Below are 57,671 nucleotides of genomic sequence, written 5' to 3'. Positions count from 1 at the left end.
AGCTTGCTGTAATTCGCCGTTTTGTTTTTTTATTTCAGCCGTTTGTAATGTCCTTCTTGGGTAATCTAATTCGACAAGGATAACATTTTCAGTGGCCCATTTTGCAAATTCTGGTGTCAATAACACTTCTTTTTGCAGACGAATACACCATCCACACCAATCACTTCCGGTGAAGAACAATAATAACGGTTTATGCTCTTTACTTCCCAAAGAAATTGCCTCTTTAACATCAGTATGCCATTTGAGTTCTTGTGACTGGGCCGTAGCCAAACCAAAAAACAAAATGAATAATAAAAGTGTCTTTTTCATAAATCCTTATTTTTTATGCAATAACAAATATAATGCTAATTTTTTATTTTACACCGTGCATTAACTTTTTCATTACTGGACTCATTATAATTGAAAATAATCCAACAACAATTGAAATTGCAGTTAACATCCAAAAGAAATAACTCAATCCGTGTTCATTAGCTATTGTATCAATATTTTCTCCAAACTTACCAGCACCTTTCATACCAATTGCAACTGCTAGATACCACACTCCAAACATAAATGCAATCATCCTAGCGGGAACTAACTTACTCACATACGAAAGTCCTACCGGTGATATGCATAATTCACCCATGGTGTGGAAAAGATACACTAATATCAGCCAAATCATACTTACAGAAGCTGTCTTTGCTCCAGGCTCGATACCCATAGATCCGAAAGCTACACAGGCCATTCCAATAGCCAACAAAAACATCCCTATACCGTATTTCATATTTGCAGAAGGGTTGTATTTACTTTCCCACCACTTTGAAAACAAAGGAGCTAATGAAATTATAAATAAAGAGTTTAAGGTTGAGAACCAAGTTGCAGGGACTTCAGTAATTGCAACAGTCACTTTATCAATTTTCAATGCCTGAAGTGTACCGTCTGACAACGATAAATAACCCGCAGTATAAAAATCCTTGGTAATCATCCACAATGCGATGATCCAGATAATAAGAAAACTACAACCTAGAATGATATTTGCAATCCCATACTTTTTGAAAGTCTGCTTAAACAATAAAGATAAGACCCAAGTAATAATTGCCAAAGGAACAATAGTAATAAGTGTATTAATGATTAAGAAAAAAGTACTCCAATTTCCTTCCAAAACTCGATTGGTATAATCACTTGCAAAGATTGTCAAACTATTTGGTGATTGTTCAAAAATAGCCCAAAAGAAAATCGTCAAAAACGCAAAAAACGTAACCGCAATTAATTTATCTCTAGTAATTTTTGAATATTTAACCAAGCGAGTGACCAATAAAACTATAAACAAAAGTAAAGCCGAAACAATTGCAATGTTATTGCCATTTTCTCCCAGAAACCCGAAGATATTTACTTGACCATCCGAAATTTTAGAAGCAGGATCATTAATAATCCATAGTAATCCAAGAGTGCTGCATATCGCTATAATCCCTAACTCTAAGGAGGTAAAAGGGTTCCTTTTATCAGTATCTTCAGCATCAGCCTTGGCTTTACTCTCGGGTGTGGGTTTTAATCCAATATCACCAAAAATATTTTGCGACAGCCAAAATTGTAATGTGCCAAAAAACATAAAGATTCCCGCTAATCCAAAGCCATAACTCCACCCCACTTTTTCACCTAAATATCCACAAAGTAAAATACCGAAGAAAGCACCCGCATTTACACCCATGTAAAACAAAGTATATGCCCCGTCCTTTTTCTCAGGTCGATCTTTGTACATCTCAGAAACAATAGACGTCATATTCGGTTTAAAAAAACCATTCCCGAACACTAATAAAACTAAACCCAGATAGATTGAAAACTCTGTTTCCAATGCCATCGAAGCATGCCCAAGTGTCATTAAACCTGCCCCTACAACCACCGCCCATCTAAAACCGATGACTTTATCAGCAAAATAGCCTCCTAACATGGTTGATAAATATACCAATCCTACATACGATCCAAATAATGCAGAAGCATTTTCTCTTGTCCATTCCCATCCACCATCAATAGTTGAGGCAGTCAGAAACAAAATTAATAATGAACGCATTCCGTAGAATGAAAATCGTTCCCACATTTCTGTGAAGAATAAAACGAACAATCCTGCAGGATGCCCTAGCACCGTGCTTTTAAAAAACTGGTCTGTATTATTTTGACTCATTTACTTAGAATATTTATTTACACCTGTTACTTTTCGTTATCCTCCGCACCGTGAGTTAGACGTTGCAACGGCTTTAACAACATGACAAATATAGACCCAATAACAAGTGTAAATACTAGTATTCCTAAAAAGACAGAATACTCGCCCAAATCACTGGCAGACTCACCTATTATACCTGCTACTTTGTTTCCTAATCCGGTTGCCGCGAAATAAACTCCCATCATTAAAGACGCATATTTTACTGGAGATAATTTTGTAATGAAGGACAAAGCAACAGGAGAGATACACAGTTCCCCAATAGTATGAAACAAATAAGCCATAACTAACCAAATCATACTTGAAGATCCTGATCTTTCAAACTGCATAGCTGCAAAAACCATAAATAAAAATCCAAAACCCATTATGATGATACCCATAGCCATCTTAAAAATAGAAGAAGCTTCTTTATTTTTAAGTTTACGTTTTGCCCAAAACCCTGCTACTCCAGTTGCAAAAAGAATAATAAAACCGGCATTCAGACTTTGAAACATGACTGTCGGAATTTGCCAACCGAAAAGCATTCTATCTGTTTTAGTATCTGTATAAAGATTCATTAAACCTCCAGCTTGCTCGAATGCTCCCCAAAATATAATTACCATGATAAAAGAAAGCAGTAAAACTACAAAACGATCCTTATCTACTTGTGACGTCAACTCTTTGTAAATCATCATCATTAAAGCGGCGATTATTGTTAAGAAGAAAAACAACAATCCAAAGGCCCAACCTAAATTATACCACCCAACAATCGATAGTACTAAAAGAATTCCTGTAAACAATAGTTGCTTTTGCGATTTCAGAAGATTCTGAAAAAGAAGACCATATGAGCTTTCATCCACAGTATTGGCTTCTTGAACTTCTAAATTACCAACATGACCTAAGAATTTTTGTCCCCAAACATATACAATAAGTCCCAAAAGCATTGCAATTCCAGCTAAACCAAAACCAGCATGCCATCCCCATTTCATAACAACAAAACCAATAACCATAGTAGCCAATAATGAACCCGTATTTATTCCAATATAGAAAACGCTGAATCCTTTGTCTCTTCGAATATCCCCTTGTGGATACAATCCACCAACCATTGTAGAAATGTTAGGCTTCAATAAGCCTACACCAAGTATTACCAAACCCAACCCAGCATAAAACGCCCAAGTTTGTGTAAACACTAAAACCCCATGTCCCAGACAAAGAATGATTGCTCCAATCAGAACGGCCTTTTTTTGTCCCAGTACCTTATCGGCTAACATACCTCCGGGAATTGACATTACATAAACTAACATGGTGTACCATCCATACAAGGCCAATGCTTCTTGACTTGACCATCCAAGCCCTGCACCTCTTGAGTCTCCCATCGTCTCTGTTGTCATATATAAAACCAATAAGGCTCGCATTCCATAATAAGAAAAACGCTCCCACATTTCTGTGAAAAACAATATAAATAATCCAGTAGGATGACCGAATAAGGTTGATTCTAAATGAGCTTCTGAAGTCGTGTTTGACATATGTTAAAATTTGATTAGTATTGTTATTTAGTATTCTTCTTATATTATACCTTTAATTATAGGCGAAATCAATATCAGCTGCTAACCCAGGATTAAGACATCTGTTGCCAATATAAAAAAAAACTTCTATTGTTCACTTACGCTCTATAGGTTTTCGTTGATAAAATTAGTCATTTTGTTGTACAACTGAATTCTAGTCATTCCACCGTAAATTCCGTGATTTTTATCCGGGTATATCTGTGAGTCAAATTGCTTATTGGCTTGAATTAGCGCCTCCATCATTTGCATCGAATTTTGAACATGTACATTATCATCTCCGCTTCCGTGAATTAAAAGAAACTTTCCTTTTAGCCCGTCTACATAATTGATAGGAGAGTTATCGTCATAGCCACTTGCGTTTTCTTGTGGTGTCTGCAAGTATCTTTCTGTATATATGCTGTCATAAAATCTCCAATTCGTAACAGGAGCTACAGCAATCGCCATTTTAAAAGTATCGTTTCCTTTGAAAAGACAGTTCGAAGACATAAATCCACCATATGACCAGCCAAATATACCAATTCTTGATTTATCCACAAACGAATAATTCCCGATTAGCTTTGCAGCATCAATTTGGTCCTCTACTTCATATTTCCCTAATTGTAACTGAGTCACTTTTTTAAAGTCAGCACCTTTAAAACCAGTTCCTCTACCGTCAACACAAGCAACAATATACCCTTGTTGAGAAAGCATCATAAACCAATAATCATTAGTAGAATTCCATTGATTAGCAACCTGCTGCGATCCGGGTCCCGAATACTGGTACATAAAAACTGGATATTTCTTTGAAGCGTCAAAATCTTTCGGTTTAATAATCCACGCATTCAACTCGTTCCCTTTTTCTGTTTTTAAAACAAAAAACTCCTTAACTGGCAAATCATAATCTTTCAATTTTGTAGCCAAGGCTTCGTTGTTTTCAATAACCTGTAATTGTTTTCCTGTTTTTGCTTCGTTTAAGGTGTAAGTTGTCGGCTGCGTCGCACTGGAAAAAGTGTTAATGTAATACTGAAAGTTTGGGCTGAAAGTGGCATTATTAGTTCCCTTTTCTGTAGATAACGCCTTTTTGTTTTTACCGTTTAATCCAATACTATAAACAGCTCTGTTAATAGAACCATTCTCGGTAGACTGATAAAAAAACGTACTTGCTTTTTCATTAAAACCATAATAAGAAGTCACTTCCCAGTTCCCTTTAGTCACTTGGTTTACCAACTTCCCTTTTTTATCGTAAACATAAATGTGATTAAAACCGTCTTTCTCACTGGTCCAGATAAAACTATTGTCTTTCAAAAATGTGAGGTTATCTGTAACATCAATATATGCATTGTCTTTTTCATTCAATACTACTTTTGATGTTGCCGTAGTTCCATCAATAAACAATAAGTATAAATTATCTTGGTGGCGATTCAAAACTTGGGCTGTCAAAACATTGGCGTCATTAGTCCATTGCATACGCGCAATATAAAAATCATTGTAATTCCCTAAGTTAACTTCTTTAGTAGTTGCTGCTGCAACATCATAAATATGCAATGAAACAAGAGAGTTTTTCTCTCCTGCTTTTGGATACTTAAATGTCTCGATTGTAGGATACAAAGACGTACCAAATTTCGACATCGAGAATTCAGGTACTTGACTTTCGTCAAAACGAATGTAAGCCAGTTTTTTACTGTCGGCACTCCAATCAAAAGCTCTTACAAAAGCAAACTCTTCTTCGTAAACCCAGTCAGTAATACCGTTTATGATTGCGTTTTTCTTACCGTCAGTGGTGATTTGAGTTGATTTCTTTGTCTGCAAATCGTATACAAAAAGATTATTCTCTTTAGCATAGGCAATTTTTTTACCATCCGCTGAAAATGTAGGTTCTTGTACTTGAAAGTCAAATAACTTAGTTAATTCGTTATTACTAATATTGTATAAGTAATAATCTGCCGTGAAAGAATGTCTAAAGATCTGCTTTGAATTAAAAGCTAGTAAAATTAATTTTTCAGTAGCATCAAACGTATAGCTGGAAATATTAGGCAAGTCCTTAGAGTAGTTATTTGTATCGAATAAAGTACTTGTTTTTTTTAGCGTTGCAAAATCAAACAAATCAATTTGCTGCTCTCCATTCATGTCTTCGTTCAATACCGTATATTGATTGGTGTTTTTTAAAGAATGTAATTCATCCATTCCTTGAGCACGAAAAGCACCCGTGTAAATTTTTTCAACAGAGATTTTTTGTTGTCCAAAAACACTGAAACACAAAAATAAAAATAGGACCGAAAAATGTTTAGAATTCATAGTAATGATTTATAGGTACAAAAGACGCCAATTTTAGTGAAAATTTTACAATTATATCACATTTCGTGTGTTAAATGTTGCATCCAACATTCTAAAAATCCATTTAATCGTGATAATTTAAGCATTATAAAACCTCTAAAAATGTATCTTTGCGCTAAATTATACTATAATCTATTGAAAATGAATAACCCTGTCACTGGCTTTTCAAAACTATCCAAAGAGGAAAAAATAAACTGGATTGCTAAAGAATACTTCTCAACTCCTTCGGAAGCAATACTTTTACTAAAAAACTATTGGAATTCAGATGAAAAAATACAAAAGCTACACGATGAATTCATCGAAAACACCATAACTAATTTCTACATACCTCTTGGAGTTGCCCCTAATTTCCTCATTAATGGGAAATATTGCACGATTCCGATGGCAATTGAGGAGAGTTCTGTTGTTGCTGCGGCATCTAACTCATCAAAATTTTGGTCAACACGAGGAGGGTTTAAAGCAACCGTAGTGAATACCGAAAAAATAGGGCAAGTACACTTTATATTCAAAGGAGATGTTTCGAAACTTCAATTATTCTTTGCCCAAACTAAGGCCAAGTTCTATGAACAGACAGAGAGTATCACTAAAAAAATGCAAAAACGCGGCGGCGGGATTCTTGATATCGTGCTGCAGGATAAAACAAACCTACTTCCCGATTATTTTCAACTTCATGCCACTTTTGAAACAAAAGACAGCATGGGAGCAAATTTTATCAACTCTTGTTTAGAACAATTTGCCCGAATATTAAAAGAAGAATCATTAGCTTACAATCTCTTTACCGAAACCGAAAAGAACCTTCAAGTAATTATGAGTATTCTTTCTAATTACGTTCCCAACTGTATAGTAAGAGCCGAAGTTTCCTGCCCCATAGAAGCATTAGCTGAAAAACATATTACAAACCCGCAAGAATTTGCGGAGCGATTTGTTCAAGCCGTTCAAATTGCAGAAGTGGAGCCCTTCAGAGCGGTGACACACAACAAAGGAATCATGAACGGAGTCGACGCTGTCGTATTGGCGACGGGAAATGATTTTCGTGCCGTCGAAGCGGGAATACACGCTTATGCAGCTAAATCGGGGCAATATTCCAGCTTGTCCCATGCAAAAATAGAAAATGGCATCTTTACATTTTGGCTAGAAATTCCTTTGGCACTAGGAACCGTGGGCGGACTCACCTCTTTGCATCCTTTAGTGAAACTATCATTAGAAATGCTAGAAAACCCTTCCGCCAAAGAATTAATGCAAGTTGTTGCCGTAGCGGGCTTGGCACAGAATTTTGCTGCCTTGCGCTCCCTGACTACAACAGGCATACAGGATGGCCACATGAAAATGCATTTGAATAATATCCTGAATCAATTTGACGCAAATGACAACGAACGGATTTTAATCAGAAAGCATTTTAAACACCATGCCGTTTCACACAGCGGAGTGGTCGAATTGATTGAAAATCTACGAAAATAGTATCAGGAACTATTCCCGCTATTTACTGAAGCTTTATTTGATTAAATAAATCAAATAAAGGGATGATAGAGACTAAAAACCACACTGAATAAATTCAGGATAAATGAAAAAAACATTCTACAGCAACGGAAAACTTTTAATTACAGGGGAATATTTGGTTCTGGACGGCGCAAAAGCACTGGCCTTACCCACAAAATTTGGACAAACTCTGAATGTTGAAGAAGGCGTGAATGGAGAAATATATTGGATAAGTTATGACGCAGACGGTAGTATATGGTTCGAAGACAGCATTTCCTTTTCGGAAATTACGAATCCAATAAACACAAAAGCAGAAACCGTAAAGAACACTTTAGTCACTATTTTACATGAGGCCTATCTCCTAAATCCTGATCTTGTAAACAACTCTTCGGGTTATCAAATAAAAACCCAACTCGCGTTCCCTAAAAAGTGGGGATTGGGTACTTCGTCTACCTTGATAAACAATATAGCGCAGTGGCAGCAAATCGACGCCTTCACCCTGCTTAATAACAGTTTCGGTGGTAGTGGCTACGACATTGCCTGCGCACAAAATGACAGCCCCATCCTTTACCATCTTGAGAAAGGGAAACCTATCGTTGACAGAGTTTCTTTCAATCCAGAATTCAAAGAAAACATTTATTTTGTTTATCTTAATAAAAAACAAAGCAGCAAATCATCCATAGCTCAGTACCAAAACGAAAAAGCCCACAGCTTAGACAAAAGGATTCGAACAATTGATACCATAACGCAGCAAGTTTTAAATGCCGAGACCATCACGTCATTTGCGCAAGCACTTGCATCACATGAAGCGGAAATGAGTCAAGTACTAGCAATAAAAACGGTTAAAGAAGCCTTGTTTAGTGATTTTGACGGGGAAATAAAAAGCTTAGGCGCTTGGGGTGGAGATTTTGTAATGGTGATTTGGGATGAAAATCCTACTACTTATTTTGCTGCCAAAGGATATAATACTATTTTAACCTACGAAGAAATGATATTGAGTCAGTAGAGGCCTTCAAAAATAGTCATAAAAAAACTCGATACTAAATATCGAGTTTTTTTATGAACTATTATTACCTAAGCATTATATTTTAGTAATTGAACTGCTTTCTGTTATCTTCAATTTTAGCATTGTCTTTCAGGGCGGGTAAAACTCTGTTTACGTCTCCGGCAGATTGTGCTTTCAATTGCGCAACATATGCAGCATGATCTTTCAGATCTGGTGCTTTTACGGTACTAATGTTTTTCACAACATATACCCCTGTGTTTCCTTCGATTGGAGCAGACAATTTGTTTGCAGCCAAAGCGAATGCATTACCTACAACTTTTGGCTCTAGCCCAACACCTGTCAACATTGGATTGGACATAGTGACATCAGTTGCTTGCAAAACAGTTGAACCTGCTGCTTTAGCAATTGTTTCCATAGAACTTCCTGACATTTTAGCTTTAATCAATTCCGCTTTTTTCTTGTTTTTAAGAATCGGCTCGACATAAGCTCTAGCTTGAGAAATTGGAGCTAATCCTGAATCATCTATATTTTTAACAGTTGCGATAACGTGCCCTACATTGGCCACTTCAAATCGCTTAACCGTACCTACCTTAGTAGCATCCTCAAAAGCCCATCTCACAATAGATCTTTGATTCCCTAAAGGGCCAAAGTTCTCATCCATTGCTTTAACAGTTGCAGGAGATTCGACCTTAAGTCCCATTTCCTTCGCTACCTTGTCAAAACCTTTATCAGCAGATTCCATTTCAAATTTAGTAGCCTGTGTAAACATTTTATCTGAAGTAGCTTCAGAAGCTTCAATCTTTAGACCAATAGTCGCTAGACGAATTCCGTCTTGTTTGTCAGTTATCTTGATAATATGAAAACCAAAAGGCGTTTCTACTAAACCTACTTTACCAATACTGTTGTTAAAAACAAAATCATTAAATGGTTTCACCATTTGGTTTGGTCCAAAATACCCTAAATCCCCTCCTTGTTGTGCTGATGAATCGTCAGAATTTGAAAAAGCTGACATCATGAAGCTATCTGGATTTGCTTGAACTTGAGCTAATATAGCTTCCGCTTTAGCTTTTGCCTCTTCCTTAGTTCTTATTTCTTTTTTATTAGGCACTTGAGTCCCTTCATAACTGATTAAGATATGGCTTGCCTTTGCATTCACTCCTAATCTTTTACCCAAAGATTTTGAAACAGCATAATAGTTTCCAAATACGTAAGGCCCATAAACTTCGCCTGCCGCAAGATTAAACAATAAGTCTGCATCAATAGCCGGTAAATCTTTTTTAGCAATATAAGTAGAATCGTAAGGAACATCTGAATTTGAATTCACAAACTCAATTGTATTTTTAGCCGATTTAAACCCTGATAAAGTATCGTTTTTAGCTGTTGCTTGATTATAAACGACGCTTCCAGATAGCAATCCGTTTATTCTTGATTTAACTTCCGCCTCATCTTCTGTTGAAGCCTTATCCTCAATCAAAACATATTCCACTTCACGAGTTTCATCTGCTTTGAATTTCTTTTGGTTTTTAATCATGTAATCCTTAATCTCAGCGTCAGTAACTTTTACTTCACTGTCTTTAATTGTAGAATACAATCCAGCAACATAAGCGAAACTCACTTTACTGGCTTCCATTTCGTATTTCAACTTCCCTTCGCTCTCTGTCGCGAAAAGGCTTGACTTAATTAGGGTGTTATATATTTGAAATTTTGCATTTAACTCAGCATCTTTCTCTCTATCTACCAAATACTGTGCTTGCGCTGGATTTGCTTTGAAATATTGCTTAAACTTTGCAATATCAAAAACTCCTACCGCATTTAGGAACAATGGATTTTTACCAATATTTTGATCTGCTTTCAAAACTTCTAGTATGTGCTTCTCGCCAACTCTTAAGCCCAACTTATCAAATTCGCCAGTTAACAAAGCAACCGATACTTCCTGATCCCAAACTCTGTTTGCTGCCGCTGTAGAAGTGATCCCTTGACCGCTTTTCTCAACATTCCCGACTTTAATTCTAAAATCCTCAAACGAAATATCCTTCCCGTTGATGCTACCTACGTCTTTTGACGTACTATTAAAACCACCACTGCTAAATAGATCACCAATGATAAAAGCAAATAAAGCGAATGCAATAACTGCAATCATTAATGCGGAACGTTGTCTAATATTTGATAAAACTGCCATTTTTACTGTTGTTAATTTTATATTCAGTTTGCGAAAATACAATTATATGATTAATAATTATACTACTAGGGTTTTATTTTACAAAAAAAAAGTTTTTATAAAATAAATCACTCTTTTATGGTCAATTTAACCAATTCTATTTTCTTATTCGTAGCTTCTTCAATTATAAAGTGATAATTCCCTATTGTAATGGCCTCTCCTTTTAACGGTATGTCATTTGTGAAATCAACAATAAAACCGCCCAAGGTTCCATAAGAGTCGCTTTCAGGAATACTAAGTTTATAGGTTTGATTCAAATACTCGACATCAAAGCGAGCTGAAAAAAGGTAGGTGTCATCACCTAACTCCTTTTCTATAAGTTCCTCATCAGAATCGTGTTCATCTTCTATTTCACCAAAAAGCTCTTCAACTATGTCTTCTATCGTAACGATACCAGAAGTCCCTCCATATTCATCCAGAACTACCGCTACGCTTTTGCGCTTTTTAGTAAGTAGATTCATGACGTCTTTAACGTAAATTGTTTCAGGAACAAATTCAACAGAAATCACAATAGCTTTGATGCTTGCGGGTTTTTTAAATAAGTCATAAGAGTGCACATAACCGACAATCTCGTCGAGCGAGTTTTCGTAGACCACAATCTTCGAGTAGCCTGTTGCAATAAAGAGTTCTTTAAGCTCGGCTATCGTATCAAACAAGTCAATAGCTACGATTTCAGTTCTCGGACTCATTACATCCCTAGCTTTCACGCCAGAAAACTCCAAGGCGTTCTGAAACATTTGAATTTCCGAATCGACATCGTCGTCGTCATCAACGGTACTCATTTGCTCTACGATATAATTCCCTAATTCTATCTTACTAAAATAAAGTTGCACCTGATCTCCATCTGATCCAAAAAATTTTTTCAGAATAAAATCTGAAACCCAGATAAAAAAAGAGGAAATGAAATAAAACAAAATGTAAAACCCGTACGCAGGTATCGCGAAAAACTTTATTAAGGTGTTGGCATATATTTGAAAAAAAACCTTTGGCAAAAACTCCGCAGTTATCAAAACGACCAATGTAGAAAGGAGTGTCTGTATAAAAAGGTTCAGCAAGTCGGAAAAATGATACTGAAACGAATCAATCCAATTCATCAGTAGATCACCCATTAAAAATCCATAAACAACTAAGGCAATATTGTTCCCAATAAGCATAGCTGCAATAAATTTAGATGGTTTTTCGGTAAGTCTGGTAAGAATTTTAGATAGAAAGTTATCTTGTTTTTTTTCAATTTCAAGATAAATTTTATTAGAAGAAATAAATGCGATTTCCATTCCTGAAAAAAAAGCACTTAATATTAGACATAGTATTATAATACTAATTCCCATATATTAAGATTTACTTTTTCGATCTTCCATTTTTTTCGCGAATTTTCGTCTAAAGAAAAACATGAAAATTGCCAAGCCACCAATCATGAAGCTCAACCATGGCGTTGCATCAGGGTCATTCCACTTTGCCATTCCCTCGTAAATAAAGTATAAGGCAAAAATCAGGTAAATGTAAGGTGTGAATTTTAAGTAGCCCATATTCGTATTTTTTTATATTTATTCAGCGGAATCGAATTCGCCTATTATTTTTTGTGAATTGATAATTTTAAAATCTTTACTAAAATCAATTCCCTGTCCATTTGAAGATCCCTTAAGGTCTGTAAATTTAAACTTTTTTTCAGTAAAAAACCATTCATTCTTCTGATCGTAATACAATTGTTCCGTTTCTAGTGTCTGTCCATTTTGCGAGACAATCTTCACCTTGCCCTGCAGGTCAATGATATTAGTAAGTTTATAAGATACTGCATAATTTGACGTTACGCGAGTAGTTTTCCCCTTGTTATCGTATAAGGTAACATCTATACCTTTAGGAAATTCCTGAAAAGGAAAACTAACACTGGAGTAATCTAACATTTTAGGACTAATCAAAATTACTTTTATGAGACCCGAATCCGTATACTTTAGATTCACATCGTCTGCATCCCCACTAGGCACAAACTCAGTGAAATTTATCTTTTGCACCTCTTTGAACTTACTTTCGCAACCAAAAAACAGAGTCACAGCGAAAACTGTGACTATCGAAAGTACTTTATGTTTTTTAATTAAGATCATACGTCAAAAATGACAAAGTGATGAGTTATTATGTTAACCTTAGTCAAACTTTCTTTGTTGAAACCACTTATCATTAAACGAAAACCCTACACTAATTTTAGCGTAATTTTCCTCAACTAAACTTGAGTTTGTTGTGCCTCTTTTACCTAGTTCAAACCCTATATTGACATTAGAATAAGATCCCGTAATTGGCAACCCTAAACCTATGGTCAACCCGATATCATTTATGGACTCAGAATTAACAACCAGGCCTGTTTTTTCATATCTCAAACCTCCTCGATAGACGATCCTGTTAATATAACTAGAGAAAGAATTGTAATTAGGAATATAATACCCCCCTAGACTTACGCTCCCATATTTACCATACCCTACATTGCTTGACTCATTATAACTATTTGCCTGAGCAGCTGTTTTTTGATAATCGATTCTACCTCCCAAAAGCCATTTTTTAGACTCGCCAATACCTGCACTTAAAGATATTTTCCCTGGAAAAAGTAGATCAACATTGTTTTTTTGTTCCGCTACAATATCCGACACTGCCAAGTCGAACACTGAATTGTATGTCACCGTAGATATGTTTCTGGTGTTCTGCGATTTCAAGGTGTTTTCTATAGTATAATTCAAACCACTGTATAGCGTCAGTTTTTTGTTAATGTTGGTTTGGTACATTGCTCCAACATTAAAATTAACACCCGACAGAAGAGAGGTGTTGGTTTCACGAGTACCCACTGGAATACCAGTGATAAACTCTAAACTACTTGTTTCTACACTTCCGAAATTATATTGCAAATCAGCACCTACGCTGAATTTTGGAGTAACTTTATATCCAACTCCTAAAAAAGCCTTATTCAAACCACCTGCCCCAGCATAGCGGCTATTACTTGCATCAAGGTTTCCAGAAATGGATTCGATTTTATACCCCACAGAAGAGTAAGGAATTAATCCAAAACCGACACCCCATTTCCCAAGAGGCAAACCTACCGCAAGATAATCTAAGGTTGTTCTTTTGGCACTTTCAGTCTTATTGTCTGATTTTAAATTTACATTATTTAAAGTACCTCCAATCGTAAAAGTAGTAAGTTTTAAATTTGCAAAACTTGCCGGGTTTTCCAGATTAATATGAATACTGTCTTTCTCTACCGCTATTCCGGCCATGGAACGACTTTCAACCGTTCCCCTAAATCTTACATCACCAATTCCATAATACGAATAAGGTGATGCCGTTCCGTCTTGGGCAAATGAAACTAACGACAAGAGCAAACAGGCGCTTACTATAATTTTTTTAATCATTGTTGATTTTATATTGAAATGTTTGATTTAAACTTTCTATTAGAAAATTTGAATTGGCAAATATGGTATTTTTTAATCGTTTAGCCAAAAATTCTGTGTCTCCACCCGTTAAAATTATTATAAAATTTGAAGAAAGTCGTTTATATTCATCGATAAAACCATCCATCTCATATACCAATGCATTAACTACACCTGAATGAATTGATTGCGAGGTTGATGTCCCTATAAAATGCTTCGGGCTTTCTAATTCTAGCAAAGGTAACTTTGAAGTATACTTATGCAATGATTCATACCGCAATCGCAAACCAGGTGATATTGCCCCGCCCAGATAGTTGTTGTTTTGATCAATGAAATCGTAGGTTATACATGTACCTGCGTCAATAACCAATCGGTTTTGCCTAGGAAACCTTAAGGCCGCGCCAGAAGCAAGGACCATACGATCAATTCCTAAGGTTTCTGGCGTCTCATATTTATTATTAAAAGGAAAAGGATCATGATGACTTACAAAATGTACGATTAGCTCGTTATTAAAACCTAAAAACACTTCTTTTTCTACATTTCCGACTGAAGCTACCACCAAATGAGTCGTATTTTTAAATTTTTTTAAAATATTTTCAATGTTCTTTTGAAGCTCATTTTTAAAAAAGACAAGCTGCTCCAAAAGGATATCCCCCTCAAAAACAGCGGCTTTAATTCTAGTATTTCCTACATCAATAGTTAATATCATAATTTTGATTTTGATTGTGCGAAGGTACGAATTGATTTTTTTAAAAAAATGTTTTGGATATACTAAAAAACATCCTATCTTTGCACCCGCAATAAGCGCGGTACCTTAGCTCAGATGGTAGAGCAATGGACTGAAAATCCATGTGTCCCTGGTTCGATCCCTGGAGGTACCACAAAACCCAAACAGAAATGTTTGGGTTTTTTGTTTTTATTATAACTGACCATAAATAATTCACCACCATTTAAAGGCAGCCCTTAAGAAAACCATAAACCGCAAACTGTCTTTATAAACAGCACTACTTCCTCCACTTATTTTTAAGTCGCAAAAAAATCAAAGCCGTAATAAATGCATCACCCGCAGCAGTATGCCGATCACTTTTTTGGATTTTAAAAACCTGACATAATTCATCTAAACTGGCGTGCTGGTCTTCTTGCAAGCCTTTAAATTTTCGATACATCAAATTAGTATCCATGCTACGATTTTTTAGTTTCCCCAAGCCCATTCGCTTCAAAGATGCATTGACCATCTTTACATCAAAATGCAGGTGGTGTCCAACTAAAGTCGAGTCTTTGACATACTCAAGAAACTTAATTAAAGCTTCAGTCTCCCCTTGTTTTTCCTCTTTACCTTCTTTCAAAATGCCGTGAATGGGCACTGATTCTGTTTTGAATACATTTTGCTCTACAAAAATCTCCAACGAATCATTCACAACTATCGAGTTGTCATAAATCGCAATGGCACCAATCGATAAGATAACATCGCGTCGAACATCCAAACCAGTTGTTTCAGTATCAAAAACCACAAATCTTTTCACTAACTTCTTATCTGCTTTCGCATCAAAACAAGCCAAATAGTTTTGCCAAAATTCGGGGTAGCTCTTTTTGTCTTTTTTAAACCAATTAAATAACCTCATCTAAGTAAAATAAGTAAGTTGAAATCGTGTTTTAAGAATCTCTTGAACATCACTTATCGGATGGAATGCATTTTTAAGCTTTACTTTATCTAATTTTGTCAATTTATTTAAGTCTAAATACCTTCCCCCCGAATTACTTGCAAAACCTTCTTGCGTTCTAAATTTCAGTAAAATAGAAAATGCTTCAGAACAAGCTTCATAGGTTGCCGCATTTTGCGATTCTAAAGCTGCCAATTCCTTAAACCTTGCAAGCGTATTGTTCACCCCTGTAATTTTTTGATTTAAAGACAATAATCTAGCCGCATCAATCAAAGGCATCAACCCCCTACTTTTAACATCGAAAGTGTCTTTATGCTCACCGTCTTTTTCTACCAAAAACTGCCTAAAGAAACCTAGTGGAGCAGGGTTTTTTAAGGCATCTCTACCTAAATAAGCAAAGAAAATTTGGTTTTTATCTACGTTTTTTAAAATATTAGCTGTGATTGAATCAACCAACTCTTTATCGCCATAAACAAAGTCATAATCAAAAAAAATAGAACACATAAGAATTCCTTTCTCGGCAGGACTATGAATCCAAGTGTTATATTGTGCGTTCCACTCCTTTAAGGATTGACACCATAATGGATTACTGGCCATCATATCTGCCGGGCAAAATTCATATCCAACCACATTTAATATACTAGTAACATTATCCGCCAATTCTATAAAATACTCTTTAACGTCACTGTACCTTTCTTCAGATACATCTTCAAAAACCAAAGCATTATCTTGGTCCGTAAGCAATAACTGTTCTTTTCGACCCTGACTACCTATGTTCAACCATGCAAAAGCAACAGCAGGCTCTTCCCCGATTTTATTTATGGACAATTCAATGGCCCGACTTGTTATAGCTCTATTAATTTCCCCAACAATCTGGCAGAGATGTGCTATTGGAATATCTTCACTTAATGAATTCTGAATTAACTTATTCAGGTTTAGCCTGACCGCTTTAAGCTCTTCCGCACTTTCGGCACGTTTGATCTGTTTTACTAATACTCCTGGATTATTTGCCTGAGCGACAACCACATCGTGCTCAGAGATGATTCCTATAATTTCTGATTCCCTAGTGCCGTCAAGAGTTACACATAAATGAGCTACATCGTACTGAAGCATCGTCAACTGGGTTTCAGCAACTGATCCGTTTGATGAGACAGTAACGACAGGTACCGACATAATCTCTTCTGCTGTTGCTTGTATACTAAACAAACCAGTGGCTATTTTGGAACGTAAATCTTTATCGGTGATAATACCAATGGGAAGACGGTTTTCCTGAATAATGACACTCCCTATTTTATGTTGCGTCATTGTTTCCGCTATTGCCTTGACAGAATCAGATCTATTGGCTGTGATAGGTTTTGCAGTATAAGAAATGGGCTTAAAGTATTGAATCGCGTCTTCCCGCTCATTGTAGATTACACTTTCAGAAATCAGCTTCCCCTTATTTTCCTTATCATGCGGGTTGCGGGTATTAGAAGCGAAACTTTCTAACAAAAAACTAGAAACCTCAACATTTTCAAAAATATACGGCTTAAAAATGGCTATTGGAATAGCATAGAGCAGGCTTTCTTCGCTTGCCTCTGCAGTCATCAAGTAGGCATCCTTGGCAAAAAAAGGACGCAAACCTAAGATGTCGCCCTCATCACATTCATCAATAAGAAGCTGTTCCCCATCATAAACAACCGATAGCGCTACCGCTCCTTCCTTGACAACATAAAAAAAAGGATGAGGCTCATCTTTAACACTAAAAAGAACTTCTTTTTTTTCCAAATGAAGCACCCGAGATTCTTTGGAAATAGCCACTAAATCAAACAAGCTAAGGTGGCAAAACGGAGGATGCTTTTGAAGAAAGTCTGCAATTCGTTCCGCTATCGAATTTTTCATAATTAATTTATTAGTATCTAAAAATACAAAAAAAATATTCGCTACTCAATTAAGGTCATTTATAGCTAAATAAGAGTCCATAAAAAAAAAGACTGTTTTTTTATCATATTTACATAAAAAAACTAATATAAATGGGGCCTGCGCAAATATTTGTGTTTTTATTTACAATATCAGCTTAAATATAATTGCTAATTTACTATATTTATGCAAAATTTATATACATGGAGATTTTAGCCTGTCCGAAATGCCAAGGAAGTCAAATCATAAAAAGCGGCGTAATCAACAGTAAACAGCGGTACTTGTGCAAAAAATGCAACTACTTTTTTACTGTTAATAAAATAGGGAAAAAAATCGACGAATACTATGTTACGAAAGCACTTCAATTGTACCTTGAAGGACTAAGTTACCGAGAAATCGAACGCATAATCGGAGTTTCTCATGTCACCATTAGTAATTGGGTAAAATCGTTCAATATCAAAAAACCGTCCCATGCCAACTACCACCCCACCTATAAGATATTTAATCATTTAGAGTTGATTGAATACATAAAAAACAAGGATTTACTATCTGGCGCAGGTATGATAATAACGGAACTCGGCGACAAGTTTATGCTTATAAAGTGGGAACGATTCAAGGACTAACTATACTAATTTACATTTATATATATCATAATTTTTTTTCTTAACAAAAAATTAGACTTTGGCTGCTTTAAAACCAAGCGTTTTACTAACCAAAAATTTAATTTATTATGAAAAAAATTTCTTTGATCGCAGCCTTACTGCTTTTGTCTTTAAAAGGATTTTCTCAAGGTTCTCCCGATTACGGTGCCGGAATGAAATTCAATTTAAATGAGGATGGCTCAAAATACCTTAGAGTACTATCCTGGGCACAAATATGGGGGCAATACAATTCTGACCGTCCTTTAGACGCGAAAGGTAACGAACAAGCTGATTTAGACTTCAGTGTCCGAAGAGCTCGTATACTAATGTATGCACAAATCAATAAAGATTTTTTAATCTTAACACACATAGGACTTAACAGCTTAAATTCTAACACAATGAGCCCTACCGGAACAGGAGAGGGATCTCAAGTGTTTTTGCATGATGCATGGGCACAATACAGTTTAGGGAAAAATAATGCTGTCGGCGGTGGATTGCATTATTGGAATGGAATATCCCGTTTAAACAACCAAAGTACCTTAAACTTAATGACCTTAGACAACCAAAGACAAGCTTGGGCTACGCTTGGACTATCTGACCAATTTGCTAGGCACATAGGAGTTTATGCAAAAGGATCTGTTGGAAAATTCCAATATCGAGTGTCCGTGAATAATGCCTTAGTTAATAACTTACAAGCAGCTGCAGTGCCAACAAATGGTGGAGCCGCAACCTATACTGGGCAAAGACTATTGGGCTCAAAAGAAGCAGGAAGAACGTATGCTGGCTATTTTGAATATGCTATACTAGAGTCTGAAAGCAACTTTCTTCCTTACAAAGTAGGTTCTTATTTAGGTTCAAAAAAAGTATTCAATATTGGAGCAGGATTCTTTTCACATCCTAATGGAGCCGTGATTGCCGATGCAGCAGGAAATTTAAGCGGAGAAAACGTTTCAGTTTTTGGACTTGATGCTTTTTATGACGTGCCAGTAGGAAGCCAAGGTGCCGCATTTACCGCTTACGCTTTATATCAAAATACGGATTACGGAAAAGATTATAGACTAGGAACAACCTACGAAACAGGCTCAATGGTTCATTTACACGCCGGTTATGTACTTCCTGGAAAATCAAAAACACGTTTCCAACCTTATGTATCTTTTGACGAAAGACAAATCGATGTATTAAATGATAATGCTTCTCAATTAGGATTAGGTATTAATGCGTTTTTTAGCGGACATAATTCTAAACTAACTCTCGAGTACCAAACTTTGAAATATGCTACAAACAAATCGGTCAACACGGTTACTTTGCAAGCAATGATTTATCTATAGTCTACTAACCCTTTATTAATAATTTATTATGAGCGATCAACAAGAAAAAGCGTCAGCGTATTGGAAGGAAAACCTGAGATACCTTTTGATTTTATTAAGTATTTGGTTCGCGGTTTCCTATGGAGCTGGAATCCTTTTCAAAACCGCATTAGATTCGATTAAATTAGGTGGTTTTCCACTTGGTTTCTGGTTTGCACAACAAGGTTCAATTTATGTATTTGTCATATTGATATTTGTTTATGTTCGATTAATGAACAAATTAGATAAAAAATACGGCTACGACGAAGAATAAAAAACTAAAAAAACTAAAATATCATGGATTTACAAACTTGGACCTACTTAATTGTTGGGGTAACATTTGCTCTCTACATTGGAATTGCAATCTGGTCTCGCGCTGGATCAACTAAAGAATTTTATGTTGCGGGAGGAGAAATTTCTCCATTGGCAAATGGAATGGCTACAGCGGCTGACTGGATGAGTGCAGCATCTTTCATATCAATGGCGGGTATCATTTCCTTTGATGGTTATGATGGTGCCGTTTATTTAATGGGTTGGACCGGAGGATATGTTCTGCTTGCACTCTTATTAGCTCCTTATCTCCGAAAATTCGGGAAATTTACCGTGCCTGATTTCATCGGAGAAAGATACTACTCTAACACTGCTAGGACCGTTGCAGTTATCTGTGCTTTAGTTGTTTCGTTTACATACGTAGCAGGACAAATGCGCGGAGTAGGATTAGTGTTTTCAAAGTTTTTAGAAGTGGACATCAATACAGGCGTAATTATAGGTATGGTAATCGTTTTATTCTATGCCACTTTAGGTGGAATGAAAGGGATTACATATACCCAAGTAGCACAATATTGTGTTTTAATATTTGCTTTCATGGTTCCTGCTATCTTTATTTCTATCCAAATGACAGGAAACCCAGTTCCGCAATTAGGAATGGGTGGAACTGTTTTAGGAACCGACACTTATTTGATAGATAAACTAAACGGACTTTCTACAGATCTTGGGTTTTCTGTTTATACAGACGGCACAAAATCAATGGTTGATGTATTCGCAATTACACTTGCTTTAATGGTTGGTACTGCGGGATTACCGCACGTAATTGTTCGTTTCTTTACAGTTAAAAGAGTAAAAGACGCAAGAAAATCAGCTGGATATGCTTTAGTTTTGATCGCAATTTTATACACTACTGCTCCAGCTATTGCTGTTTTTGCAAAAACTAATTTGATTGAAACAGTAAATGGAAAAGACTATTCTTCTATGCCAGCTTGGTTTACAAAATGGGAAACTACGGGTTTATTGAAATTTGAAGATAAAAACGGAGACGGAAAAATTCAGTATTACAATGACAACTCTAAAGACGCTGCATTTTTGGCCGCACAAGAAGCAAAAGGAAATAAAGGAAGTGAATTGACTATTGATAAAGACATCATGGTACTTGCAAATCCTGAAATTGCAAACTTACCTAATTGGGTTATTGCTTTAGTTGCTGCAGGAGCTCTAGCGGCTGCTTTATCTACTGCTGCAGGTTTGTTATTAGTGATTTCAGCTTCTGTATCTCATGATATCATCAAGAAAATGATCAACCCAAACATCTCTGAGAAAAACGAACTTTGGGCTGCTCGTGGAGCTGCTGCAGTAGCTGTCGCTATCGCTGGATGGTTTGGAATAAATCCTCCTGGCTTTGTCGCCGCAGTTGTTGCCTTAGCTTTTGGTTTAGCAGCTGCCTCACTCTTTCCAGCTATTATTCTTGGAATTTTTGATAAGAAAATGAACAAAGAAGGTGCTATTGCTGGTATGATAACAGGATTGGTATTGATGCTTTTCTACATGTTGAAGTTCAAATTCGGCCTTTTTGATGGTGGAAAAGATGCTGTTGCAGGCTTGAAAGAAAGCTGGTGGTTCGGAATTTCTCCTGAAGGTTTTGGAACGATTGCTATGATTGTAAACTTCGTTGTTGCTTTTACAGTGAAAAGTTTTACAGCAGCACCACCCCAAGATGTTCAAGATATTGTGGAACACATTAGAATTCCATCTGGTGCAGGTGAAGCTACACATTAAAAAGTAATCAATTTCAAATAAAGAAATTTGCTTTTTTTAATATACAATCTCTACAATTATTTGTAGAGATTGTTTATTTTCATACCATGAAAAAGAGACACGAACAAAAACTGGTTATACTTTCACTACTAATGTTATTGGGATTAAACGTTCCGCTTCTGCTATTGTTTGATAGCTCAAGACCTCTTTTTGGGTTTCCAATTGTGTATATTTATATTTTCTCTGGATGGTTGTTTTCAATTGCCATTACGTACCTAATCATAACAAAATATTATGAGTAGCGCAGGCCTTTTACTGATTTTGGCAATCTATGTATCTATTCTTTTTTATATAGCACATTGGGCTGAGAAAAAGCGCCATTCTAAATGGACAAACAATCCTTACATATACTCCTTGTCCTTAGCCGTTTATTGCACTGCATGGACCTACTATGGCAGCATCGGTGTTGCTGCGGATTCAGGTTTGAGCTATTTACCTATCTATTTAGGTCCAATCATAATTATCCCAACGTGGATGATTATCCTCAAAAAAATTATCCGAATTTCGCGAGTAAATAAAATCTCAAGTATTGCAGATTTTATTTCTTTACGATACGGAAACAGTCGTTTTTTGGGAGCTTTGGTTACCCTGATTTGTGTTTTTGGAATTTTACCTTACATATCCCTACAACTGAAGTCGATCTCAGACACCTTCTATATTGTTACCAAAACTCAATATAGCTCCAATATATTTTCTGACACCACTACTTATGTTTGCCTTGCGCTCGCATTATTTGCTTCCTACTACGGGACAAAATATGTAGATGCTTCGGAAAAAAGACGCGGAATTGTTACGGCCGTTGCAATGGAGTCTATTTTAAAATTAGTTTTCTTTTTAACAATAGGTATTTATGTCACCTATTTTGTTTTTGATGGCTTTGATGATATTTATACTAAAGCCGCAGTGCTTCAAGATTTTGATAAAAAAAACTCAATTGGTGACTTAACAAATGGAATCAATTGGTTCTTTCTTTGTGTTTTATCCACATTTGCGATTTTTCTTTTACCTAGACAATTTCACACTGCCATTGTCGAAAATAATAAAGAAACCCATATCCGAACAGCTATTTGGCTTTTCCCTTTGTATTTGTTGCTGTTCAATCTTTTTGTTTTCCCAATTGCTTGGGGAGGAAATATCATGTTTCAAGGACAAGGCTTAAATTCGGACACCTATTCCTTATTGATTCCGCAACACTTCAATAATAATATCCTTACGGTTATCGTATTTCTTGGAGGTTTTTCGGCCGCTATATCTATGATTATAGTTTCTTCCATCGCTTTGGCTACTATGCTAAGTAACAATTTTTTAATCCCATATGGTTTTATTGGCGCTCTTGAAGATAAATCTCCAGATAAAAATCGTAAACGAATCGTAAACAGTAGAAAAATTGGTATTTTTTTACTTATTATTTTGGCTTACGCAATATACCGTGTTTTTGTTTTAGATTATTCTTTAGTTTCGATTGGCTTAGTTTCTTTTGTGTTAATCGCTCAATTAGCTCCTGCCTTTTTCGGTGCTTTATTCTGGAAAAGAGGATCTAAAAATGGAGCCGTGGTAGGTATTGTTCTAGGGTTTTTAATAAGTCTCTACACATTATTAGTCCCTTACGCGATCGGGGTGACAAAATCTACGAGTACCTTTATACAAAATGGACCATGGGGAATTGAACTACTGAAACCATTTCAGCTTTTTGGCTTAGACTATTTAGAACCCATACCTCATGCTTTCTTCTGGAGTTTACTCATCAATACAATCTTCTTTCTAGCTATTTCAGTGAGTTTTAGCGGAAATTACAGAGAGCGCAATTATGCAGAAATGTTTGTAGGTATAGACAAATACATAACCAATCATGAAAATGCATTCGTATGGAAAGGAACCGCATATATATCTGATATTAAAAAAGTATTACAACGATTTCTTGGCGAAGAAAGAACCAAGAGAGCATTAGGAATATTCAATTTAAAATACAACATCGACAAAAACATTACCACAGCTGATGCCCGATTTATAAAATTTGCGGAAAATTTATTGACAGGCCATATTGGTACAGCTTCCGCCAAAATATTAATATCAAGCGTAGCAAAGGAAGATAAAATTAGTCTACCTGAAGTACTTCGAATTCTAGAAGAGTCGAAAGAAAATATAATTATCAACAAAAAACTGACAGATACTTCGAATGAATTAAAAAAAATATCAGAACAGTTAAAACATGCGAATCAAGCATTAATAAATAAAGACATTCAAAAAGATGAATTTCTCGATACGGTTACTCATGAATTAAGAACACCAATTACGGCAATCCGTGCAGCTACCGAAATCTTACATGACGACGACGACGACATTCCAAAAGAAGTAAGAAAACAGTTTCTAAAAAGCATCATTTCCGAATCGGACCGTTTAAATCGTTTGATTGACAAAATTCTGGATTTAGAAAAATACGAAACTGGAAAGCAAAAACTTTATCTTTCAAAAAACAATATTTCTAAAACTATCGCTAACACGCTCGATTCTGTAAGACAGTTAATCAACAACAAAAACATTAATGTCGAGTTTAATGGGACAGAAATAAAGGCTTTTTATGACGAGGAAAGGATCATTCAGGTAATCCATAATTTATTGTCAAATGCCATTAAATTCTGTGCAAAAACGGATGGGAAAATAAGTATTTCGGTAACTGAAAAAAAAGAAGTAATAGAAGTAAGCATTCTAAATAATGGGCCGGGAATTAAACCCGAAGATTTAGAACCCATTTTTGATAAATTTTATCAATCGCGTGACCAGAATGTAAAAAAACCTATTGGCAGCGGACTAGGACTTGCCATTTGTAAACAAATAATAGAACACCATAAAGGCGAAATTTGGGTAGAAAGCACACTACAAAAGGGGGTAACGTTCAGTTTTACTTTACCCAATTACAATACAACTGAAAATCATTAAAGATGAAAAAAATTTTAATTGTAGATGATGAACCCAATATTGTTATGTCGCTTGAATATACATTCAAAAAAAATAATTTTGAAGTTTTCATTGCTCGTGACGGACAAGAGGCATTGGACATTCTGAATAACCAACTTCCGGATGTAATTATCTTAGATGTTATGATGCCAACAGTTGATGGTTTTGCCACATTGCAACAAATAAAAAAAGACGAACGGTTGCAACAGTGTAAAGTAATCTTCCTATCGGCAAAGAATAAAGAAAAAGACATTGAAAAGGGACTTTCATTAGGTGCTAATTTATACGTAGTCAAACCCTTCTCTTTAAAAAAATTAGTAGAACAAGTACAAAATTTAATTCAATAATTTAGAAGATTGCAAATCATGAATTATAAAGATTTTTACGCTAAAAGTATTCAGCAACCAGAAGAATTTTGGACTGAACAAGCAGAAGCTATAGACTGGTATCGCAAGCCCGAAACAATTTTATCGAAAGATGAAAATGGCTACCCTCTTTGGTATAAAGACGGGGAATTGAATATTTGCTATTTAGCACTCGACAAACACATAGAGGATGGCTATGGTGATCAAACTGCCTTAATCTACGATTCTCCTGTAACGCAAACCGTAAAAAAATACACTTTTTTAGAAGTTAAAACTGAAGTAGCCAAACTTGCTGGAGGGATGCAGTCCTTGGGACTAAAAAAAGGAGATACAGCTGTAATCTATATGCCTATGATTCCCCAAGCTGCCTTTGCTATGCTGGCTTGTGCAAGAATTGGAGCGACACATTCGGTTGTTTTCGGAGGGTTTGCCCCGCATGAATTGGCAATTAGGATTGACGACTGCAAACCCCGATTAATTATAACCGCCTCTTCCGGAATTGAAATTGACCGTTTAATAACTTACAAGCCTCTAGTAGATGAAGCTATCGAACTGGCATCACACAGACCTAAAAAAGTGATTATTTTGAATAGGAAACTAGGTGCACGAGTTCCGTTTAAAAAATATGATGTCGATTACGATGCTTTGGTCTATGGTTCTGAAGAAGCCGCATGTGTCCCCGTGAATGCGACACATCCTTTATATATTCTCTACACCTCAGGAACAACCGGAAAACCAAAAGGAGTAGTTAGGGATACTGGTGGTTACGCTGTTGCCTTAAAGTTTTCGATGCAACATATTTATAATGTAAAAGAAGATGATGTTTTTTGGGCAGCATCAGATGTGGGTTGGGTAGTTGGACATAGTTTTATTGTCTATGGTCCTTTAATCAACCGAAATGCTACTATTGTTTTTGAAGGCAAACCTATAAAAACACCTGATGCGAGTACGTTCTGGAGAGTTATTGCCGAGCACAAAGTAAATGCGATGTTCACTGCTCCTACTGCAATCCGTGCCATAAAAAAAGAAGATCCTAATGGTGATTTCATAAAAAAATACGACTTGACTTCTTTAAAAACGCAGTTTTTGGCTGGAGAACGATGCGATATTGCCACATTGGAATGGTATACAGAACATATACCTGTTCCAGCGGTAGACCATTGGTGGCAAACAGAATCTGGCTGGCCTATGATTGCAAATATGATTGGGATTGAAAAGTTACCTATAAAACCAGGATCTGTAGGTAAAGCAGTTTGTGGCTATGACATTAAAATTTTTAATGAGGAAGGAACTGAAGTTGGCTCCGGTCAACAAGGGTATGTGGTTATCAAATTACCACTGCCTCCTGGAACTTTACTTGATTTATGGCATGACAACGCTAGATTTAAATCTGGATATCTGGAGCAGTTCCCCGGGTATTACTTCTCTGGTGACGGTGGCTATAAAGATGACGAAGACGACATCTTCATTACCGGCCGCGTAGATGACGTGATCAATGTAGCGGGACATCGCCTTTCAACTTCAGAGATGGAAGAAATTGTATCTTCACATCAATCGGTTGCTGAGTGCGCCGTAATTGGGATCAATGATGCGTTGAAAGGACAAACTCCATTGGCTTTAGTCGTAACCAAATTAAATGATTCAATTGAACATTTTCAATTGGAACAGGAAATTATAAAATTAGTACGGCAACAAATTGGCGCTGTTGCTTCTTTAAGAAATGTAGTCATCGTAGAACGACTGCCCAAAACACGCTCGGGAAAAACCCTCCGAAAATTAATGCGTAGTATCGCTGATGGTGATGACTACCAAATTCCATCAACCATTGATGATGAAGCCATTGTCGAAGAAATCGCTTTCGTTTTGGATAAATATGAAATTGGCATTTATAATAAAAACAACACTAACTCTATTAAATCATAAAAGCATGAGTCGTTACAAAATAAATAACTTAGAAGAATACTTTAAAGAATACAAAAAATCAGTTCGTGAACCCAAAAAATTCTGGGATAAAATTGCCTCTGAAAACTTTACCTGGTACCAGGAATGGGATAAAGTAGTAGATTTTAACATGGCTGAAGCCGAAATAAAATGGTTTGTCGATGCGAAAGTGAACATTACCAAAAACTGCATTGACAGGCACCTTGCAAAAAAGGGAGACAAAACGGCTATCATTTTTGAGCCAAATGACCCAAGTGAAGAGGCTATACATATTTCATATACTGAACTGCATCAGCGTGTTTCAAAAATGGCAAACGTCTTGCGTGATCAAGGGGTACAAAAAGGAGATCGTGTATGCATATACTTGCCAATGATTCCAGAATTAGCTATTGCAACTTTGGCATGTGCCAGAATTGGAGCCATCCACTCGGTTGTTTTTGCTGGGTTTTCAGCCTCGGCCGTAGCCACTAGAATAAACGATAGTGACTGCAAAATGGTAATCACATCAGATGGTGGATACCGCGGAAATAAAACCATCGATTTAAAAGGCATCATTGACGAGGCCTTAGTAAACACGCATTGTGTCGAAAAAGTATTAGTGGTAAAGAGAACCAATACACAGATAAACATGAAGGAAGGGCGTGACCAATGGTTACAGCCTCTCTTAGAAGAAGCGCTAGACAATAACGTAGCCGAAATTATGGATGCAGAAGATCCTTTATTTATCCTCTATACATCTGGTTCAACTGGAAAGCCAAAAGGAATGGTACATACCACAGCAGGTTATATGGTTTATACGGCATATACATTTAAAAATGTATTTAACTATGAGGAAAATGATGTTTTCTGGTGTACTGCCGATATTGGTTGGATAACAGGTCACTCCTATATTCTTTATGGTCCGTTACTGAATGGGGCTACCACCGTAATTTTTGAAGGAGTTCCGTCCTATCCTGATTTTAGCCGTTTTTGGGAAATCATCGTTAAACATAAAGTAACCCAATTCTATACTGCACCTACCGCTATTCGTGCCTTGGCTAAAGAAAGTTTAGATTACGTACAAAAATACCAGTTGGATACCTTAAAAGTAATCGGTTCTGTGGGTGAACCCATAAACGAAGAAGCTTGGCACTGGTATAATGACCATGTGGGCGGCAAGCATTGTCCTGTCGTTGATACCTGGTGGCAAACGGAAACTGGAGGCATCATGATCTCGCCAATTCCTTTTGTTACTCCTACAAAACCAACTTACGCCACCTTGCCATTACCTGGTATTCAACCAGTATTGATGGATGAAAAACGAAATGAAATAGATGGAAATCAAGTGGTAGGTGCCTTGTGCATAAAATTTCCTTGGCCAGGAATTGCAAGAACCATCTGGGGCGATCACAAAAGATACAAAGAGACCTATTTTTCTGCCTTTCCAGGGAAGTATTTCACAGGTGACGGTGCTTTACGTGACGAAGTAGGCTACTACCGAATCACAGGCCGAGTGGATGATGTAGTCATCGTTTCTGGTCATAATCTAGGAACTGCTCCGATCGAAGATGCCATAAACGAACATCCAGCAGTAGCAGAATCAGCGATTGTAGGTTTCCCTCACGACATTAAAGGAAATGCTTTATATGGATTTGTTATTCTAAAAGAAACTGGAGAAAATCGAGACCGAGAAAATCTTAAGAAAGAGATTAACCAACAGGTTTCTAACCAAATTGGACCCATCGCCAAATTAGATAAAATACAGTTTGTTTCTGGTTTACCAAAAACGCGCTCTGGAAAAATTATGCGTAGAATACTCCGCAAAATAGCCGAGGGAGACTATTCTAATTTTGGGGATACCTCAACATTATTGAATCCAGAAATTGTTGACGAAATTAAAAATGGTAAAATTTAACAGTAGTTTTTATTTGTAGTTGAAAGCTGCTTCCTTAGTGAAGCAGCTTTTTTTTAAACAAAAAAGTTGTCCTTATTAAGGGACAACTTTTTAAAAATAAACAAACAAACTACTTTTTGATAAACTTCATCACCTTAAGCTCATCATTCTCATTATACGCTTTTACTAGGTACATTCCGTTACTTAAATCACTCACTATATATTGATAAGACGCACTCTGACTAGCATTGAAGCTTTTCATCAATTGTCCTGTAATAGAAAAAACTTGAACTTTAGAAGACACCATATTTAAAGTGAAGTAATTCGTTGCAGGATTGGGGTATAAATAGATCTCATCTTGTTTCTCAAAATTTGCGATTGCCAAAGAAGCTATCTTATTTCCATATATCCTAAATTCTCCTGCAGGCATACTAATTGGCGCACTGACATCTGTAACAACAATAGATGTATTGTCCATCAGATTATACCAGGTACCAGCGTAAGGAAAGCCAGTAGGAACATTTTTAGTAGACAAATCAAAATTGGCTAATACAAGTACATCTTTCAACTGCGTTCCCGCTAAAGCACTATTGGTAATTTTAATTGTCGGCGTTAGTGAAGCACTACTTATACTAGCTGTCCCTGAAAAAACAGGCTCATTAATTTTCATCGAAATCATTTTCGACCAATCCGTATAAATTTTATTTCGATTTGTATCTCCGAGCCAATTATTTACCCATTGCGGTTGTGGTTTAGTATCCAGTTTACAATCTCCCGCAATAGCATCAGCAGAACTATTTACCGCACCATTGTTGCATGAAAAAATCGACATATCCATTCCTAGTTCACCGAAATGCCAAATCATTTTTGGTCCTGGAACTAACAATGAAACGGCACCTAATGCGGACATTCTAGAAAGAGCAGTACTAGCTGTTTTTACATTATATCCGTTTAAATTGGCACCGTACTGTACGTTTTTATACATCAAGCGCTCCTCGTCATGGCTTTCTGCATAACCCACCAATCTACTCTTGGTAAATCCATGAGCTGCGCTATTCATCCTTGAAATATCATTATTCGAATTATACCCCATAGTCAATTGATTGTATGGATCTGTCATTTTACCCCACATCATGATCCCTTTACTAACTGTTTCGTCAATTCTATAATTTGCCCATTCTCTCTCCTCTGTATCCGTTCCTAAATGCTCGAAAATAGTATAATGTGTTGGGTCTAAACTCCATGAATAATCAGCATATGATTTCAGAACGTCAACTCTGTCTTGCTGGAATGCATTAGTACAAGAATCGTCATTTGCTGTACAATTTTGCGTAAATCCTTTCGTTAAATCCCATCGGAACCCATCAATTTTATACTCTTCTATCCATTGCTTAATTACTCTTTTTACATAGTTTTGTGTCTTTGGTAATTGATGATTAAAATCACTCCCTACGTTATAACTGTGTTTAGCCACAGTATTGAAATACGGGCTTTCAGCTGATGGCGAACCCCATCCATCACCGTCAGGGTCGTTCATCCACATTCGCACCATTGGATTACTATTAAAAGCGTGATTCAAAGCGAGATCTAGAATTACGGCAATCCCATTTTCATGACAGATGTCTACTAGTTCCTTAAATTTACTTGAAGTTCCATAAAACTTATCCAAAGCCATGTGAAAAGAAGTGTTATAACCCCAACTTTCATTACCCTCAAATTCCATTACAGGCAATAATTCAATTGCATTTATCTTTAAGTTTTTAAAATAATCTATCCTGTCAATTACACTTTGGTAACTACTGGCGGCATCAAAATCTCGAACTAAGAGTTCATAAACTACCAAGTTTTCTTTTTCTGGCTTCACAAAATTAGTAGTTGCTGTACTCCAAGCGTATGGAGTCTGACCTGTTTGCAAGACAGTAACTTCTCTTTCTTGGCCTGCAGGATATGCAGGCCGATTCGGGTAACTTAAGGATGGAATATAAGGGTCGTCATTTGGTGACAGAACCAAAGTAGAATAGGGGTCTGCCGTTTTTACAAGAGATGGTGTCCCTGCTATAGGGGTGGTTTCAAATACCCAATATTGATACGTATAATTTTCCCCAGAAGTTAGTCCGGATAATTCTAACCAAAGCTTACCTGAGGACGGATCCTTCTTCATTGCATAGTTAGAATCAGGTTGCCAGCTATTGAAACTTCCAGCTACATAAACAAAGTCCTTTAATGGAGCGTCTAAAACCAAAGTCGCCTTTGTAACATCGGTTGAATTATAATTTATTCCGTCCAATAATCCTGAAGGCATTGCTGCTGATATTGCCCCTGGGTTAAGAAGCACACTGAATTTTTTGCTAACTGTCGTTGTTCCTTGAGTAACTACAAGTTCATAGTTTTGATTGGTAGTTATATTAGTATGAGTATAAGTATAACTAGAAGTGGTCGTATTTGTATTTAAATTAGTACCGTTTGCTTTCAATACGTAACTCGCATTACCACCAGTATTAGTTGCTGAAATACTGAGACTTCCTCCTGAGACGATAACCGTTGAACTATTTTCTGCTGGTGAATTTAAACTAGCTTGAAAAGCACCGACATTGATAAAGGTATCAGCTGTTTGCATATTTCCAGCATCATTCCTTAATACAACACAAATTTCAGTGATTGAACTCGATGTAGGAACGCCAAAATAACTATACAAGTCCGGAGTCAGTTCTAATTTATAATTAGTTCCGGAAACCAAAGTCAATGCTGGTTGTGTTGGGTTGTTTCCCCAGGTCCCTTTCACGTTTTGCCACCTTGTTCCATTAACCGTCAAGCCAATATGTGCATATATCGTACCCGTATTTGAACTTAGTGGAGTGCCAGTCTTATTGAAATTAAGTGTAACGATCCCGCTTGCAATTGCAGGGGACGGAACGCTGGTAAATTGAGCAAAACCTAAAGATGATATTAGTAAAAATAATAAAGTAATTTTTTTCATAACATTTAATTATTAAATTCTAATTTAAAAAAAAAGGGCTGCCCTGAGACAGCCCTTTTGGTATTATTAAAATACTAGTTCTTTGTAAGATTGTATTTGTAATTTCTCGGAGAACTTAAATCCAAGGTGATTGTGTAATTTCCAGCAGAGGGAACTTTGATGTTATCTCCACCATATTCCATTGTCCCATCTGCACCTGAATCACCTAAATTGATATCCCAACCGTTATTGGCTCTGAATTTCATTTCTTTTTGAGTTAGGTCAGCAGTTACGGTCCAAACTTTTGTGTTTTTATCATAAGACATTGCTGTACTGTTATCCCAGCTACCAGGTGTTCCATCTCCTATGATTCCCCAAGTTGTTGCGACAACAGTGTACGTTAATTTTTCAGTATCGACATTAATTTTATAATAACCTGCAGCAGGAATTTTAAGGTTATCGCCTGATGTAGCAATTGTTCCTGCAGTAGCTCCTGCAGCATATTCCCCTTTCCACTCAGGGAAACTTGTAAATTTATATTCAGCATCTGCGTCATTAAAATTAACATATCCCTCGAAATCAACTTTTCCATAACCTGAAGCAGAAAGCGTTGGGGATGTAGCGGGGTCCCAATCATTAGGATATCCAGAAGCATTTGCATATCCACCAGGAACCCATAATCTAGGATTTTCAGTGGTATACGGAGTAACGACAATTCCAATCACATTAGAATACATATCGGCCATTGTCCCTGCAGTAGATTTTACTCTAACTTCAAATTCAGCAGCAGCAAAAGGAGTTGCTTGCAATAACAAAGCGGCATTATTTAATTGTTCCACTGTTACGGATACTTGATTTTCTGAAATCACAGATCCAGCTATTTGTGGCGTTTGAAAATCATTGCCTTTAGAGTCAATTTCAACTGCATAGGTAACTTGAATATCTCCACCATAATTAGCAGATTTCCAAGTAAAACGCTCCGCTTGAGCAGCTGCATTTTCAGGTAAAAGAACATAAGCTGCACCAGATATTGGAGCTGTTAAAATAGGCGCATCAACACCTTCGATTACGGGTCTATCCTGAACGTCTTCAACGCTACAAGACAGAGCAACTACTGCAAATAAAGCAATTATTGATTTAGTTATATTTTTCATTTTTATTGTGTTTTGTTAATTATTAATATCCAGGGTTTTGTTGTAATTTAGAATTTGACGCTAAAGCTGTAGCGGGAATAGGGAATAAGTCTCTGTAAGATTGTGTTGGTGACCCCCCAGCAACTCCACCTTTCCAAGGCCATAGGTAACTACCTCCTGAAAACTTGCCAAAACGAACTAAATCCGTTCTTCTGTGTCCTTCCCAGTGTAATTCTCTAGCTCTCTCGTCCAGTATGAAACCCAAGGTTAAATCACCTGTATTTATACTCGCGCTGTTTGCTCTTGTTCGTAAAGCGTTAACATACCCCAAAGCAGTTGCTCCATTACCGCCAGCTCCTCTAACGAAACATTCCGCATACATTAAATACGCATCCGCCAAACGGAAAATTGGGAAATCAGCATCCGAGAAATTACCCGCTTTATCTGAACCTTGTACTCCGTTCACATCAACATTTCTAAATTTTTGAATCGCATATCCATCTGTAAAATTACCTATGTTTATAATTTCTTTACTTTGACCATCTGTATAGAATTGTCCACGAGTATCTGTTGTATTTGCATCAAATTTATCAACAAATGCTGAGGTAGTTCTTATACCTCCCCATCCGCCATTGATACCAAACGAAGCAGCATCCATACTTCCGCCCACAGGAGCATGAGTTAAGAAAGTAGTTCCTCCGTAAGTTTGTGTATGAATACCGTCAAATGCTATTGCAAAAATGAATTCATTTTGAGCTCCATTTTTATCATTATCAGCCAAAAACAATTCGTTGTAATTAGCATGCACTGCATAACTAGAACCTGTAATCTTTGTAATTAAAGGAACAGCAGCCGCATAGTTATCAGTACCGATATATACTTTTGCATTCATATACAATTTCGCTTGCAACATCCATGCAGCAGCTTGATCAACACGATAAGCTTCATTTGATTTTGGTTCTTTCAATAATGGAGTAATTGCAGTCAATTCATCATCCACAAATTTGTATAACTCCGCTCTTGTAGCATATTCAGGATAGAAGAAAGTACTTGGTGAATCTTCAGTAACCAAGGAACCTCCACCAAATGTATCGATCAAATGCCAATAGGTCATTGCTCTTAAGAAGCGAGCTTCTGCTCTGTATGTAGCGATTTCTGCTTTTAAAGTTGCATCTATACCTCTAGCCGCTAATTTCTCATCGGTAGTTTGTCTTAAAAATTCATTACAATTTACTACTTGGAAAGAATAACGTGCAAAAACTGCCGTTACAAAACGGTCTAATGATGTCCATGTTTGAGAATGAAGATCCTTAATTGTTCCGTCATTCCAAGCAATTACTGCTTCATCTGTTGTTAATTCTTGTAATAACCAAAACCCTCTTATATACTGGCTTTCCCCTTCATCAATTCCAGAAATATCTGGAGAACCAGCAGCCGTTTGTCCTGAAGTAGCAAACCCGGCATATAGTTTTGCCAAATTTTGTTTATAGGACTCTGGTGTTTTAAAAAATTCATCTCCGGGAATGGCGTTGGTACTTTCAGGAGCTTGGTTTAAATCACTGGTACATGATGGAAATATAAGCACCAACAGCAACAAAGAAATACTCAATAATCTTATCTGTATCTTTTTCATTTTTCTTGTTATTTGTATTAGAAATTAACGTTTAAACCTAACGTGAAAGTAATTGGTCTTGGATATAAGTTATTATCTATACCTCCAGAAATCTCCGGATCTAATCCGCTATAATTTGTAATCAACACAACATTTTGAGCTGCTAATGTCAATTTAACTAAAGAAGTTGCATTTGGCTTTTGATTAAAAGTATATCCTACACTAACATTATCCAATCTAATAAATGCTGCATCTTGAATATAATAATCAGATTCATATCTTTTAGTGTCCTGAGTAGTAAACCCTGTCTGTAAAATATTGACAACTCCATTAGACAAATCTGTTTCTCTTAACAAAATATTTTGAAAAGAACCTTTACTTGAATCAACATTATTGTAAATATAATTACCCCAAGAACCTCTCCAGCTCATTCCAAAATCAAAATTTTTATAAGTTACGCTTGTATTAAAACCGTAAAAAATATCCGCTGCTGGTTTATGAAAACGGTATTTATCTTGTTCTGTAATAATTCCATCTTTGTTTCTGTCGATATAAACTCCATCAAGTGGTTTTCCGTTTACACCATACGCTTGCTCATACACATAAAAAGAACTTGGCGCATAACCTACTTGGTGATTTTGAATTGTATTTCCTGTCGCTCCTTCATATCCCCCTACATTTATACCGGGAGTATTAGGTAATGTAGTTGTCAATTTAGTGATTTTGGAATCTTGAAAAGTTATATTTCCTCCAATAGACCATTCTAAATCATCTGTACGAACTGGAATAACATTTGCAGCTATTTCAATCCCTTTATTTTCAATAGTTCCGACATTGTAATTATCATAGTTAGAGAACCCAAAGAAAGATGGGTTTTGCGTATATAATAATAAATCTTTGGTGGTTCTTTTATACAAATCAACAGCACCAGTAATTCTATTATTAAAAAAACCGTAATCAAGTCCAGCATTTACAGTTGTTGTTTCCTCCCACTTTAAATTACTATTGTAAGGCTGTGGTCTGAAAGTATTATAAAAGACATTCCCAAATTGGTACTGTGCGGCGGTATTAGATATTAAGTACAATGGTATTGAGGGATAACTTACTCCAATATCCTGCTGACCCGTTACACCCCAACCTCCCCTAAGTTTCAGAGAAGAAATAACATTAAAGTCCTTCAAAAAACTTTCTTCATTCAATTTCCAAGCTAGTGCAACTGCAGGGAAATTAGCCCAACGGTTTGCCTCTGTGAATCTAGAAGTCCCGTCTCGTCTGTACGATAAAGTCAATAAATATTTATCCGCGATAGATATATTTGTCCTTGCAAAAAACGATTGAAGGTTTACGCGAGAAGGCACTGGCACCCCGTCAACAGTAATGTCGTTTTCAAAATTGTATGAAAAACCGTCATTAATATCTCTAAAATCTTGGTAAGAATACCCCGCAGTAAGATCAAACTGAGTATCGATAGACTCCGCTTTTGTACTATAGTTCAAATACAAATCCATCAATTTATTATTTCTTGAACCTGTATTTTCATAGGAGTTATTATATCCAGACCCAGGAAGTCCATTTAGATAATCTGCATCCGTATTACCAAATGATCTTCCGCTTAACTCATCATAACCAAAATTAGCTACAGCTTTTAATTCAGGTAAGAAGTGCATCTTATATTCTGTTTGAATATTTCCAATACTTCTATATGAAGTTCCAAAATTATTTTGCTGGTTCAAAATAGACAATGGATTTCTACCTGCCAATTGATTAATTTGAGTAGGCGAAGTAAACCATTGAAAATAAGTACCATCTTCATTCGTCACAACCTGCGTTGGATCAAAACTTATTGCAGATCCAATTGCACCACGATTACTATAATTACTTTTTATTAAGGAGGTATTGTTATTCAATTCTATTTTTAAATGGTTATCTAAGAAATTTCCTGTAACACTAACTCCAAGAGTTGACCTTTCCATATTGTCTCTTTTCAAGATACCGTTCAAATTAGCATAACCAACAGACGCTCTGTATACTATATTGTCTGTACCTCCGCTTAAAGCAATATTATGATCTGTTCCAATAGCCGTTCTGTAAATCTCATCTTGCCAATCTGTATCAGCAGCACCTACTAACGCTTGTTGAGCAGGAGTACCATTAGCGGTAATAAAGTCTCTAAATTGAGTAGGACTTAAGGCATCTACCTTCTTTGTGATTTCAGCAACTTGAAGGTTCCCGCTATAACTTACTTGTAAATCACCCGCTTTTCCTTTTTTGGTAGTAATAATAATTACCCCATTCGAAGCGCGAGAACCGTAAATAGCGGTTGCAGAAGCATCTTTCAAAACAGTGATAGATTCGATATTGTTTTGGTTGATTGTTGTCAATGGATTTCTTCCTCCGTTGATACCACCGGCCGCAACTGGAACATTATCAATGACATATAAAGGGTCATTATTTGCTGATAATGAAGAACCACTTCTAATTCTAATAGTCGCACCTTCTCCTGGAGAACCTCCTCCATTAATAACTTGTAAGCCAGCTACTTTACCTGTGATCATTTGATCTGCAGAAGTTACTGGTCCTTTATTAAAGTCTTCAGACGTCAAAACTGTTACCGCACCTGTTAAGTCTTTTTTCTTAACAGTACCATAACCCACTTGAATAACTACCTCTTTAAGCTGATTTTCATCTTCTCCTAAAGAAACAGTTAATGATTTTTGTCCGTTATAATTAATAACCGAATCCTTGTATCCAATAAAAGAAAAAACGACATTATCCCCTTTCTTTACATTTGATATCTGGAATTTCCCGTCAAAATCTGTCGAAACACCATTTGTCGTTCCTTGTATATTTACATTTACTCCTGGAATTGGCTGTCCTGAAACTTTATCAAGAACAGTCCCACTAAGAGTATTCTGAGCCAGAATACTAAAAGGCAGTAGCAGTAATAAAAATAACAACTTTTTATAAATTGTTTTCATACTTTTTGTTTAAATTAATTTGATTTTAGTGAATTTTACTCTTACTTCGAATGCTAAATTTATGTAAATATTAACACCTTCGACAAAGTCATTTTTTAATAGAGTTACGAAAACGTAATAGTGTTGAAAACTTTCTCGTTTATCTACATATTTCTGGGTTAAATTGCCATTAATAAAAACAAAACCTATCTTTATTGCGAATAATAAAATTAGCAATACCCACAATTATGAAAAGGAAAGTAACGCTCAAACAAATCGCAAAAGAACTTGATGTTTCCATTTCAACAGTATCTAAATCTCTCCGAAATAGTCCAGAAATAGGAGAAGAAACAAGGCTAAAAGTTCAGGCATTTGCCAAATTTTATCATTACAGACCCAACAATATTGCCCTTAGCTTAAAGAATCGAAAAACAAAAACAATAGGAATCATTATCCCAGAAATTGTGCATCACTTTTTCTCTACTGTGATCAACGGCGTAGAGCAGGTCGCTAATGAAAACGGATACAGTGTGATTATTTGCCTATCAGACGATTCGTTTGACAAAGAGGTTCTTAATATGGAAATGCTGGCGAATGGTAGCATTGACGGGTTCATCATGTCGTTATCAAAAGAAACACAGCAGAAAGGAGACTTCCATCACATTACAGAAGTAATAGACCAAGGAATGCCTGTCGTTATGTTTGACAGAGTAACTAATGAAATCTTTTGCGACAAAGTGATTATTGATGACAAACAGGCCGCCTATGAAGCAGTGCAAAGCCTAATAGACAAAGGAAAGAAGAAAATCGCCCTTGTTACGACTGTTGATTATGTAAGTGTAGGCAAACTCCGCACGGATGGATATACTAAAGCAATATTAGACAACAACCTTCCTTTCAACGAAAATCTAATTATCAAAATCGAGGATGTTGATACTTGTGAAATAATAATTGGTAAATTACTGGAAGACAAAGCTATTGATGCTGTTTTTGCAGTAAATGAACTTTTTGCAGTAACTATAATTAAAACCGCTGCCAAAATAGGATTAAATGTGCCTAAAGACCTAGCAGTAATCGCTTTCACCGACGGAATTATTTCAAAATATTCCACACCAACAATTACCACCGTTAGTCAAAGCGGAACAAAAATGGGAAATAAAGCGGCAAAAATGTTAATTGACAGATTAGAGGCGGAACAGGAAGACGATGAGGACGAAAATTATAAAACAGAAGTTATTGAAACTCATCTAATACAAAGGGAGTCCACAAATTGATTCATGACTAAATAGTGATCAGTATCAATTTGTGGGTGGCAATTTAAAACTTAAAACAAATAATTTTTCCTCACTAACCTAAACACCATATCCTACAAAAAACATACTTATTTCAATACTACAACCTTGTAGTTAAAAATATTTTCCATTATTTGTTTCCAAAAATCTAAAATGTAAAAAAAAAAATTATATTTACTTTCTCAAAACTTTTACTTTTACTTCGAAAATAAGATAAGTTTTGATAAGCATAGCGCTTATCGTATTAATTTTTTAATCTACGATAATGGAAAAGCGTAAATTAAGTTTCTGGCAAATTTGGAACATGAGTTTCGGGTTTCTGGGAATTCAAATGGGTTTTGCGTTGCAAAATTCGAATGTGAGCAGAATATTTCAAACTTTAGGTGCTAACATTGATGACATCCCTATTTTATGGGTTGCCGCTCCTATGACTGGCTTAATTATCCAACCAATTATTGGTTATTTTTCAGATAGAACCTGGACAAAATTAGGCCGAAGAAAACCCTATTTTTTAGCAGGTGCCATTTTAGCTTCGGCAGCTTTATTTATCATGCCTAATTCCCCAGCACTTTGGTTTGCAGCAGGAATGTTGTGGATTATGGATGCTTCTATCAATGTTTCTATGGAACCGTTTCGTGCTTTTGTTGGAGACAATCTTCCAGAAAAGCAACGTACAATGGGGTTCGCTATGCAAAGTTTTTTCATTGGTATTGGTGCTTACTTCGCATCAAAACTGCCTTTGATTTTTACCCATTTAGGTGTTGATAATACAGCCCCGCTTGGTATAATTCCTGATTCAGTGAAATACTCCTTCTATTTTGGTGGAATTGTATTTATCATAACTGTACTTTGGACCGTTATAACTTCTAAAGAATATTTGCCAGAAGAATTAGCTGCTTTTGAAAAGCACAAGGAAACCACTTTTACAAAAGAAGAACATTCTTCAGATTGGTTTGCATCAAATGGAAAATCGCATTTAAATAAAGGAATACTATTTCTAATTATAAGTACTCTATTCTCGTTTGTCATCTATAATTTTGATCTAAAGAAAGACTTATATGTTCTATCAATTGGATTAATTGGATTGGGTGGATTAGCAATGCTGGCTTCCGGATTAATGCAAAAAGCAAATAATACCGAAAATGGATTCGTAACCATTATGAATGATTTTCAGTTCATGCCAAAAATCATGAAACAATTGGCTTGGGTACAATTCTTCTCTTGGTTTGCGCTTTTCTCCATGTGGATTTACACTACGTTAGCCGTTACACAACACATTTATGGCACAACGGACACAACATCTGAAGCTTACAATACGGGTGCGAATCAAGTAGGTGAAATGTTTGCTAATTATAATTTAATTGCTGCAATCGCCTCTTTTCTATTGCCATTATTAGCAAAATATACGAGTCGAAAATTCACTCATTTTGTCGCACTTGTCTGCGGAGGACTTGGACTTATATCTGTTTATTTTATTACTGAACCCACGGCATTCACTATGGAATGGCTTCCCATGATTGGTGTTGGAATTGCTTGGGCAAGTATATTATCAATACCCTACGCCATGTTATCTGGCTCACTGCCATCTAACAAAATGGGATATTACATGGGAGTTTTCAACTTCTTCATCGTAATCCCGCAATTAGTTGCTGCATCCATTTTAGGATTTTTAGTTTCTAAATTTTTTGACAACGAACCCATCTATGCACTTTTGATTGGTGGAGCATCAATGATCCTAGCCGGAATTATAGCTCTTACCATTAATGACGAAACAAAAATTACAATAAATGAATAAGAAAGCATTCATCTTCGACCTTGACGGAGTAATCGTAGATACCGCCAGATACCATTATTTAGCTTGGCAAAAAATAGCAGCTGAATTAAACATAAATTTCACACTTGAACACAACGAACTTTTAAAAGGAGTAAGCCGCGTGCGCTCTCTTGATATCATTTTAGAATTAGGAAAAGTAGAAGCTTCGCAAGAAGACAAAAACAGATGGCTAGTTCAAAAAAACGCAGAATACCTATCCTATTTGGTGGATATGGACCAAAGCGAAGTTTTACCAGGAGTTATCGGTATGTTGAAATTTTTGAAAGAGAAAAACCAAGCTATAGCCTTGGGTTCAGCAAGTAAAAATGCTAGACCTATTTTGGAAAAAACAGGCATTATGCAATATTTCGACGTTATCGTTGATGGAAATGATGTTACCAATGCAAAACCAGATCCTGAAGTTTTCCTAATTGCTGCCAAATTATTGGGAGCAAAACCAGAAGACGCTATTGTTTTTGAAGATTCAGTTGCAGGAGTACAAGCAGCTAATATTGGAAACATGACAAGCATTGGAATAGGCGAAGAAACAACACTGTATGAAGCAAAATATATTTATTCAGATTTTACCCATATAGATATGAGTTTCATTGAAGGATTAATAAATAGATAGAATAAAAAGAAAAGAGAATCAAGAGGTTGTAGAAACTGTCATCAACTTCTAAACCTTAAACTTTTTAAACTTTAAAAAAAAGAAAAGAATGAACCAAGATTATATAAAACCAGACAATTGGTCCATCATCGAAGAGGGATTTGATGCAGAAAGTGTAAAGTCATCTGAAAGTCTTTTTAGTATTGGAAACGGCGCTATGGGACAACGTGCCAATTTTGAAGAAAGTTACACCGGAAAAACTTTTCAAGGAAGTTATATTGCAGGAATCTACTACCCAGATAAAACAAAAGTGGGTTGGTGGAAAAATGGATACCCTGAATATTTCGCAAAAGTTTTAAATGCACCAAACTGGATTGGAATTGACATTGAAATAAACGGAGAAATTTTAGATCTAAATACTTGTACCGAGGTACGCCATTTTCGCCGTGAATTAAACATGAAAGAAGGCTGGTACAACCGTTCATTTGAAGCAAAACTAAAAAACGGAACTGAAATAGATGTTAATATAACCCGTTTCCTTTCGATAACTTTAGATGAAGTTGGAATCATTAATTATGAAATCACCCCTTTAAACAAGGATGCTAAAATAGTATACAAGCCTTATATTGATGCTGGCGTTACTAACGAAGATGCCAACTGGGACGAAAAATTCTGGGAACCACTTGAAGTAAAACATACCGGTAATGAAGCTTTTGTTACAGCACAAACTTTTAAGACTCATTTTAAAGTCACTACTTTTATGCAAAACAGCATTTTAGAAAATGGCCGAAACTTAAATCTTTCCCCAGCTAACTTTGACACAAGCACGGATAAAATTCAAAGCCGTTATGATGTGATTGTAGCACAAGGGCAAAAATCATCTATTCAGAAAATAGGTGGATATACCGTTTCTTTAAACCATAACAATACGCTGACGGCTGCCGAAAAAGCAATCCAATTAGCGCTGACAAAAGGATACGGTCAATTGCTACAAGATCAGATTGATGCATGGGCAAAAATCTGGGAAATGTCAGACATAACGATCGATGGTGACGTAAAAGCACAGCAAGGAATACGCTTCAATATTTTTCAACTAAACCAAACTTACCTTGGGAAGGACAGCCGCTTAAACATTGGACCAAAAGGCTTTACCGGTGAAAAATATGGAGGTTCCACTTACTGGGATACCGAAGCCTATTGCATCCCGTTTTACATGGCTACCAAAGATCAGGAAGTGGCACGAAACTTATTGACCTATCGTTACAATCACTTGGACAAAGCCATAGAGAACGCCGAGAAAAACCTAGGCTTCAAAGACGGAGCAGCGCTCTACCCAATGGTCACTATGAATGGTGAAGAATGCCATAACGAATGGGAAATTACCCACGAAGAAATTCACAGAAATGGCGCCATTGCTTTTGCAATCTTCAATTACCACCGTTTTACAGGCGACTACTCTTATATTCCTGAAAAAGGATTAGAAGTTTTAATTGGAATTGCACGCTTTTGGCACCAAAGAGCCAACTTCTCCAAAGACAAAAATCAATATGTTATTCTTGGGGTTACAGGGCCCAATGAATATGAGAACAATATCAATAATAATTTCTACACCAATTACATTGCAAAATGGTGTATTGATTATGCATATGAACAAATTCAGAAAGTATCGCTGGAGTACCCTGCAGACCATAAACGCATCATTGAGAAAGTAAAACTAGCAGATGCCGAACTTCAAGAATGGAAAAAAGTGGCAGACAATATGTACTTCGCCAAATCGGAAGAACTAGGTATTTATTTACAGCAAGATGGCTTCTTAGATAAAGATTTAGTTCCCGTAAAAGATTTAGATCCTTCGCAAAGACCAATTAACCAAAAATGGTCTTGGGACAGAGTTTTACGTTCTCCATATATCAAACAAGCAGATGTATTGCAGTGTTTCTATTTCTTTGAAGAGCATTTCTCCAAAGAAGAATTGAAACGTAATTTTGAATTTTACGAATCCTTTACGGTTCATGAAAGTTCACTTTCCCCATGCGTACATTCTATTCAAGCAGCTGCGCTAGACAAAATGGACATGGCATATACTTTTTACCTGAGAACATCCCGTTTAGATCTCGATGACTACAATAAAGAAGTCGAAGAAGGTTGCCATATTACCTCTATGGCTGGAACATGGATGAGTATCGTTGAAGGCTTTGGTGGAATGCGTGTAAAAAATAACAAACTACACTTCTCTCCAAAAATTCCCAAGGAATGGAAAGCGTATTCCTTTAAAATCAATTTTAGAGGGCAGATTTTAAAAGTAGACATCAATCATGACGGAACTACTTTTTCTGTAGACGGAACCCAAGAATTAACACTTATAGTAAATGACAAAAGTGTTGTGGTATTTCCAGATAATAAAGTTACCCTAAATTAAATTGTAAAGAACTTGTAGATAATTCCTTCTTTGCAAGGCCCAGAAAGCCACCAAACAATCCCAATTTGATTGGGATTGTTTATTAAAATAAATCAATGATAATCAAAATGTGCCTATTTATGAATAAATTTGACTCCGTACTAATCAAAAAGACAGACTTCCTAAAAAGAATAACCTTATTACTTTTTTTTATGTCTCTAACCATAAACGCCCAAATAGACAAAATCGAACCTCCCTTTTGGTTTGCAGGAATGCATAATCCCGAAGTGCAAATTATGTTCTATGGTAAAGACATTGCACAATATCAAGTTGCAACAACAAATTCAATTGCGATAACTGATATTAAAAGAACAGAAAATCCAAACTATCTTTTCGTCACCTTCAACACCGAGGGCACCGAAGCAACTACGATTGATTTTCTATTTAAAAAAGATGACAAAGTAGCTTTTACACAAAAATACACTCTAAAACAAAGACGACAAAATTCAGCACAACGCAAAGGTTTTGATGCTTCGGATATGATATACCTCATTATGCCAGACCGTTTTGCTAATGGTAATCCAAAAAATGATAGCAGTAGAGACACCCAAGAAAAATCAGACAGGAATTTACCTGGAGGGCGACACGGTGGCGACATAGAAGGAATTATAAAAAATCTAGATTATATTTCTTCCTTGGGAGCAACTGCCATTTGGAGCACGCCACTTTCCGAAGACAATGACAAAGCATTTTCCTACCATACTTATGCGCAATCTGATGTGTATAAAATAGATCCCCGTTATGGAACTAACGAAGATTATAAAAGACTAGCTTCAGAACTTCATAAAAAAGACATGAAATTAGTTATGGATTATGTAACTAATCACTGGGGAATTGAACATTGGATGATGAAAGACCTACCTACTAATGACTGGATTCACCAATTCGAAAATTTTACACAAACCAATCATAAAAGATCAACTATCAATGACATCAATGCATCAAAAATTGACAGAGACATTTGTCTTGATGGTTGGTTTGTATCTACGATGCCTGATTTAAACCAGAAAAACCCGTTAGTTTTAAACTATTTAAAACAAAATGCCATTTGGTGGATTGAGTATGCAGATTTAGATGGTTTTAGAGTAGACACTTATAACTATTCAGACCCCGAAGGAATAGCGGCTTGGACAAAATCGATTACTGATGAATATCCAAATTTCAACATTGCAGGGGAAATCTGGATGCACAACCAAGCACAAATGGCCTATTGGCAAAAAGACAGTAAAATTGGCGGGATACAAAATTACAATTCAAACCTCCCAACGGTAATGGATTTCACTTTGCATGATGCATTAGGGACCGTTTTCAATGAAGATGACGGAAGTTGGGACACGGGAATGGTAAAAATTTACGATAATTTCTCCAATGACTTTTTGTATCCGAATCCAAATAATATTTTGGTTTTTGCTGAAAACCATGACACAAACCGCATCAATGAAGTCTATAAAAATGATTTCAAAAAATATCAGATGACAATGGCTTTGATTGCTACTGTGAGAGGGATTCCTCAATTGTATTACGGTAGCGAAATTGGAATGAGTGGAGACAAAGACAAAGGAGATGCTGATATTCGCCAAGATTTCCCCGGAGGTTGGCTTGGTGACCAAAACAATGCCTTTATAAAAGAAGGCCGAACAGAATTGCAAAACGAATATTTTGATTTCACTTCAAAATTATTCAATTGGAGGAAAACCAATGAAGCAGTTCATTTTGGAAAAATGACTCATTACATCCCTGAAAACAATGTATATGTTTATTTTAGATATACTGCCGAAAAAACGGTAATGGTACTTATCAATAATAGTCATGACCACCAAACTATAAAAACAAATCGTTTTCAAGAAAATATAAAAAACTACCAAAACGGGAAAGATATTTTGACTGACAATTCGTATGATATATCTACTGAAATCGCTATTGATAGTAAATCAGTTTTGATATTAGAGTTAAAATAGTTCTAGATTCTTAACATCCCAATAAATCGCCTACTTTTCACTTTTTAAATAAAAACATGAAAAAAATTTCAGCCTTTTTTTTACTACTAACAATGGTCTTCTTTGTAAGTTGTTCTGGTACAAAAACAATTACCAATAAAAAAACAAAAACCCCTTTCGTTTGGGAAGCAGCCAGCGTTTACTTCCTAATGACAGACCGTTTCAATAACGGAGATCCATCAAATGATTTAAACTTTGACAGAAACAAAAAGACCGGAAAACTTCGTGGTTTTGAAGGTGGCGATATCATAGGAATTTCTAAAAAAATCGATGAAGGCTATTTTGATAAATTAGGAATCAATGCTATTTGGTTTACACCAATAGTGGAACAAATACATGACGCAGTTGATGAAGGAACTGGATTAAGCTATGCTTTTCATGGTTATTGGGCTAGAGACTGGACGGCATTAGACCCTAATTTTGGAACAAAAGAAGACTTAGCCGCCTTGGTTAAAAAAGCACATGCTCATGGCATCCGCATCATTCTTGACGGCGTAATTAACCATACAGGACCAGTCACAGCTGCTGATACTGTATGGCCTTCAGACTGGGTAAGAACAGGACCACAATGTGACTATAAATCATTTGAAACCACGACGGCTTGTACCTTGGTAAAAAACCTACCAGATATAAAAACGGAGAGTGCCCAAGAAGTGTCGCTTCCGCCTTTTTTAATCAAAAAATGGAAGAAAGAAGGTCGTTACGAAAAAGAAGTGGCTTCACTAGACGCTTTTTTTGAAAGAACTGGCTATGCTAGAACGCCAAAAAATTACATCATCAAATGGTTGACAGATTATATTACGGAATATGGAATTGATGGTTATAGAGCCGATACCGTAAAACATACAGAAGCTTCGGTTTGGGCCGATTTTAAAACTCAATGCGATTATGCTTTTGCCAATTGGAAAAAAAATAATCCAAGTCAAGTATTCGACAACAATCCCTTTTACACTATTGCCGAAGTGTATAATTACAGCATCAGTGCAGGCAAATATTTTGATTTTGGAGACAAAAAAGTAAACTATTATGACAATGGTTTTAACAATATGATCAACTTCGAATTCAAATGGGATGCGAAAAAAGACTATGAATTCATCTTCTCTAAATATTCTAAAATATTGAATGAAGAATTAAAAGGATCAAGTGTTTTAAACTATTTGTCTTCTCATGATGACGGCGGTCCATTTGACGCAGCAAGAACTAAAAACAAAGAAACAGCGACAAAATTATTACTTTCTCCAGGTCTGGCGCAAGTATTTTACGGCGACGAATCAGCTCGCTCTTTAATTGTTGAAGGAACCGAAGGCGATGCTACTTTGCGTTCTTTTATGAATTGGGAAGATATTCAGTCGAATCCATCTACACAAAAGGCTCTTTTACATTGGCAAAAACTGGGACAATTCAGGAGAGACCATCCCTCTATCGGAGCGGGAATTCACAAAGAAATCACCGCCCAACCCTATACTTTTTCAAGGACTTTCTCTAAAGGAAGTTTCGCAGACCAAGTAGTTATAGGATTGGATTTACCAATAGGCAAAAAAGAACTTTCAGTTGGAACTATATTTGCTGAGGGCACAAAATTAAAAGATGCCTATTCCGGAAAAGAAACTACCGTTTCAAATGAGAAAATAAGTATCGAGACGGATTTTGACATTGTATTATTGGAATACTCTCAAAAGGAAAGGTAGCAAAAACCGGAAAAACAGACTACTTTTTAATTTTTAGGTACTGAGTGGTCAATATTTTCAATGTTTAAATAAAAAATACCAAAACGTCTTTAGAAATAAAGGCGTTTTTATTTTAGCTACCTTTGTAAAAAATCAATCCAATGCTAAAAATTGGTCATCGTGGAGCAAGAGGTTACGAACCAGAGAATACTTTACTAGGTTTTCAAAAAGCAATTGAGCTGCGTGTTGACCAAATTGAATTGGATGTTCATTTGAGCTCAGATAATGAGTTAATGGTTATTCATGATGAAACCATTGATAGAACTACCAACGGAACGGGCTTTGTAAATTGGTTTTCTTTACAGGAATTGAAAGATTTCCGAATGGAAAAAGAACAACAAATTCCAACTCTACCAGAAGTATTAGATCTGATCGACCAAAAGTGCTCAATTAATATCGAATTAAAGAGCTACGAAACTGCCGATAAAGTGGTGGAATTAATTGAACAATATGTTTTAGAAAAAAAGTGGAAATTCAATCAATTTTTGGTTTCTAGTTTTGATTGGAATGCGTTACAACAAGTAGCTTTTTCGAATCCAGAGATTTCTATAGGCGTATTAACTGAAACTGATTTGGATCTGGCCTTGGCTTTCGCCAAAGTTATCCAGGCAAAATCTATTCATCCCTATTTTCATTTGTTAACCAAAGATAATACTGCCAGTATGCAGGAAGAAGGTTTTCAAATATTTCCTTGGACAGTGAATGAAATTGAAGACATAGAAAGAATAAAAACGTATGACGTAGATGGGATCATCTCTGATTTCCCAGATAGATTATAAATTTTGCGAATAGCAAAACAATAGCAATATGAATCAAGATTTTGATATAATAATAGTAGGTGGCGGTGCGGCAGGATTTTTTACAGCCATTAATATAGTAGAGAAAAACCCCAAACTAAAAGTAGCCATCTTAGAACGTGGTGCCGAAGTATTGAATAAAGTTCGCATTTCAGGCGGTGGAAGATGCAATGTTACGCACGCTTGTTTTGAACCTAATGAATTGGTTAAATACTATCCCCGCGGCGAGAAAGAATTGCGTGGCCCTTTCCATCAATTTTCTTCTGGCGACACCATCGAATGGTTTGAAAAACACGGCGTGGAACTGAAAATTGAAGAGGACGGCAGAATGTTCCCCGTTTCAAATTCATCGCAAACCATAATCGATTGCTTCCTTGTGGCAACCCAGAAATTAGGGATAAAAGTTTTAACGGGACAAAGCGTGCAATCTATTTTCAAAAAAGAAAGTGTTTGGAAAATAGAAACACAAAACGAAAATTATATTGCCGAAAAATTAATTCTCGCAACTGGAAGCAACCCTAAAATATGGGAAATGCTGCAAACTTTTGGGCACGCAGTTGTCAGTCCAGTTCCATCCCTTTTTACCTTCAATATCAAAGATCCCAGAATCAAGGAACTACCGGGTGTGGCAGCACAGGTTACGGTAAAAGTAAAAGACAGCAAACTAGAATCGACGGGGCCTTTATTGATTACGCACTGGGGAATGAGCGGCCCTGCCGTATTGAAACTTTCCGCTTGGGGTGCTAGAATACTGCATGACAAAAACTATCAGTTTACCATATTTGTGAATTGGCTGAATGATATTGACACTGAAGATGCGGAGAAAAAACTAAAGGAACTAAAACAAGAACACGCCAAAAAAGCCGTGTCCAAAAAATCCCATTTTGACTTCCCGAACCGTTTATGGGAAAGTTTAGTGTTAGCTTCAGGAATCGAAACCGAAACCAAATGGGCCGATCTGTCCAAAACACAACTGCAAAACCTATCCAATCAATTGACGAACGGAACGTTCCAAGTCAACGGCAAAAGCACTTTTAAAGAAGAATTTGTAACCGCCGGCGGAATTAACCTGAAGGAAATCAACTTCAAAACCATGCAAAGCAAATTGCACGAAAATCTGTATTTTGCCGGTGAAATTGTAAATATTGATGCCATTACGGGCGGATTTAATTTCCAAAATGCGTGGACGAGCGGGTTTATATTGGCGAATGCTATATGAGTATTACAACATAATTACTACCCCGCAAACCTTACCGTCGAATACAGAAAACAAATACTGTCAATTATTTATTCAGCCACCAGATACTGGCATTCAAAACCATTGCAAAACTAACCCAAGCCAAGTATGGAAGGAACAAATAACCCGCAATTTTATTGATTTTATAAAATTGAGTATAGGTTTCGAGTATCATTAACCATAGTAAAACAATCTCAATGCCTGCCAGCATGGGATTGTGCAACCCAAAGAACAAATAAGACCACAAAGCATTTAAGGCTAATTGTATGGCAAAAACCACCAAAGCTTTTTTGACAACTTCGGTATTTGATTCTATTCGGTCCCAAACTAATCCTGCAGCAATCCCAATCATTATATACAGCGTACTCCATACTGGCGCAAAAACCCAATTAGGGGGGTTAAAACTCGGTTTTACCAAGGTTGGATACCAAGTAATAATTGCAGAACGAGTAACCATTCCTGAAAAATACCCGACAACAAGACAAGTTACAACAACAGTAAGAATTTTAGTGATTCTATTCATTTTGACAATTTTCAATTTTGCCCAAAATTAAACAAAAACTTTAGACTGATTCAACAAATAAACAAATACACGGATAAAGCAAAAAAAGTATCTTTGCACAAATTATAAAACACATGTTTTCAGCAAAAGACTTTATTCCAACCCAATATTCTCATTCTATTGAACGTGGCGATTTCCAGTGGAGCGCTCCCAGTAATATAGCTCTCGTTAAATATTGGGGAAAAAAGGACAACCAGATTCCGGCAAACCCTTCAGTTAGTTTTACTTTGAACAATTGCAAAACCATAACCAAGTTGGCTTTCGCCAAAAAGGACATTTCGACTCCACTAAATGTAACGAATACTAATTTCTCATTTGACTTGCTATTCGAGGGGAAGCCAAAAGAAGATTTCAAACCAAAGATCCAGAAATTCCTAGAGCGTATCGAAATCTATTTGCCTTTTCTAAAAGACTACCATTTTACTATAGATACCGAGAATACTTTTCCTCACAGTTCGGGAATTGCGTCTTCGGCATCAGGAATGGCCGCTTTAGCTATGAATTTCATGAGCTTGGAGAAAGCCCTAAATCCTGAAATGACAGAGGAATACTTTTTTAAAAAAGCCTCTTTCCTAGCTCGTTTAGGTTCAGGCAGCGCTTGTAGAAGTGTAAAAGGACAAGTAGTTGTTTGGGGAAATCAAGAAAACATTAAAGGTAGTTCTGATTTGTTTGGAGTGGAATTCCCCAATGTTATACATGCTAATTTCAAAAATTTCCAAGACACTATCTTGCTAGTTGACAAAGGCGAGAAACAAGTTTCGAGTACCATAGGCCATGATTTGATGCACAGTCATCCTTATGCCGAAAGACGTTTTGCGCAAGCACATGAAAATTTGGATCAACTAATTGCCATCTTTGAAAGTGGCGATTTAGGGGAGTTCATAAAAGTAGTCGAAAGTGAAGCTTTGACTTTGCATGCGATGATGATGACCTCAATGCCCTACTTCATCTTGATGAAACCAAACACCTTACAGATCATCAATGCGATTTGGAAATTCCGCAATGAGAGTAAAATCCCTGTTTGTTTTACGCTCGATGCTGGAGCCAATGTTCATGTTTTATATCCCGAAAATGTTAGCGATGCAGTTTTACAATTTATTAAGGACGAATTAGTTGGCTTTTGCCAAAATGGGCAGTACATTTATGACGAAATAGGAAATGGAGCTACATCAATACATTAATTATCATTATATTTACGAACCACTTCTACTTCAAGCGTTAACCTAGATCAATTACATTATATGAAAGGACCTTTATTTTACTCAAAAATATTACTTTTTGGAGAATACGGCATTATACGTGACTCTAAGGGTTTATCGATTCCTTATAATTTTTATAATGGTGCTTTGAAAAGAAATGAAGACCCATCTCCAGAAGCGATTGCATCAAATGCAAGTTTGAAGCGTTTTGCTATTTATCTAGAAATTTTACAAAATGAACAGCTTGACTTAGTTACCTTCGACCTAAAAGCTTTAAAAAGTGACGTTGAAACTGGGATGTATTTTGATTCTAGTATTCCACAGGGCTATGGTGTGGGGAGTAGCGGGGCTTTAGTTGCTGCTATTTATGATAAATACGCACAAGACAAAATTACGGTTCTAGAGAACCTGACTCGCGAAAAGCTTTTACAATTAAAAAACATATTCTCTCAAATGGAAAGCTTTTTTCACGGAAAAAGTTCTGGTCTTGATCCTTTAAACAGCTATTTAAGCATTCCTATTTTAATCAATTCCAAAGATAATATTGAAGCAACTGGCATTCCTAATCAAACTTTGGACGGAAAAGGTGCTGTGTTCTTGCTAGACTCCGGAATTGTAGGGGAAACAGCTCCGATGGTTACCATATTTATGGAAAACCTTAAAGACAAAGGTTTCCGTGCCATGCTGAAAAATCAGTTTGTAAAATATACCGATGCTTGTGTTGAAAATTTTCTTGGTGGCGACATGAAGTCTTTATTCATGAACACTAAAAAATTGTCTAAAGTAGTTTTGAATAATTTTAAACCGATGATTCCAGAGCAGTTTCATGCCATTTGGCAGAAAGGAATTGACACTAATGATTACTATTTAAAATTGTGTGGTTCTGGTGGTGGTGGCTATATTTTAGGTTTTACCGAGGACATGGAACGTGCCAGAATATCTTTGAAGGACTACAAATTAGAAGTCGTATACCAATTCTAAAACAAGCTTATATTTTTTGTATAGTTCAATTTTACAAAACAATTTTAAACTTTAAACTTTACAAATGTTAAGCAGAAAAAACAAACTATTAATACTAAAAATTGCGAGTTTGTTTTCTGTAGTCAGAGGCTATAACATTCCAATCATTATTTTAGCGCAGTATTTATCAGCCATTTTCATTTTGGCACCAGAAAAAGGAGCCCTAAACATTTTATTGGATTTCGATTTGTTTTTACTCGTTTTCGCCTCTTCTTTGACAATTGCATCTGGTTATATCATCAACAATTTTTACGACAGCCAAAAGGATTTAATTAACCGACCTAACAAATCCATGTTGGATCGTTTAGTCAGCCAGAAAACAAAATTGACGGTTTATTTTTCGTTAAATTTCACGGTTGCATCAATGGCTATGTTTGTTTCATGGCGCGCTTTTTTATTTTTTTCAAGTTATATATTCCTGATTTGGTTTTACTCCCATAAAATAAAAAAATACCCTGTAGTGGGAAATCTAACGGCTGCACTAATGGCAGTCGTTCCATTTTTTGCCATACTCCTGCATTACTACAACGGCTTGACATTTGAAGAAATAGAAAATTACAAAGGCCACTTTGCCGTAATTTTTACACATGCCAGTTTTCTTTTCCTCCTGCTACTTGTGCGAGAGATGATCAAGGATTTAGAAAACATAAAGGGTGATTTGGCAAGCGGTTACAGAACTATTCCTATTCTTTACGGGGAGGAGCTATCTAAAAAGATTATCACGGGATTAACTACTTTAACGGTATTTCCTATTTACATTTTGATCGATATATATGACGTGGGCTACATGGATATTTATTTTTATTCTTGTTTGATTGTATTGATCTTCTTTTTACTCTATTTATCGAAATCCGAAAAGAAAGAGCAGTACCTTCTGCTACATAACATACTCAAATTCATAATCGTCGCTGGAGTATTTTGTATCGTACTCATCGACCCATCCGTTTTGTGGAATGGTAAAAGAATGCTGATGCTGGCCTAAAACGGCACTTCATTTACCATACTTCAGAGAACAAAATACTAACATTCAACAAAATCCAGAAAGAATCCTAGGTTTTAGCCCCGATAGCAGCGGCATCCTTTTTTTAGGCGATTTTTCTTCGCCATAAAAAAGATACAGCGAATAGCGGGAAATAGCTCCTCAAAAACTTTATCGCTATCCTATCAATCCGCTTCTTAATTAGACACTTAGCGTTTTTATAATCTCAATTATCGATTAGCTATTATATAAATACTATCTTTGCACAAATTATGGAATATTATGAATAATAAGGAAGGCAATAATAAAAAAAGCGGTGCTAGACCAACAAGTTCTAGACCTAGCTCGAACAAGCCAAAACCTGCGATGCAAAAAAGGGCACAAGGGCCAAAAAAAGTAAAAATAAATACTAAAGTTGCAGAAGTTGTTACTGATAAAGTGGAGAAAAAACCAAATCAGGCACCAAAGAGACCAAAAGTAAAAGATGAAATTCGTCTTAATAAATATATCGCCAATTCTGGTGCTTGCTCAAGACGTGACGCGGATATTTACATCACATCTGGGAATGTAAAAGTAAACGGGATTCCAGTTGTTGAAATGGGATATATGGTGAAACCAGGAGATGTGGTGAATTTTGATGGAGCTGTTTTGACTCCAGAGAAAAAAGTATATATCTTATTGAACAAGCCTAAAAACTTTACAACGGCACTTGATGAAGGTCAAGAATACCGTAATGTAATGGAATTAGTTCGTGGATCAACCAATGCAAAAATTGGAGCTATTGGGAGAATGGACAAAAACACTACAGGTCTATTGTTGTTTACAAACGACACTGATATGATCCGTAAGTTTACTTTACCAAGCCAAAAATCATCTAAAATCTACCAAGTTTCGTTAGATAAAAATTTGAAATTTGAAGATTTAGAAAAGATAAACAAAGGTCTTACCCTTGATGGTCACCGTGTTTTTGTTGAAGACGTTAGTTATATTGACGGAGAAGCAAAAAGCGAAATTGGCTTGAAATTAAGATCATCTAACGTGAAAGTAGTTCGTTCTATTTTTGAGCACTTTAGTTATGATGTTTTGAGAATTGACAGAGTTGCTTTTGCAGGTTTGACTAAAAAGAATTTACCTAGAGGAAACTGGAGAATGCTTACTGATCAAGAAATTATAAACTTGAAGAACGTTTAACAGTCGCTGAGATTATAAAATAAAAATCCCTTTCGCATTAGCGAAATGGGATTTTTTTACTTAAAACCTATTACTATTATGACTGCTGAAAAATTGCAAACAATCGCTTTTAAATGGTTTGAGACCTTTAACAATAAAGAGCTAGAAAAGCTATTATCATTATATGATGAGGATGCATCACATTTTAGTCCTAAATTAAAAATACATAAACCAGAAACAAATGGCTTTGTAACCGGCAAAGAGGCTTTGCGCGAATGGTGGCAAGATGCTTTTGATCGATTACCCAGTTTAAAATACAAAGTGACCTCGCTTACTGCAAATGAGGACCGCGTTTTTATGGAATACATAAGAACCGTAGATAATGAGGATGACATGCTTGTTGCTGAAGTTTTGGATATTAAAGAAAACAAAATCATTGCTTCTCGAGTATACCACGGGTAATATTTTTGGAAAAAATAAATGTAAAACTTGTAATAATAGAGTAGATTTACTCATCACTAAATCAAAACCTTATGAAAATAAAATTTTCTATTTTAATTGCCCTCCTTGTTTCTTTATTAGTAGTTAACTGCAAGTCCAAAGAACAAGATTTCACTAGTATAACAAAAAGTTATTTTGACGATAAAAATGCGCTTGATCCTTTGGGTGCAACGCAAAACGGCCAAAATGAATACAACGATCAGTTGCAGTTTGAAATGACTGATAGCTACAGAAAAGCGCAGCTTGCCTTTTTTGATAAATATGAAACTACATTATCTTCGATAGACGAAAAACAACTTTCTGAAGAAGAACAAAACAGTTACAAAATTATAAAATGGGAAATAGAAGTTGGAAAAAAATTGTTAAAACAACCCACTAACCTAATGCCTATCCATCAATTTTGGGGAACTCATCTGACGATGGGCCAATACGCAGGTGGAACTAGTGGCCAACCTTTTAAAACTGAAAAAGATTACACCAATTTCTTAACAAGAATGGACAAATACAGCATTTGGATTGATTCGGCTCTAGTTTATATGAAAAAGGGAATTGAAAAAGGATCTGTATTACCAAAATCCTTAACGGAGAAAGTGATTCCTCAGTTTGCCGAAATGGCAACTCCAAATATAGAAGATAATTTATTTTATTCTTCTATAAAATTGATGCCTGCTACATTTTCTGATGAAGTAAAAAAAGACCTGACGGCAAAATATACTGCAGAGATCAATAACAAATTGATACCCCAATTTAAAAAAATGTCTGATTTTCTTGAAAACGAATACCTACCTGCTTCTAGAGCTACAAGCGGAATAGGAAGTTTGGCTTTTGGAAAAGAACTATATGCCGCTTATGTAAAACAATGGACGACTACTGAAATGACGCCTGAAGCAATTCACGAACTAGGACTAAAAGAAGTGGCTAGAATCCATTCTGAAATGGAGAAAGTTAAAACTCAAGTTGGATTTAAAGGAACTCTGATGGAGTTTTTTGATTATGTAAGAAACAAACCAGAGCTAAAACCATTCTCAACACCAGAAGAAGTCATTGCCAATTTTGAAAGAATTCATAGTATCATAAAGCCAAATGTGGACAAATTGTTCTCTTTACAGCCCAAAACAAAATTTGAAATAAGAAGAACTGAAGCATTTAGAGAAAAAACTGCGAGTGCAGAATACATGCAAGGTACCGCAGATGGTTCCCGTCCTGGTGTTTTTTATGTTCCCATCCCAGATGTAAAGGAATACAATATGTACGGTGATGAAGATTTATTTTTACACGAAGCTATTCCTGGACATCACTTTCAAATTTCCTTACAACAAGAGAACACTTCATTACCCGATTTCAGAAAATTCAATTGGTTTGGCGCATATGGCGAGGGTTGGGCCCTATATACAGAAAGTTTAGGAAAAGAATTAGGCTTGTATAAAGATCCATATCAGTATTTTGGGAATTTAGGAAACGAAATGCATAGAGCGGTACGATTAGTAGTCGATACAGGATTGCACAGTAAAGGCTGGACGAGAGAGCAAGCTATCAAATACTCTATGGAAAATGAGGCTGAAAGTGAATCTGGAATCACCACTGAAATAGAACGCTATATGGCTATTCCTGGACAAGCCTTGTCTTACAAAATAGGGCAGTTAAAAATAATGGAGCTACGTAAAAGAGCACTAGACAAAATGGGAGCTAAATTTGATATCAAAAAATTCCATGAAAAAGTACTGGAATCTGGTGGAATGCCATTGGCTTTATTAGAAAAGAAAATAGATGCTTGGATTGGAGAAAAATAGATCCAATTTCTAGTCTAACAGAACGGCAAAAAGTCTCATTGTATAAACAATGAGACTTTTTTTTACTCAATAAACCAAGGTTTGTATTGCGTGTGGAAGAATGGTGACCGATGCCGATTCACTACCTACACATAAATTATATGTTGCTTCCTTATCGCTTTGATTCATCACAACCGTAATTACTTTCCCATCCTCATTAACAAATGAAGTCGTTATTAATTGACTGCGACTGGAAACACTACTAATTCTTTTAGCATTCGGTCTGATAAATTTTGAGAAATGACCAATATAATAATAAGACGGAGTATATATTAATTCACCTGTTACCGTATTAGCATGAATGGGTGCAAAACAAAAATTCCCAACGTGGTTAGGGCCTCCATTTTGATCTAACAAAATATTCCAGTCTGTCCATGCAACAGTACCATTACTAAAATCATTGATCATAGATCGACCGTAACGTTCTCCATTTGCCCAAAGCTGATATTTATTCGAATCAAATTTCTCTACACAACCTTCTGTGAATATCAAGTTTTTTGTAGGATATGCTTCTTGTACTTTTTTAACATTTTCGAACATAGGCTCTCCTCCGGTCCAATTTTCATACCAATGAAACCCCATTCCCCATGCATACTTTGAAGCTTCCGGGTCATCAAAAATAACATTTGCCCTGTGATTCATTAAATCACGGTTGTGATCCCAAACGATAATTTTCTTATCCCCTAGTCCTGACTTCTCCATGGTGGGACCTAGGTAATCTTTAAGAAAATCTCTTTCCTCTTCTGCAGTATAAATACAGGACTCCCATCTTTGGGTCGCCATTGGTTCATTCTGAATCGTCATTCCCCAAATAGGAATTCCTTCTTTCTCATAGGCTTTTATAAATTTAGCATAGTAATTTGCCCAAGGCTGGTCAAACTCCCGTTTCAATTTC

43 protein-coding genes and 1 tRNA gene (1 of these 44 running past the window's edge) are annotated in these 57,671 nt (G+C 36.1%); 26 read left to right on the top strand and 18 right to left on the bottom strand.

Annotation, left to right across the window (positions count from 1 at the left end):
* The 4 genes from ACEN2H_RS05410 to ACEN2H_RS05395 form a co-directional block, all read right to left on the bottom strand.
* Window positions 1-309: the 5' portion of a thioredoxin family protein gene (locus ACEN2H_RS05410; protein WP_441731145.1), read on the bottom strand. 153 nt of this gene lie to the left of the window's left edge; the window shows 309 of its 462 coding nt (coding positions 1-309); its start codon is at window positions 307-309; the stop codon falls past the left edge of the window.
* 43 nt (window positions 310-352) lie between these two features.
* Window positions 353-2,158, bottom strand: coding sequence for a peptide MFS transporter (locus tag ACEN2H_RS05405; RefSeq protein WP_441731143.1), 1,806 nt, complete (start codon window positions 2,156-2,158; stop codon window positions 353-355).
* Between the two features lie 26 nt (window positions 2,159-2,184).
* Complete coding sequence (locus ACEN2H_RS05400; RefSeq protein ID WP_441731141.1) at window positions 2,185-3,699, bottom strand: peptide MFS transporter; 1,515 nt, start codon at window positions 3,697-3,699, stop codon at window positions 2,185-2,187.
* A 144-nt stretch (window positions 3,700-3,843) separates the two neighbouring features.
* Window positions 3,844-6,012, bottom strand: a complete 2,169-nt coding sequence (locus ACEN2H_RS05395; RefSeq protein WP_441731139.1) for a S9 family peptidase — start codon at window positions 6,010-6,012, stop codon at window positions 3,844-3,846.
* A 180-nt stretch (window positions 6,013-6,192) separates the two neighbouring features.
* Between ACEN2H_RS05395 and ACEN2H_RS05390 the strand changes: the two genes are divergently transcribed.
* Window positions 6,193-7,509: a hydroxymethylglutaryl-CoA reductase, degradative gene (locus ACEN2H_RS05390; RefSeq protein WP_441731137.1), complete on the top strand. Its 1,317-nt coding sequence runs from the start codon at window positions 6,193-6,195 to the stop codon at window positions 7,507-7,509.
* Between the two features lie 103 nt (window positions 7,510-7,612).
* Window positions 7,613-8,533, top strand: a complete 921-nt coding sequence (locus tag ACEN2H_RS05385; RefSeq protein WP_441731135.1) for a GYDIA family GHMP kinase — start codon at window positions 7,613-7,615, stop codon at window positions 8,531-8,533.
* A gap of 82 nt (window positions 8,534-8,615) precedes the next feature.
* On the opposite strand, the gene ACEN2H_RS05380 is transcribed toward ACEN2H_RS05385, so the two are convergent.
* The 6 genes from ACEN2H_RS05380 to ACEN2H_RS05355 all read right to left on the bottom strand — a co-directional run bounded on the left by ACEN2H_RS05380 (window position 8,616) and on the right by ACEN2H_RS05355 (window position 14,867).
* The gene (locus tag ACEN2H_RS05380; RefSeq protein ID WP_441731133.1) at window positions 8,616-10,712 is read right to left on the bottom strand and encodes a peptidylprolyl isomerase; all 2,097 of its coding nucleotides are present in this window, start codon (window positions 10,710-10,712) and stop codon (window positions 8,616-8,618) included.
* A 107-nt stretch (window positions 10,713-10,819) separates the two neighbouring features.
* Complete coding sequence (locus ACEN2H_RS05375) at window positions 10,820-12,079, bottom strand: hemolysin family protein (protein WP_441731132.1); 1,260 nt, start codon at window positions 12,077-12,079, stop codon at window positions 10,820-10,822.
* Window positions 12,080-12,082: 3 nt separating this feature from the next.
* On the bottom strand, window positions 12,083-12,277 hold the full coding sequence (locus ACEN2H_RS05370) for a hypothetical protein (RefSeq protein WP_441731130.1): 195 nt from the start codon (window positions 12,275-12,277) through the stop codon (window positions 12,083-12,085).
* Window positions 12,278-12,295: 18 nt separating this feature from the next.
* A complete protein-coding gene (gene lptC / locus ACEN2H_RS05365) occupies window positions 12,296-12,850 on the bottom strand; it encodes an LPS export ABC transporter periplasmic protein LptC (protein ID WP_441731128.1) in 555 nt (184 codons plus the stop codon).
* A 39-nt stretch (window positions 12,851-12,889) separates the two neighbouring features.
* Window positions 12,890-14,140, bottom strand: a complete 1,251-nt coding sequence (locus tag ACEN2H_RS05360; protein ID WP_441731126.1) for a hypothetical protein — start codon at window positions 14,138-14,140, stop codon at window positions 12,890-12,892.
* The gene (locus tag ACEN2H_RS05355) at window positions 14,133-14,867 is read right to left on the bottom strand and encodes a type III pantothenate kinase (RefSeq protein WP_441731124.1); all 735 of its coding nucleotides are present in this window, start codon (window positions 14,865-14,867) and stop codon (window positions 14,133-14,135) included. The genes ACEN2H_RS05360 and ACEN2H_RS05355 overlap by 8 nt, the downstream gene beginning before the upstream one ends.
* Window positions 14,868-14,966: 99 nt before the next feature.
* On the opposite strand from ACEN2H_RS05355, the gene ACEN2H_RS05350 reads away from it, so the two are divergent.
* Window positions 14,967-15,039 (top strand) — tRNA-Phe (locus ACEN2H_RS05350).
* 123 nt (window positions 15,040-15,162) lie between these two features.
* Here ACEN2H_RS05350 and ACEN2H_RS05345 read toward each other — a convergent pair.
* Both ACEN2H_RS05345 and ACEN2H_RS05340 read right to left on the bottom strand, forming a co-directional pair.
* Window positions 15,163-15,780 carry a 3'-5' exonuclease gene (locus tag ACEN2H_RS05345; protein WP_441731122.1) on the bottom strand — a complete coding sequence of 206 codons (618 nt, stop codon included), beginning with the start codon at window positions 15,778-15,780 and terminating at the stop codon, window positions 15,163-15,165.
* Complete coding sequence (locus ACEN2H_RS05340) at window positions 15,781-17,700, bottom strand: DUF294 nucleotidyltransferase-like domain-containing protein (RefSeq protein ID WP_441731120.1); 1,920 nt, start codon at window positions 17,698-17,700, stop codon at window positions 15,781-15,783.
* 221 nt (window positions 17,701-17,921) lie between these two features.
* Here ACEN2H_RS05340 and ACEN2H_RS05335 point away from each other — a divergent pair, with 221 nt between their 5' ends.
* From ACEN2H_RS05335 to acs, 9 genes are all read left to right on the top strand, one after another.
* Complete coding sequence (locus tag ACEN2H_RS05335; protein ID WP_441731118.1) at window positions 17,922-18,341, top strand: transposase; 420 nt, start codon at window positions 17,922-17,924, stop codon at window positions 18,339-18,341.
* Between the two features lie 107 nt (window positions 18,342-18,448).
* A complete protein-coding gene (locus ACEN2H_RS05330; protein WP_441731116.1) occupies window positions 18,449-19,687 on the top strand; it encodes a hypothetical protein in 1,239 nt (412 codons plus the stop codon).
* Between the two features lie 28 nt (window positions 19,688-19,715).
* Window positions 19,716-19,979 (top strand): DUF4212 domain-containing protein, encoded by a 264-nt coding sequence (locus ACEN2H_RS05325; RefSeq protein ID WP_441731114.1) that lies wholly within the window; start codon window positions 19,716-19,718, stop codon window positions 19,977-19,979.
* A gap of 23 nt (window positions 19,980-20,002) precedes the next feature.
* The gene (locus ACEN2H_RS05320; RefSeq protein ID WP_441731112.1) at window positions 20,003-21,754 is read left to right on the top strand and encodes a sodium:solute symporter family protein; all 1,752 of its coding nucleotides are present in this window, start codon (window positions 20,003-20,005) and stop codon (window positions 21,752-21,754) included.
* Window positions 21,755-21,840: 86 nt separating this feature from the next.
* On the top strand, window positions 21,841-22,035 hold the full coding sequence (locus ACEN2H_RS05315; protein WP_441731110.1) for a hypothetical protein: 195 nt from the start codon (window positions 21,841-21,843) through the stop codon (window positions 22,033-22,035).
* Window positions 22,028-24,730 (top strand): ATP-binding protein, encoded by a 2,703-nt coding sequence (locus tag ACEN2H_RS05310; protein WP_441731108.1) that lies wholly within the window; start codon window positions 22,028-22,030, stop codon window positions 24,728-24,730. The genes ACEN2H_RS05315 and ACEN2H_RS05310 overlap by 8 nt, the downstream gene beginning before the upstream one ends.
* 2 nt (window positions 24,731-24,732) lie before the next feature.
* Entirely contained in the window at window positions 24,733-25,095 is a 363-nt protein-coding gene (locus tag ACEN2H_RS05305) for a response regulator transcription factor (RefSeq protein WP_441731106.1), read from the top strand.
* Between the two features lie 18 nt (window positions 25,096-25,113).
* Window positions 25,114-27,036, top strand: coding sequence for a propionyl-CoA synthetase (locus ACEN2H_RS05300; protein ID WP_441731105.1), 1,923 nt, complete (start codon window positions 25,114-25,116; stop codon window positions 27,034-27,036).
* A 4-nt stretch (window positions 27,037-27,040) separates the two neighbouring features.
* Entirely contained in the window at window positions 27,041-28,948 is a 1,908-nt protein-coding gene (gene acs, locus ACEN2H_RS05295) for an acetate--CoA ligase (protein ID WP_441731103.1), read from the top strand.
* Between the two features lie 109 nt (window positions 28,949-29,057).
* Here the strand turns inward: acs and ACEN2H_RS05290 are convergent, their stop codons facing one another.
* The 4 genes from ACEN2H_RS05290 to ACEN2H_RS05275 all read right to left on the bottom strand — a co-directional run bounded on the left by ACEN2H_RS05290 (window position 29,058) and on the right by ACEN2H_RS05275 (window position 37,606).
* Window positions 29,058-31,904 (bottom strand): alpha-amylase family glycosyl hydrolase, encoded by a 2,847-nt coding sequence (locus ACEN2H_RS05290; RefSeq protein WP_441731101.1) that lies wholly within the window; start codon window positions 31,902-31,904, stop codon window positions 29,058-29,060.
* Window positions 31,905-31,978: 74 nt separating this feature from the next.
* On the bottom strand, window positions 31,979-33,037 hold the full coding sequence (locus ACEN2H_RS05285) for a SusE domain-containing protein (RefSeq protein WP_441731099.1): 1,059 nt from the start codon (window positions 33,035-33,037) through the stop codon (window positions 31,979-31,981).
* A gap of 22 nt (window positions 33,038-33,059) precedes the next feature.
* Window positions 33,060-34,649: a RagB/SusD family nutrient uptake outer membrane protein gene (locus ACEN2H_RS05280; protein WP_441731097.1), complete on the bottom strand. Its 1,590-nt coding sequence runs from the start codon at window positions 34,647-34,649 to the stop codon at window positions 33,060-33,062.
* 17 nt (window positions 34,650-34,666) lie between these two features.
* Complete coding sequence (locus ACEN2H_RS05275; protein WP_441731095.1) at window positions 34,667-37,606, bottom strand: SusC/RagA family TonB-linked outer membrane protein; 2,940 nt, start codon at window positions 37,604-37,606, stop codon at window positions 34,667-34,669.
* Window positions 37,607-37,833: 227 nt separating this feature from the next.
* On the opposite strand from ACEN2H_RS05275, the gene ACEN2H_RS05270 reads away from it, so the two are divergent.
* The 8 genes from ACEN2H_RS05270 to ACEN2H_RS05235 all read left to right on the top strand — a co-directional run bounded on the left by ACEN2H_RS05270 (window position 37,834) and on the right by ACEN2H_RS05235 (window position 49,498).
* The gene (locus tag ACEN2H_RS05270; RefSeq protein WP_441731093.1) at window positions 37,834-38,859 is read left to right on the top strand and encodes a LacI family DNA-binding transcriptional regulator; all 1,026 of its coding nucleotides are present in this window, start codon (window positions 37,834-37,836) and stop codon (window positions 38,857-38,859) included.
* Window positions 38,860-39,142: 283 nt separating this feature from the next.
* Window positions 39,143-40,672, top strand: coding sequence for an MFS transporter (locus tag ACEN2H_RS05265; RefSeq protein WP_441731091.1), 1,530 nt, complete (start codon window positions 39,143-39,145; stop codon window positions 40,670-40,672).
* Window positions 40,665-41,321, top strand: coding sequence for a beta-phosphoglucomutase (pgmB, locus tag ACEN2H_RS05260; RefSeq protein WP_441731089.1), 657 nt, complete (start codon window positions 40,665-40,667; stop codon window positions 41,319-41,321). Before ACEN2H_RS05265 ends, pgmB begins: the two co-directional genes overlap by 8 nt.
* A gap of 88 nt (window positions 41,322-41,409) precedes the next feature.
* A complete protein-coding gene (locus tag ACEN2H_RS05255; RefSeq protein WP_441731087.1) occupies window positions 41,410-43,719 on the top strand; it encodes a glycoside hydrolase family 65 protein in 2,310 nt (769 codons plus the stop codon).
* A 119-nt stretch (window positions 43,720-43,838) separates the two neighbouring features.
* Window positions 43,839-45,716 carry a glycoside hydrolase family 13 protein gene (locus tag ACEN2H_RS05250; RefSeq protein WP_441731085.1) on the top strand — a complete coding sequence of 626 codons (1,878 nt, stop codon included), beginning with the start codon at window positions 43,839-43,841 and terminating at the stop codon, window positions 45,714-45,716.
* A 56-nt stretch (window positions 45,717-45,772) separates the two neighbouring features.
* Window positions 45,773-47,443, top strand: coding sequence for an alpha-amylase family glycosyl hydrolase (locus ACEN2H_RS05245; protein WP_441731083.1), 1,671 nt, complete (start codon window positions 45,773-45,775; stop codon window positions 47,441-47,443).
* A 140-nt stretch (window positions 47,444-47,583) separates the two neighbouring features.
* Window positions 47,584-48,261, top strand: a complete 678-nt coding sequence (locus ACEN2H_RS05240; RefSeq protein ID WP_441731082.1) for a glycerophosphodiester phosphodiesterase — start codon at window positions 47,584-47,586, stop codon at window positions 48,259-48,261.
* 28 nt (window positions 48,262-48,289) lie between these two features.
* A complete protein-coding gene (locus tag ACEN2H_RS05235) occupies window positions 48,290-49,498 on the top strand; it encodes an NAD(P)/FAD-dependent oxidoreductase (protein ID WP_441731080.1) in 1,209 nt (402 codons plus the stop codon).
* Between the two features lie 64 nt (window positions 49,499-49,562).
* Here ACEN2H_RS05235 and ACEN2H_RS05230 read toward each other — a convergent pair whose 3' ends face one another.
* Entirely contained in the window at window positions 49,563-50,039 is a 477-nt protein-coding gene (locus ACEN2H_RS05230; protein WP_441731078.1) for a TspO/MBR family protein, read from the bottom strand.
* 113 nt (window positions 50,040-50,152) lie between these two features.
* On the opposite strand from ACEN2H_RS05230, the gene ACEN2H_RS05225 reads away from it, so the two are divergent.
* The 6 genes from ACEN2H_RS05225 to ACEN2H_RS05200 all read left to right on the top strand — a co-directional run bounded on the left by ACEN2H_RS05225 (window position 50,153) and on the right by ACEN2H_RS05200 (window position 56,737).
* Entirely contained in the window at window positions 50,153-51,259 is a 1,107-nt protein-coding gene (locus ACEN2H_RS05225; RefSeq protein WP_441731077.1) for a diphosphomevalonate/mevalonate 3,5-bisphosphate decarboxylase family protein, read from the top strand.
* Between the two features lie 60 nt (window positions 51,260-51,319).
* Complete coding sequence (locus tag ACEN2H_RS05220; RefSeq protein WP_441731075.1) at window positions 51,320-52,258, top strand: mevalonate kinase family protein; 939 nt, start codon at window positions 51,320-51,322, stop codon at window positions 52,256-52,258.
* A 64-nt stretch (window positions 52,259-52,322) separates the two neighbouring features.
* Window positions 52,323-53,279 carry a geranylgeranylglycerol-phosphate geranylgeranyltransferase gene (locus ACEN2H_RS05215; protein ID WP_441731073.1) on the top strand — a complete coding sequence of 319 codons (957 nt, stop codon included), beginning with the start codon at window positions 52,323-52,325 and terminating at the stop codon, window positions 53,277-53,279.
* 279 nt (window positions 53,280-53,558) lie between these two features.
* The gene (locus ACEN2H_RS05210; protein ID WP_441731071.1) at window positions 53,559-54,467 is read left to right on the top strand and encodes a pseudouridine synthase; all 909 of its coding nucleotides are present in this window, start codon (window positions 53,559-53,561) and stop codon (window positions 54,465-54,467) included.
* 78 nt (window positions 54,468-54,545) lie between these two features.
* Complete coding sequence (locus ACEN2H_RS05205; RefSeq protein ID WP_441731069.1) at window positions 54,546-54,908, top strand: nuclear transport factor 2 family protein; 363 nt, start codon at window positions 54,546-54,548, stop codon at window positions 54,906-54,908.
* Between the two features lie 71 nt (window positions 54,909-54,979).
* On the top strand, window positions 54,980-56,737 hold the full coding sequence (locus ACEN2H_RS05200) for a DUF885 domain-containing protein (protein ID WP_441731068.1): 1,758 nt from the start codon (window positions 54,980-54,982) through the stop codon (window positions 56,735-56,737).
* A 66-nt stretch (window positions 56,738-56,803) separates the two neighbouring features.
* Here the strand turns inward: ACEN2H_RS05200 and ACEN2H_RS05195 are convergent.
* A partial coding sequence (locus ACEN2H_RS05195; RefSeq protein WP_441731066.1) for a glycoside hydrolase family 30 protein occupies window positions 56,804-57,671 on the bottom strand: 868 nt, incomplete at its 5' end.

The organism is Flavobacterium sp. W22_SRS_FP1 (assembly GCF_052113685.1).
Lineage (GTDB): Bacteria > Bacteroidota > Bacteroidia > Flavobacteriales > Flavobacteriaceae > Flavobacterium.
Note: the sequence above shows the minus strand (reverse complement) of the source record. Positions and strands in the feature narration are given on the sequence as shown.

What these genes read in the sequence shown, in the direction of transcription:
- ACEN2H_RS05225 (WP_441731077.1), top strand. Translation starts at nt 50,153, where the DNA reads ATGTTTTCAGCAAAAGACTTTATTCCAACCCAATATTCTCATTCTATT.
- ACEN2H_RS05255 (WP_441731087.1), top strand. Translation starts at nt 41,410, where the DNA reads ATGAACCAAGATTATATAAAACCAGACAATTGGTCCATCATCGAAGAG.
- ACEN2H_RS05220 (WP_441731075.1), top strand. Translation starts at nt 51,320, where the DNA reads ATGAAAGGACCTTTATTTTACTCAAAAATATTACTTTTTGGAGAATAC.
- ACEN2H_RS05400 (WP_441731141.1), bottom strand. Translation starts at nt 3,699, where the DNA reads ATGTCAAACACGACTTCAGAAGCTCATTTAGAATCAACCTTATTCGGT.
- ACEN2H_RS05200 (WP_441731068.1), top strand. Translation starts at nt 54,980, where the DNA reads ATGAAAATAAAATTTTCTATTTTAATTGCCCTCCTTGTTTCTTTATTA.
- ACEN2H_RS05310 (WP_441731108.1), top strand. Translation starts at nt 22,028, where the DNA reads ATGAGTAGCGCAGGCCTTTTACTGATTTTGGCAATCTATGTATCTATT.
- ACEN2H_RS05280 (WP_441731097.1), bottom strand. Translation starts at nt 34,649, where the DNA reads ATGAAAAAGATACAGATAAGATTATTGAGTATTTCTTTGTTGCTGTTG.
- ACEN2H_RS05230 (WP_441731078.1), bottom strand. Translation starts at nt 50,039, where the DNA reads ATGAATAGAATCACTAAAATTCTTACTGTTGTTGTAACTTGTCTTGTT.
- ACEN2H_RS05395 (WP_441731139.1), bottom strand. Translation starts at nt 6,012, where the DNA reads ATGAATTCTAAACATTTTTCGGTCCTATTTTTATTTTTGTGTTTCAGT.
- ACEN2H_RS05320 (WP_441731112.1), top strand. Translation starts at nt 20,003, where the DNA reads ATGGATTTACAAACTTGGACCTACTTAATTGTTGGGGTAACATTTGCT.
- ACEN2H_RS05245 (WP_441731083.1), top strand. Translation starts at nt 45,773, where the DNA reads ATGAAAAAAATTTCAGCCTTTTTTTTACTACTAACAATGGTCTTCTTT.
- ACEN2H_RS05330 (WP_441731116.1), top strand. Translation starts at nt 18,449, where the DNA reads ATGAAAAAAATTTCTTTGATCGCAGCCTTACTGCTTTTGTCTTTAAAA.
- ACEN2H_RS05275 (WP_441731095.1), bottom strand. Translation starts at nt 37,606, where the DNA reads ATGAAAACAATTTATAAAAAGTTGTTATTTTTATTACTGCTACTGCCT.
- ACEN2H_RS05250 (WP_441731085.1), top strand. Translation starts at nt 43,839, where the DNA reads ATGAATAAATTTGACTCCGTACTAATCAAAAAGACAGACTTCCTAAAA.
- ACEN2H_RS05205 (WP_441731069.1), top strand. Translation starts at nt 54,546, where the DNA reads ATGACTGCTGAAAAATTGCAAACAATCGCTTTTAAATGGTTTGAGACC.
- ACEN2H_RS05305 (WP_441731106.1), top strand. Translation starts at nt 24,733, where the DNA reads ATGAAAAAAATTTTAATTGTAGATGATGAACCCAATATTGTTATGTCG.
- ACEN2H_RS05240 (WP_441731082.1), top strand. Translation starts at nt 47,584, where the DNA reads ATGCTAAAAATTGGTCATCGTGGAGCAAGAGGTTACGAACCAGAGAAT.
- ACEN2H_RS05270 (WP_441731093.1), top strand. Translation starts at nt 37,834, where the DNA reads ATGAAAAGGAAAGTAACGCTCAAACAAATCGCAAAAGAACTTGATGTT.
- ACEN2H_RS05210 (WP_441731071.1), top strand. Translation starts at nt 53,559, where the DNA reads ATGAATAATAAGGAAGGCAATAATAAAAAAAGCGGTGCTAGACCAACA.
- ACEN2H_RS05405 (WP_441731143.1), bottom strand. Translation starts at nt 2,158, where the DNA reads ATGAGTCAAAATAATACAGACCAGTTTTTTAAAAGCACGGTGCTAGGG.
- ACEN2H_RS05340 (WP_441731120.1), bottom strand. Translation starts at nt 17,700, where the DNA reads ATGAAAAATTCGATAGCGGAACGAATTGCAGACTTTCTTCAAAAGCAT.
- lptC (WP_441731128.1), bottom strand. Translation starts at nt 12,850, where the DNA reads ATGATCTTAATTAAAAAACATAAAGTACTTTCGATAGTCACAGTTTTC.
- ACEN2H_RS05385 (WP_441731135.1), top strand. Translation starts at nt 7,613, where the DNA reads ATGAAAAAAACATTCTACAGCAACGGAAAACTTTTAATTACAGGGGAA.
- ACEN2H_RS05345 (WP_441731122.1), bottom strand. Translation starts at nt 15,780, where the DNA reads ATGAGGTTATTTAATTGGTTTAAAAAAGACAAAAAGAGCTACCCCGAA.
- ACEN2H_RS05285 (WP_441731099.1), bottom strand. Translation starts at nt 33,037, where the DNA reads ATGAAAAATATAACTAAATCAATAATTGCTTTATTTGCAGTAGTTGCT.
- ACEN2H_RS05215 (WP_441731073.1), top strand. Translation starts at nt 52,323, where the DNA reads ATGTTAAGCAGAAAAAACAAACTATTAATACTAAAAATTGCGAGTTTG.
- ACEN2H_RS05335 (WP_441731118.1), top strand. Translation starts at nt 17,922, where the DNA reads ATGGAGATTTTAGCCTGTCCGAAATGCCAAGGAAGTCAAATCATAAAA.
- ACEN2H_RS05300 (WP_441731105.1), top strand. Translation starts at nt 25,114, where the DNA reads ATGAATTATAAAGATTTTTACGCTAAAAGTATTCAGCAACCAGAAGAA.
- ACEN2H_RS05315 (WP_441731110.1), top strand. Translation starts at nt 21,841, where the DNA reads ATGAAAAAGAGACACGAACAAAAACTGGTTATACTTTCACTACTAATG.
- ACEN2H_RS05380 (WP_441731133.1), bottom strand. Translation starts at nt 10,712, where the DNA reads ATGGCAGTTTTATCAAATATTAGACAACGTTCCGCATTAATGATTGCA.
- ACEN2H_RS05375 (WP_441731132.1), bottom strand. Translation starts at nt 12,079, where the DNA reads ATGGGAATTAGTATTATAATACTATGTCTAATATTAAGTGCTTTTTTT.
- acs (WP_441731103.1), top strand. Translation starts at nt 27,041, where the DNA reads ATGAGTCGTTACAAAATAAATAACTTAGAAGAATACTTTAAAGAATAC.
- pgmB (WP_441731089.1), top strand. Translation starts at nt 40,665, where the DNA reads ATGAATAAGAAAGCATTCATCTTCGACCTTGACGGAGTAATCGTAGAT.
- ACEN2H_RS05355 (WP_441731124.1), bottom strand. Translation starts at nt 14,867, where the DNA reads ATGATATTAACTATTGATGTAGGAAATACTAGAATTAAAGCCGCTGTT.
- ACEN2H_RS05390 (WP_441731137.1), top strand. Translation starts at nt 6,193, where the DNA reads ATGAATAACCCTGTCACTGGCTTTTCAAAACTATCCAAAGAGGAAAAA.
- ACEN2H_RS05265 (WP_441731091.1), top strand. Translation starts at nt 39,143, where the DNA reads ATGGAAAAGCGTAAATTAAGTTTCTGGCAAATTTGGAACATGAGTTTC.
- ACEN2H_RS05290 (WP_441731101.1), bottom strand. Translation starts at nt 31,904, where the DNA reads ATGAAAAAAATTACTTTATTATTTTTACTAATATCATCTTTAGGTTTT.
- ACEN2H_RS05360 (WP_441731126.1), bottom strand. Translation starts at nt 14,140, where the DNA reads ATGATTAAAAAAATTATAGTAAGCGCCTGTTTGCTCTTGTCGTTAGTT.
- ACEN2H_RS05370 (WP_441731130.1), bottom strand. Translation starts at nt 12,277, where the DNA reads ATGGGCTACTTAAAATTCACACCTTACATTTACCTGATTTTTGCCTTA.
- ACEN2H_RS05235 (WP_441731080.1), top strand. Translation starts at nt 48,290, where the DNA reads ATGAATCAAGATTTTGATATAATAATAGTAGGTGGCGGTGCGGCAGGA.
- ACEN2H_RS05325 (WP_441731114.1), top strand. Translation starts at nt 19,716, where the DNA reads ATGAGCGATCAACAAGAAAAAGCGTCAGCGTATTGGAAGGAAAACCTG.